This window comes from Siphonobacter sp. SORGH_AS_0500 (assembly GCF_031453245.1).
Taxonomy (GTDB): Bacteria; Bacteroidota; Bacteroidia; order Cytophagales; family Spirosomataceae; genus Siphonobacter.
On the sequence record NZ_JAVIYT010000006.1, the window covers coordinates 173015 to 230685 of the forward strand.

47 protein-coding genes (2 of these 47 running past the window's edge) are annotated in these 57671 nt (G+C 46.4%); 16 read left to right on the forward strand and 31 right to left on the reverse strand.

What is annotated here, in order from left to right; all coding sequences use genetic code 11:
• The 9 genes from QE357_RS22295 to QE357_RS22335 all read right to left on the reverse strand — a co-directional run.
• Nucleotides 1–316, reverse strand: partial view of a metallophosphatase gene (locus tag QE357_RS22295; RefSeq protein ID WP_309712668.1) — the beginning only. The gene continues 611 nt to the left of window position 1, outside the view; 316 of the gene's 927 nt are visible here — the first part of the coding sequence; the start codon lies at nucleotides 314–316; its stop codon lies beyond the left edge, outside the window.
• 95 nt (nucleotides 317–411) lie between these two features.
• On the reverse strand, nucleotides 412–1179 hold the full coding sequence (locus tag QE357_RS22300; RefSeq protein WP_309712671.1) for a 5'-nucleotidase: 768 nt from the start codon (nucleotides 1177–1179) through the stop codon (nucleotides 412–414).
• A 574-nt stretch (nucleotides 1180–1753) separates the two neighbouring features.
• Nucleotides 1754–2581 (reverse strand): SGNH/GDSL hydrolase family protein, encoded by an 828-nt coding sequence (locus QE357_RS22305; RefSeq protein WP_309712674.1) that lies wholly within the window; start codon nucleotides 2579–2581, stop codon nucleotides 1754–1756.
• A gap of 196 nt (nucleotides 2582–2777) precedes the next feature.
• Nucleotides 2778–4517: an FAD/NAD(P)-binding protein gene (locus tag QE357_RS22310; RefSeq protein ID WP_309712677.1), complete on the reverse strand. Its 1740-nt coding sequence runs from the start codon at nucleotides 4515–4517 to the stop codon at nucleotides 2778–2780.
• 128 nt (nucleotides 4518–4645) lie between these two features.
• A complete protein-coding gene (locus QE357_RS22315; protein ID WP_309712680.1) occupies nucleotides 4646–6277 on the reverse strand; it encodes a hypothetical protein in 1632 nt (543 codons plus the stop codon).
• Between the two features lie 24 nt (nucleotides 6278–6301).
• Nucleotides 6302–7522 carry a hypothetical protein gene (locus tag QE357_RS22320; protein ID WP_309712682.1) on the reverse strand — a complete coding sequence of 407 codons (1221 nt, stop codon included), beginning with the start codon at nucleotides 7520–7522 and terminating at the stop codon, nucleotides 6302–6304.
• A gap of 141 nt (nucleotides 7523–7663) precedes the next feature.
• Nucleotides 7664–9787, reverse strand: coding sequence for a PQQ-binding-like beta-propeller repeat protein (locus QE357_RS22325; protein WP_309712685.1), 2124 nt, complete (start codon nucleotides 9785–9787; stop codon nucleotides 7664–7666).
• A gap of 193 nt (nucleotides 9788–9980) precedes the next feature.
• Nucleotides 9981–10148 carry an OmpA family protein gene (locus tag QE357_RS22330; protein WP_309712688.1) on the reverse strand — a complete coding sequence of 56 codons (168 nt, stop codon included), beginning with the start codon at nucleotides 10146–10148 and terminating at the stop codon, nucleotides 9981–9983.
• 70 nt (nucleotides 10149–10218) lie between these two features.
• The gene (locus QE357_RS22335; protein WP_309712691.1) at nucleotides 10219–11181 is read right to left on the reverse strand and encodes a hypothetical protein; all 963 of its coding nucleotides are present in this window, start codon (nucleotides 11179–11181) and stop codon (nucleotides 10219–10221) included.
• Between the two features lie 205 nt (nucleotides 11182–11386).
• Here QE357_RS22335 and QE357_RS22340 point away from each other — a divergent pair, with 205 nt between their 5' ends.
• Complete coding sequence (locus QE357_RS22340) at nucleotides 11387–14515, forward strand: cyclic nucleotide-binding domain-containing protein (RefSeq protein WP_309712694.1); 3129 nt, start codon at nucleotides 11387–11389, stop codon at nucleotides 14513–14515.
• Here the strand turns inward: QE357_RS22340 and QE357_RS22345 are convergent.
• From QE357_RS22345 to QE357_RS22360, 4 genes are read right to left on the reverse strand one after another with little or no spacing between them, the layout of a single operon-like run.
• Nucleotides 14481–15077 carry an HD domain-containing protein gene (locus tag QE357_RS22345; RefSeq protein WP_309712697.1) on the reverse strand — a complete coding sequence of 199 codons (597 nt, stop codon included), beginning with the start codon at nucleotides 15075–15077 and terminating at the stop codon, nucleotides 14481–14483. The genes QE357_RS22340 and QE357_RS22345 overlap by 35 nt on opposite strands.
• Nucleotides 15078–15101: 24 nt before the next feature.
• On the reverse strand, nucleotides 15102–16145 hold the full coding sequence (locus QE357_RS22350) for an adenylate/guanylate cyclase domain-containing protein (protein ID WP_307143998.1): 1044 nt from the start codon (nucleotides 16143–16145) through the stop codon (nucleotides 15102–15104).
• Complete coding sequence (locus QE357_RS22355) at nucleotides 16142–16516, reverse strand: response regulator (RefSeq protein WP_307143997.1); 375 nt, start codon at nucleotides 16514–16516, stop codon at nucleotides 16142–16144. Before QE357_RS22355 ends, QE357_RS22350 begins: the two co-directional genes overlap by 4 nt.
• 20 nt (nucleotides 16517–16536) lie before the next feature.
• Nucleotides 16537–17889 (reverse strand): ATP-binding protein, encoded by a 1353-nt coding sequence (locus tag QE357_RS22360; protein ID WP_309712702.1) that lies wholly within the window; start codon nucleotides 17887–17889, stop codon nucleotides 16537–16539.
• A gap of 370 nt (nucleotides 17890–18259) precedes the next feature.
• Between QE357_RS22360 and QE357_RS22365 the strand changes: the two genes are divergently transcribed.
• Both QE357_RS22365 and QE357_RS22370 read left to right on the forward strand, forming a co-directional pair.
• Nucleotides 18260–18688 (forward strand): response regulator, encoded by a 429-nt coding sequence (locus QE357_RS22365; RefSeq protein WP_307143995.1) that lies wholly within the window; start codon nucleotides 18260–18262, stop codon nucleotides 18686–18688.
• Nucleotides 18689–18723: 35 nt separating this feature from the next.
• On the forward strand, nucleotides 18724–19158 hold the full coding sequence (locus QE357_RS22370; protein WP_307143994.1) for a response regulator: 435 nt from the start codon (nucleotides 18724–18726) through the stop codon (nucleotides 19156–19158).
• An 873-nt stretch (nucleotides 19159–20031) separates the two neighbouring features.
• On the opposite strand, the gene QE357_RS22375 is transcribed toward QE357_RS22370, so the two are convergent.
• The 4 genes from QE357_RS22375 to pxpB are packed head-to-tail and all read right to left on the reverse strand — an operon-like array spanning nucleotide 20032 to nucleotide 23579.
• Nucleotides 20032–21210 carry a divalent metal cation transporter gene (locus QE357_RS22375; RefSeq protein WP_309712706.1) on the reverse strand — a complete coding sequence of 393 codons (1179 nt, stop codon included), beginning with the start codon at nucleotides 21208–21210 and terminating at the stop codon, nucleotides 20032–20034.
• A gap of 9 nt (nucleotides 21211–21219) precedes the next feature.
• Nucleotides 21220–21945 carry a 5-oxoprolinase subunit PxpA gene (locus tag QE357_RS22380; RefSeq protein ID WP_309712709.1) on the reverse strand — a complete coding sequence of 242 codons (726 nt, stop codon included), beginning with the start codon at nucleotides 21943–21945 and terminating at the stop codon, nucleotides 21220–21222.
• Nucleotides 21935–22888, reverse strand: a complete 954-nt coding sequence (locus tag QE357_RS22385) for a biotin-dependent carboxyltransferase family protein (RefSeq protein ID WP_309712712.1) — start codon at nucleotides 22886–22888, stop codon at nucleotides 21935–21937. The genes QE357_RS22380 and QE357_RS22385 overlap by 11 nt, the downstream gene beginning before the upstream one ends.
• 1 nt (nucleotide 22889) lies before the next feature.
• Nucleotides 22890–23579 (reverse strand): 5-oxoprolinase subunit PxpB, encoded by a 690-nt coding sequence (pxpB, locus tag QE357_RS22390; protein ID WP_309712715.1) that lies wholly within the window; start codon nucleotides 23577–23579, stop codon nucleotides 22890–22892.
• Nucleotides 23580–23712: 133 nt separating this feature from the next.
• Between pxpB and pncB the strand changes: the two genes are divergently transcribed.
• Nucleotides 23713–24888, forward strand: coding sequence for a nicotinate phosphoribosyltransferase (gene pncB, locus QE357_RS22395; protein ID WP_309712718.1), 1176 nt, complete (start codon nucleotides 23713–23715; stop codon nucleotides 24886–24888).
• A 767-nt stretch (nucleotides 24889–25655) separates the two neighbouring features.
• Nucleotides 25656–26558, forward strand: a complete 903-nt coding sequence (locus tag QE357_RS22400; RefSeq protein ID WP_309712720.1) for a helix-turn-helix domain-containing protein — start codon at nucleotides 25656–25658, stop codon at nucleotides 26556–26558.
• A 13-nt stretch (nucleotides 26559–26571) separates the two neighbouring features.
• Here QE357_RS22400 and QE357_RS22405 read toward each other — a convergent pair whose 3' ends face one another.
• On the reverse strand, nucleotides 26572–27753 hold the full coding sequence (locus QE357_RS22405) for a low temperature requirement protein A (RefSeq protein WP_309712723.1): 1182 nt from the start codon (nucleotides 27751–27753) through the stop codon (nucleotides 26572–26574).
• A 203-nt stretch (nucleotides 27754–27956) separates the two neighbouring features.
• On the opposite strand from QE357_RS22405, the gene QE357_RS22410 reads away from it, so the two are divergent.
• Nucleotides 27957–29045 (forward strand): AI-2E family transporter, encoded by a 1089-nt coding sequence (locus tag QE357_RS22410; protein ID WP_309712726.1) that lies wholly within the window; start codon nucleotides 27957–27959, stop codon nucleotides 29043–29045.
• Between the two features lie 232 nt (nucleotides 29046–29277).
• Here QE357_RS22410 and QE357_RS22415 read toward each other — a convergent pair whose 3' ends face one another.
• Nucleotides 29278–29715, reverse strand: coding sequence for an Rrf2 family transcriptional regulator (locus tag QE357_RS22415; protein WP_307143985.1), 438 nt, complete (start codon nucleotides 29713–29715; stop codon nucleotides 29278–29280).
• Nucleotides 29716–29827: 112 nt separating this feature from the next.
• Between QE357_RS22415 and hmpA the strand changes: the two genes are divergently transcribed.
• The 5 genes from hmpA to QE357_RS22440 all read left to right on the forward strand — a co-directional run bounded on the left by hmpA (nucleotide 29828) and on the right by QE357_RS22440 (nucleotide 38007).
• Nucleotides 29828–31030 (forward strand): NO-inducible flavohemoprotein, encoded by a 1203-nt coding sequence (gene hmpA, locus QE357_RS22420; RefSeq protein WP_309712729.1) that lies wholly within the window; start codon nucleotides 29828–29830, stop codon nucleotides 31028–31030.
• 860 nt (nucleotides 31031–31890) lie between these two features.
• A complete protein-coding gene (locus QE357_RS22425; RefSeq protein WP_309712732.1) occupies nucleotides 31891–34260 on the forward strand; it encodes a TonB-dependent receptor domain-containing protein in 2370 nt (789 codons plus the stop codon).
• Between the two features lie 11 nt (nucleotides 34261–34271).
• Nucleotides 34272–34976: an ABC transporter ATP-binding protein gene (locus tag QE357_RS22430; protein ID WP_309712735.1), complete on the forward strand. Its 705-nt coding sequence runs from the start codon at nucleotides 34272–34274 to the stop codon at nucleotides 34974–34976.
• Between the two features lie 147 nt (nucleotides 34977–35123).
• The gene (locus QE357_RS22435) at nucleotides 35124–36521 is read left to right on the forward strand and encodes a DUF3526 domain-containing protein (protein ID WP_309712738.1); all 1398 of its coding nucleotides are present in this window, start codon (nucleotides 35124–35126) and stop codon (nucleotides 36519–36521) included.
• A 22-nt stretch (nucleotides 36522–36543) separates the two neighbouring features.
• Nucleotides 36544–38007: a DUF3526 domain-containing protein gene (locus QE357_RS22440; RefSeq protein ID WP_309712741.1), complete on the forward strand. Its 1464-nt coding sequence runs from the start codon at nucleotides 36544–36546 to the stop codon at nucleotides 38005–38007.
• A gap of 40 nt (nucleotides 38008–38047) precedes the next feature.
• On the opposite strand, the gene QE357_RS22445 is transcribed toward QE357_RS22440, so the two are convergent.
• Nucleotides 38048–38638, reverse strand: a complete 591-nt coding sequence (locus QE357_RS22445; RefSeq protein ID WP_309712744.1) for a Crp/Fnr family transcriptional regulator — start codon at nucleotides 38636–38638, stop codon at nucleotides 38048–38050.
• 150 nt (nucleotides 38639–38788) lie between these two features.
• On the opposite strand from QE357_RS22445, the gene QE357_RS22450 reads away from it, so the two are divergent.
• Entirely contained in the window at nucleotides 38789–39673 is an 885-nt protein-coding gene (locus tag QE357_RS22450) for an SDR family oxidoreductase (protein WP_309712746.1), read from the forward strand.
• Nucleotides 39674–39792: 119 nt separating this feature from the next.
• On the opposite strand, the gene QE357_RS22455 is transcribed toward QE357_RS22450, so the two are convergent.
• The 4 genes from QE357_RS22455 to QE357_RS22470 all read right to left on the reverse strand — a co-directional run bounded on the left by QE357_RS22455 (nucleotide 39793) and on the right by QE357_RS22470 (nucleotide 43382).
• Nucleotides 39793–40257 carry an RES family NAD+ phosphorylase gene (locus QE357_RS22455; protein ID WP_309712750.1) on the reverse strand — a complete coding sequence of 155 codons (465 nt, stop codon included), beginning with the start codon at nucleotides 40255–40257 and terminating at the stop codon, nucleotides 39793–39795.
• Between the two features lie 4 nt (nucleotides 40258–40261).
• Nucleotides 40262–40753, reverse strand: a complete 492-nt coding sequence (locus QE357_RS22460; RefSeq protein ID WP_309712753.1) for an antitoxin Xre-like helix-turn-helix domain-containing protein — start codon at nucleotides 40751–40753, stop codon at nucleotides 40262–40264.
• A gap of 195 nt (nucleotides 40754–40948) precedes the next feature.
• Nucleotides 40949–42166 (reverse strand): PQQ-dependent sugar dehydrogenase, encoded by a 1218-nt coding sequence (locus tag QE357_RS22465; protein ID WP_309712756.1) that lies wholly within the window; start codon nucleotides 42164–42166, stop codon nucleotides 40949–40951.
• Between the two features lie 46 nt (nucleotides 42167–42212).
• Nucleotides 42213–43382, reverse strand: a complete 1170-nt coding sequence (locus tag QE357_RS22470; protein ID WP_309712759.1) for a Gfo/Idh/MocA family oxidoreductase — start codon at nucleotides 43380–43382, stop codon at nucleotides 42213–42215.
• 311 nt (nucleotides 43383–43693) lie between these two features.
• Here QE357_RS22470 and QE357_RS22475 point away from each other — a divergent pair, with 311 nt between their 5' ends.
• Nucleotides 43694–44200, forward strand: a complete 507-nt coding sequence (locus QE357_RS22475) for an ankyrin repeat domain-containing protein (protein ID WP_309712760.1) — start codon at nucleotides 43694–43696, stop codon at nucleotides 44198–44200.
• Between the two features lie 506 nt (nucleotides 44201–44706).
• Here QE357_RS22475 and QE357_RS22480 read toward each other — a convergent pair.
• Both QE357_RS22480 and QE357_RS22485 read right to left on the reverse strand, forming a co-directional pair.
• Nucleotides 44707–46878, reverse strand: coding sequence for a catalase (locus QE357_RS22480; protein ID WP_309712763.1), 2172 nt, complete (start codon nucleotides 46876–46878; stop codon nucleotides 44707–44709).
• Nucleotides 46868–47464, reverse strand: coding sequence for a ferritin-like domain-containing protein (locus QE357_RS22485; protein WP_309712765.1), 597 nt, complete (start codon nucleotides 47462–47464; stop codon nucleotides 46868–46870). The genes QE357_RS22480 and QE357_RS22485 overlap by 11 nt, the downstream gene beginning before the upstream one ends.
• 351 nt (nucleotides 47465–47815) lie before the next feature.
• Between QE357_RS22485 and QE357_RS22490 the strand changes: the two genes are divergently transcribed.
• Nucleotides 47816–48646, forward strand: a complete 831-nt coding sequence (locus QE357_RS22490; RefSeq protein WP_309712769.1) for a glycosyltransferase — start codon at nucleotides 47816–47818, stop codon at nucleotides 48644–48646.
• Here QE357_RS22490 and QE357_RS22495 read toward each other — a convergent pair.
• Complete coding sequence (locus QE357_RS22495) at nucleotides 48625–49707, reverse strand: glycosyltransferase (RefSeq protein WP_309712772.1); 1083 nt, start codon at nucleotides 49705–49707, stop codon at nucleotides 48625–48627. The two genes, QE357_RS22490 and QE357_RS22495, sit on opposite strands and share 22 nt — an antisense overlap.
• Nucleotides 49697–50785: a glycosyltransferase family 4 protein gene (locus QE357_RS22500; RefSeq protein WP_309712775.1), complete on the reverse strand. Its 1089-nt coding sequence runs from the start codon at nucleotides 50783–50785 to the stop codon at nucleotides 49697–49699. The genes QE357_RS22495 and QE357_RS22500 overlap by 11 nt, the downstream gene beginning before the upstream one ends.
• A 396-nt stretch (nucleotides 50786–51181) precedes the next feature.
• On the opposite strand from QE357_RS22500, the gene QE357_RS22505 reads away from it, so the two are divergent.
• Nucleotides 51182–52414 carry a dicarboxylate/amino acid:cation symporter gene (locus QE357_RS22505; RefSeq protein ID WP_309712778.1) on the forward strand — a complete coding sequence of 411 codons (1233 nt, stop codon included), beginning with the start codon at nucleotides 51182–51184 and terminating at the stop codon, nucleotides 52412–52414.
• A gap of 550 nt (nucleotides 52415–52964) precedes the next feature.
• Here QE357_RS22505 and QE357_RS22510 read toward each other — a convergent pair.
• Nucleotides 52965–53357 carry a barstar family protein gene (locus tag QE357_RS22510; protein WP_309712781.1) on the reverse strand — a complete coding sequence of 131 codons (393 nt, stop codon included), beginning with the start codon at nucleotides 53355–53357 and terminating at the stop codon, nucleotides 52965–52967.
• A 235-nt stretch (nucleotides 53358–53592) separates the two neighbouring features.
• Here QE357_RS22510 and QE357_RS22515 point away from each other — a divergent pair, with 235 nt between their 5' ends.
• Nucleotides 53593–55005, forward strand: coding sequence for a sulfatase (locus QE357_RS22515; RefSeq protein ID WP_309712789.1), 1413 nt, complete (start codon nucleotides 53593–53595; stop codon nucleotides 55003–55005).
• Between the two features lie 222 nt (nucleotides 55006–55227).
• Here the strand turns inward: QE357_RS22515 and QE357_RS22520 are convergent, their stop codons facing one another.
• Together QE357_RS22520 and QE357_RS22525 are read right to left on the reverse strand one after the other, a co-directional pair.
• Entirely contained in the window at nucleotides 55228–56754 is a 1527-nt protein-coding gene (locus QE357_RS22520) for a T9SS type A sorting domain-containing protein (protein ID WP_309712784.1), read from the reverse strand.
• Between the two features lie 96 nt (nucleotides 56755–56850).
• A protein-coding gene (locus QE357_RS22525) for a hypothetical protein (RefSeq protein ID WP_309712787.1) crosses the window boundary here: on the reverse strand, nucleotides 56851–57671 show its 3' portion. 214 nt of this gene lie beyond the right edge of the window; 821 of the gene's 1035 nt are visible here — the last part of the coding sequence; its start codon lies beyond the right edge, outside the window; it ends in the stop codon at nucleotides 56851–56853.

The window sequence follows — 57671 nt, forward strand, 5'->3', positions numbered from 1 at the left end:
CCGGCTCGCCGTGAAAAAGATTAAAGTAAGGCGTTCCCTGAAAAATATCTCCGGCATCAAAAAGGAGAACGTTCTCTTCCTGCTGACGAATTTGGCTCAGCAACCGGGCCCGGTTTACCACACCGCCCTTACCCGCATTGCGGTCGCCCGGCGGAAAAGGATCGATGTGACTGTGGGTATCATTGGTATGTAAAATGGTTAATTTAACCGAAGATGCTTCCGTTTCAGCCCAGCTATCAAAGGACGTGCCGCTCAGCATCATAGCTCCGCCCAGGCCCGTAAGCTGGCGAAAAAAATGGCGACGATTCGAGATCATGAAATATCAGTTTTCAATTGGCTGTTTACAGTTTTCAATGGTAAAAATCAGTTCTTTTAAACTGAAAACGGAGAACCGAAAACTGTAAACTAAACTTATTTTAACGTCACCCTGCCGTCGATTTGCGGGTTTAGGGTTTCGTGATTTTTGCCTTTTTGTTCAAAATAGTTGCGGATCGCATCCCGCATGAGGTAATGAAGGGGCTCGGATTTTAGGCAGTTTTTCAGGAAAGAAGCACTGTCACCGCCCGTTGCTACGTAATCGCTGACGAGAATGCGATACGTTTTTTGGGGATCAAAAGGTTTGCCCTGAATGAGAATCTCAAGGGGCTGCCGGGTTTCTTTGTCGACCACCAGTCTCATGCCCGATTCTGCATCCTGATGAACAATGGTATAGTCGATGAATTGCCGCATGGTTTCGCCCGAAAGGGTCAGTACGACCAGATCGTTATCGAAAGGCATGATTTCGTAAACGTTACTTAATGTGACGTTACCCTGCGGAATTTCGGCCCGGATGCCACCGCTATTCATTTGGGCTACGTCAATCGGAGCTCCGTAGCGTTTTTGACCTTCTTCGAGAAACAAATCAGCTAATAAATTGCCTAATTCTGATTCAGGACCGCCCTTTTGCAAATGTTTCGCCGAAGTAACCAAAACCTGATTCATGGAACGGGCTAGACTATCCTGATAAGGTTTCAGGTAACGGGCAATCGGTTCTGCAGAGCGAGTGGCCTGCATCCGGGCAGTCGTATCCGTAACGGGGATAAGGGCCGAATGATTAGAATGGGCTGAGTAATACTTGGTGCCGGAACAGGCTGATAATAAGGTTACTCCTAAAAGAAAACCCCAGGAATAGTTGGCCATACGAGTTGCTTGATGAAGTATGGATTTGAATGAAACACGTAAACGTATCATTCTGCTGATGAACTGTTACCAACAAAGGTACGCAGCTTTTGGCCTGAGATGATGAAAGGAAGTTGAAGAGACAGTCTAAAATTTATAATCGCTGGATTTTAATGTAAATCGTGTCTTTTGGAGCCTTTGTTCGTCTGCGACGTTCAGCGTTACCAACGCTTTTTCCACAAATCCGCGTTGGTAACGCGGACTAACAGGGTTTGGTTTGCCAAGGCCAAGTACATTACGCAAACGTAATAAGTTCCTTCGCTTCGCTCTGGATGACAAGATCTGATGATCAAGTGCCCCCGGATTTCATCCGAGACTATCCAGCCCGGGGCTATTCATAATTTAACCCCGCTGGGGTTTTGTTACAATAGGTGGTTTATGAAGAATAACCCCGGAGGGGTTAAACACGAATAGCCCCGGATGAAATCCGGGGAAACAACAAAAATTTCCCAAACCTACACTTTCCACAAAAACGAGCCTTAAAATGACCTAAAATGAAACTGCCAGCTTTGCGGCTGGCAGTCCTACTAAAAATTTATTTCAAACCCTTCCACTTTTCAATCAGTCGATTAGCGATAATCTCATATCCTTGATCGGAAGGATGTAAACCGTCGTAGGTTAAGGCAATGGATTCGATGGGGTAAGGGTAATCATCGTTTTTAGCATCGAATGGAATGTCAATGTAAGCCGGGTAGGTGTAATCCTGATATTGTCCGGTCTGCGGATTTTTCAGCCGTTTGAAACGAACCATATTTTCAACAGTTAAGGCCGAATCGTGGTACAAATCAACCACGGGAAACTTTTCGGAGGTACCAATGTCTACGATGGCATTCGCTACCTGCTCCAGCGTCTGATCCATCTTGGGCTTGTACGATCCATACGCGTGATTCGAAGGATTATTGATATACACGAAATCTCCACGTTGCATGGGCGTAATAAGAATGATGCGGGCTTTTTTATTCAGGCTGCGGAATTTATCGATAATGGTTCGGAATGAGCCATAAATCGTGCCATTTCCAGTCCTTTGTTCATAATCAGTTAAGGAGCCTACCCGCTTGCCCTGCCACCAGTCATTGGTTCCCAGAAAAACCGTATACACATCTGCTTTGACCAACCCCAGCGACTCAATGCTTTCGGCGATTTTTACGGCAGTCCAGCCATTATGACCTTGATTGATGTACTCAACCTGGGGATAGCGTTCTTTGATTAAAGTTAGGTACCCCTTCGTAATTCGATTGCCCGTTTCGTTAGGATGATCATTCAAATACGTAATGGAATCGCCCAGAGCCAGCCAGGTAATCTTACGGGGAGCCGCACTTAGTAAAGTAATGAAGAGAACACACAGAATTAGAAATCTTTTCATAGGAATAAGGAGGTTTTAGTAAAGACGGGTAATGAATTCTGAACACCCATTTTAGCCCTAAGAAAACAGATAATAAAACACAAATGCTATTAACGCCGAACCAGATTATAAAAAAAGACCTTTTCGTGAGAAAAGGTCTTTCGAAAACTAGTAACAACTTTATACACCCCTGATGAGTAGACAATCGGCCTATTCCTTACGCGATTACCTGCTGGGTTTTAAAAATGCTTTCAACGACGCAGGAGGAAGCCTCTTCGCAGAAATCCAGTCCTGAATAATCGGGATTATAGCCTCCGATGTACGGAACGGCCATGATGTTAATGCGTTCGTTATAGGCCCCGTAAGCGTCCACTACCTGAAAATAATCGTTAATGGTAATGCCGTGTACCTTTAGGTAATACTCGCCGTCGGAGGCTTTATAAATATTTTCTTTATCCTTCTCCATCGCTTCCAGAGCCTTTTCCGCTGACTGAAATTTCAACCGGGCCGGACTAATCACGTGAGCTTCCTTCAAACTTTTAAATGGGAAAGCGGCATAGGGTAAATGGGGCTGTCCGACGCAGTTAACGAAGGTCTGGTAATACACACATTGTTCCTGACCTGCTTCGTCCGTGTAGGTGTAATTTGCCCCACCCTGCGGTTGTGGTTCTTCCTCGCCATCGGAACCTACCGTTACCATTTCGAGGCGGCCAGCAGCGTGTAAAACGAGTAACTCTTCGCAGGAACTTTGCGGTACGGCGGCAATGACAATGGAAATCAGGGGCATCAATACTTTCTGAAGCCGCATCATGTCTTCGGCGGAAAAGTATTTGGCTGGATAATTCATGGCGAAACTCAGTTCAGCCAGCTTCTCTTTCCAGTGAATGGATTTTCGTTCCTGAATGGATTGTTCGGCTTCCTTGTATTCGGCCAGAAATAACTCAAAAGGCTCACATTTTTCGCGGTAACTCATCATGGTCTCCACGAATTCCTCCAGATTCATATCTTTGATTTTCTCATAAAAAGCCGGATCTTTTTCAATAAAACTGGCTTTGAAATTGGAATCAAACACGTAATCCAGCGAAAGAAAACCGTCATTAGTAGCCTTATTTTGCTCAACTTCCTGATCGCTCATTAACGAATCGCCATTGACCTTGGGCTCTTCGAGGTGAAAACGGATGGCCGGCAACAGACCGTTACGCGAGTGCATAACGATTTTAAAATCAGGAGAATCTTCATTCACCTGATAACCGATAAGTTTGCCTTCCTCATTCGTCTGAAAACTTCCATTTTGTCGGGAAAGCGTTCGGATGGCGTCAATGGCCGTTAACGAAGCTCCCTTGATGGCTACGGCGTGGTTCGCTTTGAACTGTAACTTTTTCGGAGGATAAGGCGAATCGTAATAGTTGGGAACAGAGCCTTCGTGTTTGATGGGCCATTGGTGCCCAGTGGTAATGATGACATGATCAAAAGACAGAATATCATTTGCTTCGGTCTTCACGCCTACTTCGCCCGTTTCCGGGTAATCAATCACATCCACCACCGTAGTGTTTAAGTGAAGCGTCGTCGGAAGTCCCAGGGCTTTGGCTTTATCGAGTAATAAATCAAATTGAGCGGAAAGATATTGTCCCAACAGCAAACGAGGGACTACTTTATATTCATTGAAAGCCTCCCGTTCAATAGCAAAGGTTCGTAAAGTATCGTCTGAAATAGTCTGAATCCATTCGCCAATGGATGTTACCAGATCGGGTACTTCAATGTCCGAAACATTACTGATGTGTTCCACATTGGCTCCGAGTTTGCTGTAAGGCATCCCTCCGCCTAACTGATATTGCGACTCAAAAATATCTATGGTGAAATCTATTCTTTCTAAATCAACCAAACGTTTGAATACGAATAATCCACTAGGGCCACCCCCTAAAATAGCTATGCGTTTATTAGTTTTTTCTGTCTTCATTTTGAGCTTTAGTAAGTAGCTCTGAATTAACAAGATTACTCCTGATTTGTTGTTAAAATAAAAAGGTCTGAGAAGAGTTTTCACTCTTTCCAGACCTTCGTCAATGGGTAACGGAAAAACGTCCAGTTTTACTTTACACTAGCATCAAAAACGCCCGTTAGTACTTTATTATTCCGCTTCACTTGAATCCAGATGCGGTAGTCACCACTTTGCGGAAAAGCGTAGGGAATGGAAAGATGATTATTCTTATTCTCCTGACCGTGTTCCATTCCACCCATCGAAGCCATGTCCATGTTGGGCATGAGGAGATGATCGCGGGCGGCTTCTGGTAACTGAGCCAGCATTTGAATGACCTGATCGACACTGTCGCGGAATACCTTCGGAGGAGCAGGGTTAGTGGCCAGACGTCTGGTTTCCGTAATGCGGTTTTCCAGAATCTGCTGGGAAGCACTGGAGAATGTTCCCGTAGGATGCAAGTGAATATATACCTGACCGTCATTTTTAAATACCGCCGCATGGCCCATCATACCGAGGTAGGGTTGCAGGGCGGCTGGCTTACCGTTAGGATCGATGACGGAAAAATTCAGGGAATACACTTTGCCGGACTGAAAAGTCTGATTGGGCTGAGCTTCCCAAACAATGGTCGAGCCATCCTGAAGTTTGGTTTTAACGCCCGGTTTTCCACAAATCGTAATGTTCTGATCGCCTAGCAAAGGCTGCGTTTTGGTGACGGACGAAGTAACGGCAAAGGTATCTTCCGGGTCTGATTTTAGCGTTTTCGTTTGTGTCTTGGGTAAAGCAGGAATCTCCAGCGTATCGGTTACTGTGTACGAAAATCCGTGGTAGCGAACCATATCCGCGTACAGCAGATACTTGCCGGGAGGTAAATCGGGCAGCGGAGCCTGGAATGTTAGAGAATCCAGTCGATTGGGATGGAGGTGTGCGAAGGCATCCATTGTTCCCTGACGAACCAGAAAAAGGTGCATCAGCTTTCCATGATCGGGCACCAGGTAACTCAGGGATCGTTGCTGAACGGAATTTGAATCAATTTGCAGGGTTAATACGGACTGACCCTCTTTCTGGTGAACGCTGGAGGTAGCCCGGTAAGGTTTATAGAGATAATCTTTATATTCATTCGCCCGGTCTTTCCACCAGTTATTACCGATGAAAATCAGCCCAAAACAGAACGTAGCTCCTACAATAGATCCGGTTACCCGTTTTCTTCGGGTTTGAGCCGTGTCAGCCTGTCCCGGTTTCATTAATCCATCACTAACGCTGGCCCCGAAAATGGTAATTAATAAGCCGATTAACAAGACCCCTAAACCTACCAGAACCCAGCCCGTAATCTCGGGCATCTGCCGGGTTGCGGTAGAAACGGCTACCATTGGAATCACGACGGTGCCCGTACCTAAACTTCCCTTAATGGTTACCTGCACGCTGGCCGAACCCGTTTCCATAAACCACACCGAACCCTGAAACTGACCCGGCTCACCAGAAACGGGCAAGGCGGGATCGGCCTGCGGAGAACCTTCGTCACCTGCCGAAAAATAAATAGGTTTGAGTTGAATGCTTTCAACCGTACCCTGTCCCACCATAACCGTCACCTGAGCTGTACCCGGAATAACGTCGGGGGGCTGAACAAAAACCTGTACGGGATACTTGCCCGCTTTACCTTCATAAACCACGCCCGAGCTACCTACGTGAGCATGGGTAATGATTGGAAAACTTAGGAACAAAAAGAGATACTTGAAAAATTTCATGTTGGTTCTTTCGGAGAGTAAGGGTTATCGTACCACGCGTTGCATCCATTTGCCCCAAAGCAGAGCCAGTCGGGTAGTGGCTAGGGCGACCACAAGAGCAATGCCTAGTCCTTTAATCAAATCAGCGACTTTCTGGATGGATCGCGGACGGTACGCGTACCGGAACTCCCAGTTAGGGTCGCTGCCGAAATACCAGGTATAACTGCCAAAAATTTTATTGCGGGCCAAGGGCGAAGTGAACAGAAATTCCGTGGCATACCATTGCGTCACAAAATAAACGAGTGAAAATAGAAGCCCCAGAACCAGTGCCTGAATCCAGTCATTCCGGCCCTTGAGACGTGGACTAATCCAGTCGCATACGAAAGAGGGAACGATTACCAAAACAGGGAAACCGTAGAACTGAAAATGGTCAACTGGATTGAGAATAGGACCGAGTAAGGGTTCGGCATGGAACTGTTGCATGATCCAATTCGTCACCAGCATGAAAGACATATACAGTCCGCTAATGATGGTACGCCCCCAGCGATGCCCCGATGCCCGGCCCGTGGAGAAGAGCAACAAAGGAAAAACAAAAGCGGAAATCTGGTAATAAAAGGAACGATGACCAGAGGAGTTGGATAAAAACTCTGAAGTAAATAAATGTACGAGTGAGATAAGCAGGCCCGCTGAAATCATGAATAGTAGGCGTAGCCGCTGGGTGCGACTTTCATTTTGTTCAGCCGTAAATCCGGGAATAACTTCTGCCCGATTGAGCATGGACATGACCACAAACATGGCACCTAATTGAATGGTGATCAGTCCCATTAGCAAGACCGTATGGGGGGGCGTAAAAATCTCCACATCCAAACCGTAAGCGGCGTGCCACCAGTCGTCGAAAGGAGCGGAGGTAATGGCCGCCATGCTTCCCCAAATGCAAAAAAGCCCCCCTAGCGAACTATAAAAAAAGCCCCAGAAGTGAACGGATTTGCTTTTTTCCTGCGGTGTTCCCCAGAACGAGGTTTTTAGGCATTGGTAACCAGCAAAAGTTCCGGCAAAGACAGAGCCCAGATACATCAGCACGTGGGGAGCTGAAAATAACCCGTCGCGGCCAATGGTCATGTGCCAGGAGATATCCCAGAGTACGCCCACAAAAATGTTGAGAGACGCAAACACGCAGATGTAAACGTAGAGGGGAATAGAGAGCAAAACCGACGTACGGCTCGGAGAAAACTCCCTGGCTTCAGGGATTGAAGCGAGACTTGACATAGAAAAACGTTAGAAGGAATGGAATAGCCAAGTTAAGGCTTTAATTCCGTTTAATTTTTCCCACTGTCAAGTTTTTAGTTAATAGATAAATAACAGCATGTTAAGTTAGTTCTAAAGCTTAATCAGTTGAGCAAAAGGACCTTAAAGACTAAAGGCCAGGTAATAACCGCCCGGCTTATGTCCGTTTTTCGACCCTCCCACGGCTAATACGATGTATTGTTTCCCCTTCATTCGGTAAGTCATGGGAGTGGCAAAACCCCCAGCGGGTAACTGATATTCCCAGACTACTTTCCCCGTTTTTTTATCAAAAGCCCGAAATCGTTCGTCCTTGGTTGCAGCAATGAAGACCAGTCCCCCCGCTGTGACTAAAGGACCACCGTAACTTTCGGTACCCGTTACGGGCATTCCCCGTTGAGTTAATGCCGGAAACTCGCCGAGCGGCACCCGCCAGAGGTATTCTCCCGTATTAAGATCGATGGCATTCAGCGTGCCCCAGGGGGGCTTGATGGCCGGGTAACCGTCAGGGTCAAGGAAGCGTTTCCAGCCCGTATTAACGTAGGGCGGTTCGTAAGGAAACGTACCGGGTTTTGGGGCTTTGGCAACGGGTTGGGCTGGGAGTTTGACTTTACTTTTCAGGTTCAGTAAATAGTCTGCAATGGCCTCACGGGTCACGTCGGGAAGGTGCTGAAAAGAAGGCATTCGACCCCGCCCGGTTTTCATGATGTTTAGTAGATCCTGTTTCGTTAATCGGGAAGCGATGGTACTTAGATCAGGGTATTCCGTGCCGGAGCCTTTTTTATCTCCACCGTGGCAAATAGAGCAGTTATCCAGGTAGAGAATTTCTGCTGAGGGCGGTCGATTGACCTGCTTTTTCCGCTCTTCCATCCCCAAATCCCAGATCATTTCGTTGGCATTCTGGTATAAAATACCGTTTTCGTCGATAGCACTGCCTCCCCATTCGGCTCCGCCGCCCATGCCATACATTAGCGTTCCTTCTTTACTAGGCGGGATGAACTTATTCCCCGAACGTGTTTCCCGAAAACGCTTCAGCACAAAGGCCCGGGCTTCCGGGGTTCGGTCGGTAATGTCCTCTTCCGTTAAAAATTGACGGGTTAGCGGAGCGGGTTTACTGGGGTAAAGTTGGGTGGGATAAGGTTTCTCGCCGGGCAAACCGTCGGTCGGAACGGCTCTTTCTTCAAGCGGGAAAAGAGATTCACCCGTATCCCGATTTAATACATAAACCAACCCGTCTTTAGTGGTCTGTGTGACAACCTCCAATTTTTTCCCTTGATGCGTAATTGTGGTCAGGTTAGGGGGGCAGGGAATATCTCGATCCCACAAATCGTGGTGAATGGTCTGGAAATGCCATTTTCGTTTTCCCGTTTCGGCATCTAAGGCCAGAATACAGTCAGAAAATAAATTTTGACCTTCCCGAGCACCACCGTAAAAATCGCTGGAAGCCGAACCCGTACCCAGATAGACTACGCCCCGTTTTTCATCCAGTACCATACCGCCCCAATTGTTAGCTGCCCCAAAATACTTCCAGGCCTCTTTGGGCCAGGTACCGTAGCCAAACTCTCCCGGATGCGGAATGGTATGAAAAATCCAGGTCAGCTTTCCCGTTCTCACGTCAAAGCCACGAATGGAGCCGGGAGCGGCGTCGCCTCCTTCACCCACGCGGGAACCCAGCACCAGGGTATGTTTGTAGATGATACCCGGACTTGTGGCATCCACAGGTAAACCGTCCACATTATGGTTGAGGTGATCGCCTACGCCCACATGCAGATCAATGGACCCCCTTTCTCCGAATTCCTCTACGAGCTTTCCTGTTTCGGCTTCGAGAGCAAACAGTCTGGAGCCTGCGGTATAGAAAATGCGTTTCCCTTCGGGCCAGTAGGTAACGCCCCGAATGGGATGAAAAGTAGGAATCTGATTTTCGAAAGGATCAAATTTCCAGAGTTCCTCCCCCGTGTCCGCTTTTAGGGCAAATAACTTGAGCAGGGGAGTCGTGCCATATAAAATACCATTGACCATAATGGGCTGACACTGCATTTCAAAGGGATTTTCGCCCTTTGCGGCGTGGTAGGTCCAGGCTACTTTTAGCGAAGAAACGTTCTGTACATTGATTTCTCTTAACTCCGAATAGCGGTTGCCAGCAGCATTTCCTCCGTAAAAGGGCCATTCGATAGTTTCGGTTTCTGAGGACTGATGGCAGTTACTAAGAAGGCACACAAGGCCAAATAAGAGCAGGGCAAATCTCATCATAGGCGGCGAAGTCAGCAATCTGACCGAGCGAAGGTTGGATAAAGTAATAACGTCTGAACCTAGCTTTTTGATTAAAAAAGCGGATGAGTGTAGAATGAAATAAATTTCTAAAAGGCCTCTTGCTTCGCTTTAAACTAAAAAACGGAGGTGGCTTGGGATGTTTACTCCAGGCCACCTCCGTTCACTGAATGATCTACAACTTAATAAATTCCACGCGGCGATTATTAGCCTTGCCGATGGCCGTGTCATGGGTATCTACAGGTTCTGATTTCCCTTTTCCATCGCTTTCCAGACGAGCGGCGTCAATGCCAAATTTTTTAGTCAGCGTCTGTTTCAATGCTTCGGCCCGACGTTTGGACAAATCAAGGTTTTTGCAGATTATAAACGGTCGAAATGTGGTTGGTAACGGAGATTTAAAGACTCATTCAGGCTCATTTAACGAAGAATTCATATTCAATTTTCCAGCTAAATTCCTGGCCCGGCTCTGCTTTGATCTGGATATAGGGTTCTGGACAAAGCGTATTTTTCTGGGACCAGTAAACGATTTTAGTAATAGGTTGATCGCCTTTGATCTGTACGCCTATCTGGTCATTTTCAACCCGGATGTTATAGTCTTTTGCCGAGTTACCAAAGCCTTTTAGAAAAGCCTGCGTACTGACTTTAGGCGGAACGGGTTGTTTATAAGTCCATTGGTTCCCCTTGATTGCTGCGATGTTGCCCAGACCTTCGGTGGGGCCATCGGTGGTTAATTCAAAAGGAAACGTAACCCGATAGGAGGGCCCGGTTTCATGCTGATCGAATACAAAAAAATTATGGTCGTAGGCCTGCGTAAGAAGTGTTCGGGTTCCGGTGTTTTTCAGGCGATGTTCCAATACCAGGATGGGTTGGTCGGGTAACAGACGAAGCGTTTTCTCGTATACGTAGGCATACCCCGAAGCATCCGTAAACGTGTGCGTATAAATCGCCCGATCTTTTTTTATTTCACTTTTCCAGATTCCTTTATTCACGTGTTCAAACGGCTCCCAGAAATGATAGGGTTGGTTACTGGTTTTCTTCAGCGTGCCAACCCCTATTTTCAGAAAGGTTTCACCGGGTTGGGCTTCTGCGTAACCGATGGGCATGAATTCTTCTACGGGGCCGCTAATGCCATCATTACTTAAAGGATCGTGCGTTTCTCGCCAGGGACCGAAAAAAGAGTGACCTTTGTATTCAAGTTTGCCAATAACCCCCGACCAGTCAAATCGCTGAGCCCGATAATACCCCTTTTCGGCATCGGGCAGATAAAGACTGGCTTTGATGAGGCCATTGGAAATTTCGGCTTTGGGAAAAGGAGTTTCCTGAAAATAAGTAATACCAGCCCAGGTCAGACTGAGGGCAATCCAGGTTTTGATCATATGATAATCACAATTGAGTTCGTACGTTGAAAACCATAAAAAAGGAAGGTGAATCCTAAGATTTTGAAGGGATTAACTTCCTAATTCGGGGCAATTACGTCATGCTTTGGGAATTCTGCGAAAAACAAGATTTATTTTTCAACGTGCTCAGCTCAGGAAAAAGAGCTATACTTAACCTTTAAAACGATTAATAAAACGCTTTACAATGCCTACTAACGATGGCGTCCGACGTTATTTAGGAATTCATCCTGAAGAAACCCGTACCGTCTGGCTGTTTTTTCTCCACCATTTTTTACTTGGAATTGGTACGATTCAACTATACGTAGCAGCCAATGCCATTCTTCTTGAGAACGATCCCGAAGCCAATCTGCCCCTGGCTTACATTGCTTCGGCCATTGGAATGATTCTGGTTGGCAAAGTCTATGCTCACTATGAACATCACCTGGGCCTAAGCAAAGTGGCCGTTCGGGTGCTGGCAGTGGTAGCCGTAATGACCGTGTTGGTTATGCTGGTCGTCTGGCTTGGCCATTCCGTACTGGCAGCAATCGGAATCATGATTGGTTACCGGATTATTTACCTACTGACCAGTCTGGAATTCTGGGGAGTTTCGGCTCTCGTTTTTGATACCCGGCAGGGCAAGCGTTTGTTCAGCATTATTAGCTCCGGCGATATGCCCGCTAAAGCTTTGGGGGCTGTCCTGGCAGCTTTGGTACACGCCCATGCCGATTTGCTTTCGTTACTGGGTGTTTCGCTGGCGGCTTTCTTAGGAGCACTGGCTACTTTGCAATTAACCTTGCGTTCGCATGCCATTCGCACCAAAGAACGCCATTCGGCTCGCCGCCGGCCCCAGCCCCGCTTCATCCAGCAGCTTTTTGGAGGTAGCGAGCTGGTGTTTTTCATGTGTCTGAGTATTCTGCTGGTGGCTTGCTTTGCTACCAAAGTTGAGTATAATTTCTTCATGGATGTCAAACACCGCTTCCATGATGAATCGGAATTGATTGCGTACGTAAGTTTCTGGTTAGCGGGTACTTATGTGCTGGCAATGCTGGTCAAATTGCTAATTTCCCGCCGGGCTCTGGATCGTCTGGGAATTAAAAATTCGTTATTACTATTGCCAATGGCCGCTCTGCTGGGCTTGTTGGGGTTAGCTATTGCCCGCACGGTTTCCCACGAAGAAACGACCTTTCTAATCGGAGCCTGTTTGTTGTACCTAACCATCGAGGTGATTCGTCGGTCTTTGTTTGATGCCGTTTTTCTGGTGTTATTTCAGCCCCTCACGCCTCATCAGCGACTGATGGGGCATACGCTGGCAAAAGGACTCTATGAACCCTTGGGCCTGGGACTGGCTGGCTTGTTCCTGTTTTTGAGTCGCGTATTAGCCATACCCGAAGCAACAGCCGTTTGGGGCTGGCTGGTTTTTCCGGTGCTGATGATTTTGTTCGTTTTACGAGCGTATCGATTCTATTTGCAGACCCTGGGAGAAGCCTTATCGCGACGGTTTTTACCCGGCGAAGAAGTGGCCTTACCCGGCGAAATTGCTCTGGCAGCCGAACAGGATTTATCAAGTCCTTTGGCTCCCCGCGTGGTAAAAGCTCTGGATTGGTTTAATGAGAACCAACCCGCCCAATTTGACGAAAAAGCACTTCCTCTATTATATCATTCGGATGCCAGCGTTCGTTTGCACGTGCTGGAGTTATGGGCAAAACAATCAGCGTCGAAAGACCGGCCTCTAGAAAATTTATTGAATGATCCGCATCCGCAAATTCGGGAAAAAGCGGCTCAGTTGAAGGCTCGACAGGCTAGCTCTATTGCGGAATTACTGAACATTCAAGATCTGGAAATTCAAAAGGGAACCCTTCGCGGACGACTGGAAGTAGATCCTAAGGATGGGGCGGCTCGTCAGCAATTAGAGCAGTGGATGAATGTTCCCGCTACACAACCATTGGCTTTAGAATTGATAGAGACTTTAGCTCTGAAGGAGTATGATGCTTTCGTTGAAAAGAGCCTGAAAGCAGACGATTCGGAGACGGTGAAGGCTGCCATTCGGGCGGCGGGTTCTTTGCCTAGTCAGGCATTAACCCAACATTTGCTGGCGTTATTAGCCCATCGTCAGTACGGACGGGCTGCTTTGCGAAGCCTGCGGGAACAGGGTGAAGTAACCTTAACTTCGCTACAGTCGCTGGCGAAAGTTACCCCGGAGCAGCAACGGTTGATGGCTCAGTTATTGGGCAGTATTCAAACGCCGCAAAGTGAGCAATTACTGGTGACGATGGCTCAACATCCTGACCGGGCTCTGCGGGAAACGGCCTTGTATGCCCTGAGACACTTCCCGGTTTCAGATAACCAGCGAGAGTTATTTGAAATACTATTAACCGATGATTTACGCTTAGCCGAACGAATTCAGGCGGGACAATACGCCGCGATGGATCCCGAATGGCGAACGGCAATGGGTTATGAAACGGATCGGGTTTTGAAGCGAATCCTGCGAATTTTAGGTCGGTTGTATGACCCTGAAATCATTACTCAGGTACAGAGTGGCTTGAATCATGCTTCGCAGGAACGGAGTGCCAATGCCCTGGAAATGCTGGAAAACCTGGTGCCCCGGCCCGTTTATACCTTATTCAGAAGCCAGTTGGAAGCGAAAACTTCCGTTTACTCGGAGTCTATGGCCGACTCAGTGGCTTTTATTCTGAAAGAAGGAACGTCAGTTTTTACGGAATGGACCGTTAGTGTAGCCCTGCGTCGCTGGAATTCCTGGGTAGGCGAACCTCAAATGGTAACGGCTTATGTGAATCATCCGGTATCCATTCTGGCTGAAAGTGCCCACTTAACGCTTACTTCGATTGAAAAAAATACACCCTTTATGCATACTCATGCTTCGTCTTCGCATTCGTCACTGGAGTTGGTGCAGATTTTGAAAAATACGCCTCTGTTTGCGAGTACGGCTGAAAACGTACTGGCCAGCATTATTCCCATCATGAAGCAGGTGCACGTCGCGGCGGGCGATGCCATTATTCGCAAAGGCGACCTGGGTGATAGCATGTTTGTGATTCTTTCGGGGGAAGTAGAGATTTACGACGAAGATACCTTACTGGCTGAAATGGGCCGTGGAGACATTTTCGGGGAGCTGGCCTTACTCGATGCCGAACCTCGTTCGGCGACGGTTGTTGCCCAGACTGCCGCCACGTTATTCCGAATCGATCAGGAAGATTTCTACGACTTAATGGAAGAACGCGGCGAAGTATTACGCAATGTCATGCGGGTATTATGTCAGCGAATTCGCCATCAGAATGAAGTAGTTACGGCTCAGTCGAAGTCGATTGCTGCTGAATAAGCAAACGAAGTTGCTCTTGCTTGGCGGGTTGCCGCTGGGCAAGAGCCGTCTGGGTCCAGTAATGGTGTTCCTGTAAAAAATCGATTTGCTTTTGTGTCCAGTTGTCTTCGGGTTTCATGAAATGCCAGGCGAGTAATTCCTGGTGCAGGGTTTCCGAGATACTTTCAAAACCTGGCCGACCGAGGTAGTCCAGGTCAGCATCACACAGCATTTCTTCCAGATGATTTTGCGGTTGCTGAGGAACCTTCGTAGCCCGAATCATCCCGCAGATTTTTGCGATCTGTTCGGGCGAGTAGCCAAACGTAGGTAGGCATTGTTCCGCCACTTCGCAGCCCGCTTCTTCATGATTGAGATAGGTATACATAAAGCCGCAATCGTGAAAAAGAGCCGCTGTTTTCAATAACTCCAACGCTTCCTCATCCTTAATGCCTTCTTCCTTAGCCAGCCAGTCAGCAGCATTTACCACGTCCAGGGTGTGATGAAGACCATGGTAAAACAAATGTTGGGGTAACTGCTGGGCTAATAACCCAAGAATAAAGCGTTCTGCTTGCGTAACATTCATGGTTGAAAGAGGTTAAAAGTGGGCTTAGGCAATGACTTCAACAATCTGAACCGGCAGGGATTTGTTTTTCAGCGTTACCTCTCCCAATATTTTTCCCTGAAAGGATTCCTTTACGCGTTGATACACATCATCCGTAATCAGAATTTGTCCCGGTTTAGCAGCGGACTGTAGCCGTTGAGCAAGATTTACAGTATCACCGATGACGGTATAATCCAGCCGTCTCAGGGAAGCTGAGCCAATATTACCTGATACCATTTCACCGGAATTGATACCAATGGCTACCTGAGGCAGGAAGGTCTGATCGGGCAAACTTTCTTCTATATCTGATAACTGCGTACGCACTGCCAGCGAAGCTTCAATGGCCCGATCCAGGTGAAACTCTCCCCGAAAAACGGCCATGACGGCATCGCCAATAAATTTGTCGACATAGCCGCCCTGAGCAATGATTGCTTTTACGATGACATCAAAATAAGAGTTAATCATCTGGACCACCACATCGGCTGGCTCTCGTTCGGTAATCGCCGTGAAGCCGCAAATGTCCACGAAAACCACGCTTCCCTCAATCGTTTCGTTGGCCGTTAGGGAAGATTCAAACTCGGAACGGGTCATGAACTGAAGAACCGTTTCATCGACGTACATCCGAAGAATATCATTTTCTTTGATGGCCTTCAGGGTCTGTCGTAACTGCTCCACATGCCGTAGCGTTTTCTGCATGGTTACTTCCAGATCCTCAAAATCAACGGGTTTGCAAAGGAAATCGAAGGCACCCCGATTCATCGCGACGCGGATATTTTCCATATCGCCATAGGCTGATACAATGACGGCTTTGACCAATGGATTAGCTTCATTCAGTTTTACCAGCAATGTCAAACCGTCCATTTCAGGCATGTTGATATCGCTCAGCACAATATCAATGTCCGCGTTTTCCTGTAACTTTTGCAGGGCTGTAATGCCATTTTCGGCGAAAAGAAATTCATATTTCCCTTCGCGAATCTGACGGCGGAATTTCTGCTTGATTAATACTTCCAGATCGGCTTCGTCGTCCACTACCAAGATCTTTGCCTTCATAACGTCTCTTTGAGTTTAACCTTTAACTCCCCAAAATTTAAGGGCTTCGTAAGGAAATCATTGGCTCCGAGTTTCAGAGCCTGAGCGTGGGTTTCTTCGTCACCGTAAGCGGTAATCATCATGACTACTGGCGGTGAGCTAGGGTGCGTATGGCGAATGGATTGCAGTAAATCCAGCCCGCTCATGCCGGGCATGTTAATATCCGAAAGGATTAATACAATTTCGGAATCCTCTTTTTCGAGACAAGTCAGGGCTTCTTCGCCCGAGAAGCTGAAAAAAAAGCGAAAATCCCCGTTTTTAATTTCCCGGCGAAACCGTTGTTCAAACAAAGCCTGAACGTCTCTCTCGTCATCAACAACTAATATATTCATGGGTAAAAATTTTCTGCCGGTTACCGAGGCAGGCGAATAATAAATTCCGTAAAAGCACCTTCCTGAGTAATCACTTCCAGCGAACCGCCGTGGCCCTTGGTAATGATGTCATAACTCAGAGAAAGCCCCAGTCCCGTGCCCTGTCCGGTGGGTTTAGTAGTAAAAAAGGGCTGAAAAATCTTTTGTTTGACGCTATCTGGCATCCCCGTTCCATTGTCCCGAACCCGAATGATTACCTGATTAGGGCGGCTTTGGGTAACGATCCATACCGTAGGTTCATAGCCTTGCGGTTGCTGGCGTTTTTTATCGGAAACTGCGTAAAAGGCATTGGTTAGCATGTTCAGCAATACCCGACCCAAATCCTGCGGTAATACATGGACCTTTCCTAACATTGGGTCCAGCTCCGTGACCATTTTGGCGTTGAAGGTCTTGTCTTTCGCCCGTAATCCGTGGTAAGCCAGGCGTAGGTATTCCTCGGCCATTGCGTTAAGGTCGATGTCTTCTTTCTGTCCCGAAGAAGTACGGGAATGTTGAAGCATACCCTTCACGATACTATCGGCCCGCTTGCCGTGGTGCTGAATCTTCTGGAGATTTTGTTCAATATCCGTCAATAATTCAATGATTAACTCGGTATCCTGTTCCGGCTTCTGTGACTCTTCGCGGAGCTCGTCTACCAGTTCAATGCTAACTTCCGAGAAGTTATTGACGAAGTTTAAAGGATTTTGAATCTCATGGGCAATACCCGCCGTTAACTCCCCGAGGGAAGCCATTTTTTCAGCGTGAATAAGTTGGTTTTGAGTCGATTTTAAATGACTGAGAGCCTTTTCTAATTCTTCTTTTTGCAGACGTAATTCTGCCGTTCGCTCCGCGACTAATACTTCGAGCTGATCGCGTTGAGCTTCCGTAACCCGGCCTAACTCTTCCTGTTTCTCCAGTTTTAATCGTTCGGCTTCAAGGGCTTTTTCCTGTTTGCGGTTGTTGAGCCATAGAATGAAAACCCATACGAAGGCAAAAAACTTACCCGCTTCAAAAAAACCATCGAACTGGTTATAAAAATCTTTGGAAACAAACTTGACTAGCTCTCCAAAAATGCTGATAAACGCATAGGGAAGGATGGAAAGTGAAGTCGATTGAACGGGTTGCAGTTCTTCCTTTTTATGAGTTAGCCATACCAGCAGTAATAGATAGACGGGCCCGACTAACCGGAGAATAAAGATCTCATGGAAGAGAAACTGCATCCCCCAGAGTCCGACCGTCAGGTAACGGGCCGAAACAATAAGCCGATCCAGTTCTGGGTATTTGCTTTCCGATTGTATGGTCTTTCGTACATAATTAATGAAAAAGAAGGCAATCAGAAATGAGGTGGTAGACATAAAGAATTCAGAAAAGAGGCTGCTACTCTTGAGAAATGAACGGACTAAAATACGGTTTTGAAAGGGCTTTTCAAGCGAAAGCACTGGGTTTTCAGAGAAATAATGGCTTATTCATGAAAAGAACTTGGCTACTTTTCGTAAAAAATAGCCATAGGTAGGCCCCTGGTTATTACTCACCTTGAGCATAGGCACGATATTATAGAAAAATAGAATTAGGAAATTACTCATAAATAATGGATATTAATATTGATAAAAGTTAATTTGATCTGAATTTTTAAGGAGTTCACTCCCTTAACGTTATACTTTTTGAACTTATGAGTGTAGTTTTGTTAGAAAACAAATACTGTATTCCATTATTTAGCACAACCCTTTGCCAACTTATTCGAAGCCGCTGGTCATTTTAGTCGTCGAGGACGACGAAGATGATCGAGAATTATTACAGATTGCCTTTAACGAGGGAGATTATAAAGGAGAATTGTTCTTTGCTAATGACGGAGAACATGCCTGGCAGTTACTAAATGATGGTAGTGTAGAACCCTCGTTGCTGTTACTGGATATTAATATGCCCCGCCTGAATGGAATGGAATTATTAGAGAAACTGAAATCGACACTTCGGTTTAAAGCATTGCCCGTACTCATGTTTACGACTTCTTCTAATGAAGGAATGGTGAGAAAGGCGTATGAACTTGGAGCTAATAGTTATGTAGTGAAGCCACAGAACTTTCAGCGACTTTCAGAAATATGGGATCAGGTGTACTCCTATTGGACTCAAATGATTCAGTTACCCTCAAGGGATTAGCGGTGGAGACAGGTTTTATTTTTAAATGAATTGAAATGGCAGAAAAACCTTTGTTGATGGTGGTTGAGGACGACCCTGAACAGCGTTTTATCATGAACTGGAGTTACCAGAAAAGTACTCAGCTCTGTAATTTGCTATTTGCCGAAAATGCAGAACAAGCTCTGCTATATCTGGATGACTTACCAACCTATCCGAGTTTGATGCTATTGGATTATCGACTTCCCGGCATCAACGGAATGGAATTAGTGAAGCATATCAGACAATCTGAAAAATGGAAATACTTACCAGTAGTTATGTTTTCTCAATTTTCTGGAAAAACATTGATTGAAGATGCTTACGATAACGGCGTAAATGCGTTTGTAGTAAAGCCGGAAAACCGTAATGATTTTCTCAATATCTGGAATACGGTTTTTGACTTCTGGAATGCACATTCTCAATTACCCAAAGCAACCGACGATACACGTCGGTAATAGTTCTGAACTTACTCTTCTGCGTTTGGTATAAATCACGAGTCGCTGTGTTTATCCAACGTTTATTTAAGCGAAGTCTATTTGCATACTAAGGTTTTACTTCTTCTTTTAAAATATACGCTTATCAGATATATCTATTCCCGCAGTCGCTCGGCTTTATAACCCAAATTTTGGTTTTGAAGGGGTAGAGACGCGACTTTATCGCGTCTGGGTAAGAGGCGGTTTTGTGTTGCCTTTGTACTACTTTCATCTCCCGACCAGACGCGATAAAGTCGCGTCTCTACTTGGGAACTTGTGATGTAGGGTCTGCATGGAGGCTTTTGGTTTAAAACGTAGAGACTACGCCATGGTTGGTGGGACACCAACCACTGTTTGCGTACAAACGGCTAGTGGGACACCAGCCATGGCGGGGAATCTCGCACCCGTGGGTCGAAGTTCGTCTCTACTGAGATTCGCGGTTTAATCAAGGATTTTGGTTTAACTAAACTAAGACCAACGGGTACGAGATTCCCTCTCGTTCCTAAAGAAAAGACAGGGGCCACCTGCCGTTATCCCAAGCCTGTTATCCCTATCAAAACAAAGGATCGCATTTCCGATTCGCATGAAGGTCTTCAATTCTAAATGTTAGATCGCTTTTAGAATATACACTGCTTTCCTGGATAAGGGAGTGCAGTAATTATTGGATGGACGTGCGGGTTAAGGGATAGCTCGCACGTCCACCCAATAACATCAAGACAGCGTTCCCGATTTTCTGATGAAGGGGACTCATGCAGATGTTTGAGAAGGATTGATCTCTTAAAGGAAAATCATAATTCTACCCATCACCTCATAGCTTCTGCTTTCATTTACTGAGTGGAAAATAATAGAATTGAATTAAATCATTAACAGCGTTCGAACGGCCATCCAGCCCATAATGAGCATAACTACCACACCGATTAGCGTTAATAAAATCGGGTGTTTGTAACTGCCAGCCAAGGCGGGTTTATGAACTACTACTAGCATAATCAGCAGAGATAGGGGTAAAATCATTCCATTTACCGCTCCGGCAACTACCAACAAGGTAACCGGATTTCCAGCGATCAGAAAGATCACCGAAGAAAGAATAATGAAGCCCAGCGTCAGGGCAGTGGTTCGGTGAGTGAAGGAAGGATGTAAGGTTCGGATGAAGGAAACGGAGGTATAAGCCGAACCCGTTACGGAGGTAATCGCTGCACACCACATCACTAGGCCAAACAATTTGTACCCTAATGTACCCGCGGCCTGCTGAAACATGGATGCCGGCGGATTGGATGGATCAATACTTAAACCCTGCATGACCACCCCTAGGGCGGCCAGGAATAGTAAAATTCGCATGAGAGAAGCAATGCCAATACCCGTTACGGCCCCACGGTCGGTTTCAGGCAAAGCTTCTGATCCTTTCAAACCAGCATCCAGCAACCGGTGAGCTCCGGCGAAAGTAATGTATCCTCCCACGGTTCCCCCTACGAGGGTAATGATGGCGGTAGTGTCCAGAATATCGGGGTTGATGGTTTTTTGAAAGGCCAGACCCAGGGGGGGATGAGCCGTGAAAACGACATAAAAGGTTAAGGCAATCATCAATACCCCCAGCCATTTGGAAAACGAATCCATGGCGAGAAGGGCATCTTTTCTCACAAAAAGGACAATGGCAATGAGTGCACTGATGACGGCACCGACTTCAACGGGAATGCCCAGTAATACATTAAGGCCAAGTCCGGCTCCGGCAATGTTACCGATGTTAAACACCAGTCCGCCGAGCCCGATCATAATGGATAGCAAATGACCCAGGCCGGGGAATAGAGCGTTGGCCAGATCGGGAGCTTTCTGTCCGCAGGCGATGACAATCCGCCAGATATTGAGCTGAACCCCAATGTCAAGCAAAATGGAAAGCAGAATAACAAAACCAAAACTGGCCTGTAACTTTACTGTAAAAAGGGTGGTCTGAGTCAGAAAGCCCGGTCCGATGGCTGATGTAGCCATTAAAAAAGCAGCTCCCAATAGGGTAGAAGCCAGCGAAGTAGATTTGGGGGTCATAAGATGAGGTTAATCAGGACGAAGCATACGAACGCCCGCCTGTTGCAGATGAGTATGTAAGGTTTGAGCAAAAGCAAGGGCCTGTGAACCATCCCCATGAATGCAGACCGTTTCAGCTTTTCGTTCTGAATCATTCATAAGCCGCATAACCTGGGCAACGGCTTCGGCTGGATCTGTCAGGTGAGCATCGGGCTGATTCCGGGGGGTTAAGGTGCCGTCGGCCTGGTATTTTCGATCAGCAAAAATTTCACTACAAGTGTTAAGTCCCAATTGCTCCGCTTCTGAAATGAGGTAACTTCCGGCTAGTCCGTATAGAAACAGGTTCGCATCAAAATCACGCACGGCCTGAGCAATGGCCCGGGCCATTGCCGCATCTTTGGCCGCCATGTTATACAAAGCTCCGTGTGGTTTCACGTGTTGAAGACGGGTTCCCGCTGCCCGAACAAACCCGGCCAAAGCTCCGACCTGATACAAAACCAACTCATAAACCTCAGCGGGACTGAGCTGCATATTTCTGCGTCCGAAGCCCTGTAAATCGGCGAAGCCTGGATGAGCCCCAATGGCCACGTTATGTTCCAGACATTTTTCAACGGTATACCGCATTACGCCTGGGTCGCCCGCGTGAAAACCACAGGCTACGTTGGCGGAGGTAATCAAAGGTAAGATAGCTTCATCCTGACCGATGGTATAAGCCCCAAAACTTTCGCCTAAATCGCAGTTTATGTCAATTCGCATACAATCGCTGAAAAATGCTTTGCTTCAAAAGCTGTAAATGTTGATGGGAAGATACGTAGATTTCTTCGGCCTCGGCAGCACTGATGCGTACAAAACGAACCTCGTTACCCGTCGTAAGCTGGGCACAAATGCATAAATCGGCTTCGATCACCTGGGCTATCCGGGGATAACCACCCGTGGCGGGAGCGTCGTTCATCAGTAATACCAGATTTCCGTCGGGTAATACCTGAAGCGTACCCGGACTTACGGCGGTGGACAATAATTCCCCGGTGTGGCTACGTTCCAAAGCGGCTTTGAGCCGATACCCCATTCGATTGCTCTGGGGTAATACGGAGTGATTCTCTTCGAGCCAGTGCCTTTGGCTTTCTTCCGTAAACCAATCCCATTCCGGTCCTTCGATGACCCGAACCTGAGGGTTTGAAGAATACTCAGGTAAAGCCGAGGAAGCAATGGACCAGGAAGCTTGGGGAGATGGCTTGGGGGTAAAGGCTATCTGATCTCCTTTTCGTAAAGCTCTTCCCTGAAATCCGCCCCATCCGGCTGAAGCATAGGTACTGTAACTTCCGAGTACTTCAGAAATCTGCCAGCCGCCAGCCACGGCGAGGTAACTGCGGCAACCGTACCCGGCATACATTACCTTCAGGCGATCCCTGGGCTGAACAGCGGTACTTTTCCAGCAATCCATCGGCGATTGATTTAAGAAGGCCCGCCCGCCAAAGCCACCCAGAGCAATAAGGGCAGGTTCATGAAAAACGATTTCCAAGCCACCCATGGTTATTTCAAGGGTGGGCTGATTTTCGTCGTTACCTACCAGCCAGTTTGCAACCCGGTGAGCAAAACCATCCATAGCTCCACTCAGCACTACCCCCTGAGCCCGATAGCCGGATCGGCCCAAATCCTGTAATGTAGTTAATACACCTGCCTGAATGATTTCTATGGCCATGTTAAAGGGAATCTACGGGGATAAACCTGATTTCATCCCCCGCCTGAAGCAAAGCCGGAGGAGTGTGGCTGATGTGAAAAAGCGGTAAAGACGTTCGGCCAATGATCTGCCAGCCGCCGGGAATCGTCATGGGGTAAATGCCCGTTTGAGCTCCTGCAATTCCAACGGAACCCGCTGGTACCTGAGCTCGGGGAGTCATTTTTCTGGGAGTATGCAGGCTTTCAGGCAAGCCACCCATGTAGGCAAAACCGGGTACAAAACCGAGCATATACACCTGGTATACAGCCTGACTATGCTGCTCGATGACGGCTTCGGGCGAAAGTCCGCAGTGGTGAGCAACTTCCGCTAAATCGGGCCCCAGGTCACCTCCGTAACAAACCGGAATGTCCACTCGTCTGGGCTTGACGGCAGCCTGATCCTGGGCTAGCGTGTGCATTTGTTGCCTGAGCCAGTTCTCCACCCAGCTTGTAGCCGTTTGACCGGGGTGATTTTTACGAATGAGTACAGGATCGTAGAAAACGGTTAATGAGGCGTAGGCAGGCACTACCTCCGTCAAACCCGGAAATGGCTGAGCCAGAATTTCGCGTTGTACCCTTCGCACCTGAGCCGAAATCTCGGGATCGATGCGAGTTTCCCAGGCCAGAGTAAGGGCTTTTTCCGAGAGTTGATAGATACGCTGGGGCAGAAGCATAACGGATGAATTTTGCCGAAGATAAGACCCGAAATGAAATCCGCTTGTTGCAAAATTGATTCGGGTACGAAATTTATGGAATTAATTTACCTGGTATTGCTTACTTCAAAAGATAACATCGACTGCTATACGTATGCCTTCAATCATTCCATCCATTCTTGACAACGACTTTTATAAGTTTACCATGCAACAAGGCGTTATTCGCCTTTTTCCTAACGCTCAGGCCCGTTACGCATTTATTAATCGCGGAAAGCATTCTTTTCCGCCGGGTTTTGCCGAGGCATTGCGGCAAGCTGTTGATGAACTGGCAGGGCTGAAATTAACCCGTGAAGAAAAAGCTTTTTTTGCCAGAACCTGCCCTTATCTCGATCCGGTATATCTGGATTTTCTGGAAGGGTATCGCTATCAGCCCCAGGAAGTGCACATCGAACAGAACGGCGATCAGCTAAAGGTAGAAGTGCAAGGACACTGGTACCGGACTATTCTCTGGGAAGTTCCGTTGATGTCTCTGATTTGTGAGTTGTATTATCGGCTTAAGGGTTTACAGCGAATTAGTAACGAGGAAGTACGGGAGGTAACGCGTAAGAAAATTGAAAACTATCGTCAACTAGGGGTTACAGTAGCCGAATTTGGAACCCGCCGCCGTCATTCTTATGAAGTACAGAATCAGGTAGTGGATGCTTTGAAAACCTATGGAGATGGCTCTTTCGTAGGGACCAGTAACGTTCATTTGGCCATGCTTAAGCAAACCCGACCCATTGGAACGCACGCTCACGAATGGTTCATGTTTCACGCCGCTCGCTATGGCTTCAAAATGGCTAACGCCATGGCTCTGCAACATTGGGTAGAGGTGTATCGCGGCGATTTAGGAATCGCTTTATCGGATACGTACACTACGAACGTATTCTTTCAGCAATTTGACAAAATGTTCTCTAAGTTATTTGATGGCGTGCGTCACGACAGTGGCGATCCCTTACATTTTGCCGATCAGGTTATTGCTCATTACCAGCAAATGGGGATCGATCCTTTAAGTAAAACCATTACGTTTTCGGACGGTCTTAACTATGAAAAAGTAGCAAAAATTGCAGATTACTGTCGGGGACGAATCGGGATGTCTTTTGGCATTGGAACCAGCCTAACCAACGACGTAGGATTACCAGCCATGAATATTGTTTTGAAAATGACGGAAGCCAATCCCGGAAATAAAGAATGGACAGAAGTGGTTAAGCTTTCGGATGAACGTGGAAAATATACTGGCAACCCTGAAATGATACAGTTAGCTAAAACTATATTGAATATTCACGAATAAACTAGAATAATGCATTTATAATAAGTGATTTATTGAATGAAAAAGACGTTATAAAAAGAGTTTGTTTTAAAGTTTTTTATAACGTCTTTTTTAGTTGACTTCAAGTAATAGATACCCTCTGAAAAAGATATTTTAGCTAAATCGAATATCTCTGCGATTTGTCCCGGACAAGCATCGTAATATATTGTTACTACCATAACCTTACCCCTCCTTTGGTCATCTAAAGTGAAGGAGCTTATTAGTATTATAAGAAATTTCTTTGGTGAATGTTGCTTCCCCGGATGAAATCCGGAGACACTTTGGAGGCTGTTGGTAATAATAACTATTTCCTACCTGAAGATATTTTATCATCCGCGTCTGTCATCCAGAGCGAAGCGAAGGATCTTATGGTCTTCTTCGAGCTGGTTGGGTCATACGGTAACTTGACTAAACCCGCCCCATTCCTCAAAAGGTCTCTCTTTCTTCGTTCGAGAGTACCATCCGACAATTATAAATTTTAGAAGGTCTGTTCGTATGAGGCTAAATTTTTGTAACTTATTCATCGATAAAAGTAAGTACAAATTACTCATGAACTAATTAATTTTTTTAGAGTGGTTGCCTACCTGAAAATATCTGGTTCGGTGTAATTTACGCTGCCGTTCGAATCATAAAATGCCAAAGCCAACAGTTTAAGTAATAAACGTAAGTGCAACGACCCTTGGGAATGCAAGATTTGTTATTGACTCGTCGATTTATTCATACGTCTAATACATTGCTTTACTTATTCTATGAAACTTTTCGAGAATCTGGTCGCTTACAATAACTATATGGGGGGGCCACCGCCGCTCGATAAAGACTTCGATGTGAGTGAATTAGAAGTATTTCAGCGACATTGGGAAAAGGGAGAAATGCCGCTCATTCGGCATGATTTCTATTCCATTCGCTTAGTAGAGGAATTAAAAACAGATTTAAATCCTGGCCATCACACCACCAGGCCCGAAGTTCCTTTTCTGCTCTTCAAATCTCCTTTTCAGGTACTATCCTGGCAAACGCAGCCCGGCTTTAAGAAAGGATGGCATCTCACCTTTACCGATGCGTTTCTTCAGGAGCGTCCGCAGATCAGTAACATCATTCAGGAATTTCCTTTTCTGCATTTAGAAAAAGCTATTCCTTTTACTGTGTCGGCTTATGACCGGGATGCACTGGTAAAAGTCTTTCATAAAATGCAGGAAGCGTATCAATCGGATAGTTCAGATCGATTTGCCCTGATTGCTTCTTATTTGCATATTATGTTGTTCCGAATCAAAGGATTATATGCAAAAGCAGCCTCGGCCGATCCCACGCTGGGAATGATGGTTAGGGAAAGTGACGATGCTTTGTATGATGATTTCATAAATTTGATTGACTCGCCCGAGCATAGGACGCATCAATCAGTGACTGACTTTGCCAGAGAGCTGGACGTTACCCCAGGTTACCTGAATGCCGTTACCTCCCGGGTAACGGGAGAGGACGTTCGTGCTCAGATTCACGACCGAATCATTACGCAAGCGAAAGATTTATTACTAAATTCTAGCCTAGGTTTAGAAGAGCTGGCCCGGAAGCTGGAGTTCAGGCAACTTACGGATTTTAACGCTTTTTTTGAAAAATACGTGGGACTTAGTCCCTTACAATTTCAGCAAAAATCTCGTTAATTAACGCCTCGGATTACCCTATCCGAAGAGGAACGGAACCGTCCTCTTCCGGGGTTTCGTTTTCGGTTTTTGGAGGGAAAAGAGCCCTACTTTTCAACTCATTTCTAGCGAAGTACAGATAAATCAACCAGACAGTAACCATGCTCGCCAGGGCTACCCAGATCTCTTCCACCAGCACAGTTATACCCCAGCAGACGAGTAATAGGGCTATTGTAAATAATAGATACCTGAATCGGTACGGCTGTTTTATTTTAGGCAGTGTAGTTAGACACAATGATCCCGCGTATAGAGACATGCCGAGCGTTAATAACCATCGCTGCGAATCTTCCTGAGCTACAGCTCCACTAACGGCCAGAGCCAGCGTTCCGGTACCCAGGTACAAAGGCATATGCCCGAAGGAATGACGTAATCCGTCGTTTTGAATCCGGCCAATGATGAATTCTTCCTGGTGAAAAAAATACCACCACCAGATTGTAACTATCAACACTAACCCACAAAAGGCAGAAATAAGCATGGAGTCGCCCCACAGTCTTTCGGTAAGGCTATTGGATAGATTCATTACGTTCTGTTCGACTACAATCAGCGTAAAAACGCCCAGCCGTTGCGGAAAATGTTCTTTCGTAGGAGCTACTTTCCTAAGTTCGTCCCGAGCGATCCAGGGCGTAGCAAGGTCAATCACTAACCCAGCTATTTTCAGGTAAATTCCATAATCAGTCCAGAAAGCTCCGAGAATCCAGAGGCTAAGTCCACCGCTAAACCCTATTAGCAGATGCCTGGCGGGTCGGCGAAAGTCGGAATCGTTGACGATCGTATAAACGTAAAGTACCAGCAGTATAAACCGGGCAGCAATGTAAGACCACGTGAACCCTGCTATCTTATCATTGAACGTTTGCGGGGCCGTAACTGATAACAAAACGATAGGAATCAGACTGATTAACAAAGCCGATTGCTGGAAAATCGAATTGCGGTCAAAACGATCAAAGTAAAAAGAAAAGCCCGTCCACAGCCACCAGGTTGGTAAAAAGAGCCAGCAATACTGAAGATATTCATCACCAGAGACCGGGCTACTTAACAGACTCGATAACTGTCCAATCACGGTACCGATTACTAAGTCATAAAAGGGCTCAATCCAGCGATCTGCTCGGGTCTGGCCCCGATCGTCTGTATTGTTCTGGTTGGATGAGTGCTGATTCAAATTTCGAACGTGTGGGTTTTATAGTTTTTCAGCTTTATCAAGCCTAGACGGCCTTACCTGCCTAGCTATACAACAGACAAAATTATTCATGAAAAAGAGGTGCCACGGTTGGTGGAAGTGTAACCTCTAACCGTAAAGACTAACATTTTCCAGCCTTCAAGGTTATGTTTATAACGATATGCCTTTAATCACGTCTGGTCTCTATGCACGCTCTTCAAAAACCCGCCCGTTTTCTCTGGTTTTGTTTTCTATTATTTGCTGGATTGTATTTTTCGAAAACGGTTCTGGTTCCCCTGACGATTGCGGGCTTGCTGGCGATGCTGGTATTACCACTCGCCACCTGGTTCGAAAAAAAGGGAATAAAGCGAGGCCTTGCGGCGGTTTCATGCCTTGTGGTAATGCTCATCGCTATTGCACTGCTGCTGTTTGTTCTACAATGGCAATTTTCCGGGTTACTGGAAGATTTAAGTGGGATTGAACAACGGATCACGCAACTCGTTAGCGATCTTAAACAATGGATTAGCAGCAACCTGGGCGTGAGTCCAAAGAAACAGAATGAGTTAATAAAAGAGCAGCAATCCTCAACTTCGGGGCAGCTTTCATCGGTCGTAACGGCAGTAATGAATTCATTAATGTCGGTGGCCGTCGATCTCATTTTAGTGTTAGTGTATATTTTCCTGCTGTTATTTTTCAGAAGTCACCTGAAAGCGTTTGTACTGAAATTGACCCCGCCGGAAGATCACCTGAAAGCACGACAGGTCATTCAGAAAAGCAGCGAAGTAGCTCAGAGTTACCTCGGTGGTTTGGGCGGAATGATTGTTACCCTTTGGGTCTTATACGGCGTAGGTTTCAGCATTGTAGGAGTAGAACATGCCATCTTTCTGGGTATCCTGTGCGGACTTTTTGAGATCATCCCTTTCATAGGAAACCTGACCGGAACGGGATTAACCGTACTGATAACCATCGCTCAGGGCGGCGACAGCTCCATGATTATTGGCATTATTCTGGTATATGGGTTGGTTCAATTTGTTCAGACGTATGTACTTGAACCCTTAATTGTAGGTTCAGGAGTAAACATTAACCCTTTATTTACCATTCTCGGCATCGTGATTGGCGAAACCATTTGGGGTATTCCGGGAATGATTTTAGCCTTACCACTAATCGGAATTATTAAAATTATCTGCGACCACGTAGAAGCCTTACAACCCTACGGTTTCCTGATTGGAGAAAATAAAAAGAAAGATGATACCAGTATTATGGATAAGATTAAAGGACTTTTTGGGAAGTCGTAGAAAGGTATGATAGAGGGGGGGCGTTACACTGGCGACAGGCGAGTAAAGTTATTCATGTGATTTCGTGACCTTTAGATTAATTATCATTTCCCAGTCAGACGCGATGAAGCCGCGTTTCTACTTTATAATGGTAATTAAGCTAAGCTGTAGAAAAGTAAAGTTCTTCGTCTTAATCAGAAAGACATTTGTAGTAAACGCTTGCACAAGAAGTGCTCAAACACTAAAACGACCCTTACTTTTTCAGTGAAAGTAGTCCATTAAGCAATTCTTCATTAAACTCACCAATGGTTGTCTGTTGTAAAACCTGATGGATCTGATCTCGTATAGACTTGAACTGATCGTGCAGGGGGCAGGGGTTAACTTCCGAGCATTGGCTCAGCCCCAGGGCACAGCCGTAAAATAGGCTATTGCCATCCACTGCTTCTACAACCTCGCTTAAAGGTTTCTTGAGCGAAGATTCCTGCATGTAAAAACCGCCATTAGGGCCTTTCGTCGAACTGATGATGCCTTGACGGCTTAAATTCTGGAGAATTTTTGCCAGATAAAGCTCGGGGGAATCGATCCCGGCTGCAATATCCTTGATACCCGTTTTATGCCCCGTCGTGGATTTATGAGCGATGTAGAATACCGCTCGAATCGCGTATTCACAAGTTTTAGAAAAAATAGCCATGACTGCTGTGTGAAAGGACAAAACTAATAAAAGATATTTTTGTCCTTTATAAAATTACCGATATGTTTGCAAAATCAATAAAGGATAAAAAGGTATTAATATCATTTATAGCATGACAAACGATCAGAAAGCTTTAATTCGAGCGACAGTTCCGGTATTAAGAGAGCACGGCGTAGCCCTGACCACTTACTTTTACAACCGATTGCTAACGCATAATCCCGAATTGAAAAATGTGTTCAATAGTGCTAATCAGCGGACGGGAGCCCAACCAACGGCACTGGCGATGTCGGTTCTAGCCTATGCCGAGCACATTGATAACCCTGAAGTACTTTCCCAGGCCATTAACCGTATTGCTCATAAGCACGTCAGTTTGGACATTCGGCCAGAGCAGTATGCCGTTGTAGGTAAGCACTTACTAGCTTCCATCAGTGAGGTATTAGGTGAGGCGGCTACCTCTGAATTACTCGAAGCCTGGGGTTTGGCATATCAGCAACTGGCTCAAGTCATGAGTAATGTCGAGGCCAATCTATACAGCAATACCGTGGCGAAAGCAGGAGGCTGGAGCAGTTGGCGACCCTTTGTGGTTCAGAAGAAAATTCGTGAATCAGAAGAAATTACTTCTTTTTATCTGTATCCTTCGGATGGTGGTAAAGTAGCCGACTTTTTACCAGGACAGTTCATTACGGTTCGTCTTTTCGTTCCTGAACTTCAGGTGCTTCAGCCCCGTCAGTATAGCATTTCCTGTGCACCCAACGGCAATTACTACCGAATTTCGGTGAAGAAAGAACGAGGCAGTGCCGAACGCCCAGCGGGCTTCGTGAGTAACTTGCTGCATGATAAAATTCAGGAAGGAGATATACTCGAAGTCGCTCCACCAGCGGGCGATTTTATACTGGATGTAACGACAAATAATCCCATTGTTTTCATCAGCGGTGGGGTAGGATTAACCCCGTTTATGAGTATGCTGGAGTACCTGATTCAGACCGGTAAAGATCGTGCTATTACCTGGATTCACGGGTGTCGAGGGTATGAAGTACATGCGTTCAAAGAATCGGTAAGCGAACTTGGAGGCCGCCACCAGCAAATGGCAATTCATACCTTTTATAACAAACTGGATGACCATACGCAGGAGTTCTACTACGAAGGTTTTGTCGATCTAACTAAGGTAAAGGAAGCCATCGTCCCACAAGCCGATTATTACATCTGTGGCCCTGCGGTATTCATTAAAAAACACGTGGAATACTTACGAAGCCAGGGTGTTAATGCTCAGTTTATTCACTTTGAAGAATTCGGTCCGGCTATTTTAGTCGTTTGATAGGGAAGCCCGTTCAGGGTCTTTTTATGTGAAGTATGGCTCTGTTTAAAGCCATTCCTTGAAGTTACCAACCTATGTTTGTTCACAAACATAAATTTCCCTTAAGTAGAGACGCGACTTTATCGCGTCTGGGTAGAGGCGATTTTACTACATTGGTTGATGAAAAGGCATTTTTCCGTCCCCTGGCTGGTGTCCTCACCAGCCATTATTAAAAGCCTAATGGTTGGTGATGACACCAGCCCTGGCGGAAATTTCCCTTAAGTAGAGACGCGACTTTATCGCGTCTGGGTAGAGGCGGTTTTACTACATTGGTTGATGAAAAGGCATTTTTGCTATTCCTAATGTTATCCTCATCTCCCGGCCAGACGCGATGAAGTCGCGTCTCTACAATGGATAATTGTAATGGTATTAAGCAGTAGAAAAGTGAATGTTGGGCAGGAAAATGACGCTTTTCTCAAACATCCGCTATACAGTTGCGGACGAGCAGTGAGTACATTCCGTCACCCTGGTTGGTGAGGACACCAACCCTGGCGGATGATTGCCAATCCTAAAAAGTATATAATCAAGCATTTCAAGTAGAGACGCAACTTCATCTCGTCTCTACATTACAAAGATTTTAATTCTCTCCTCTCGAACGAAGAGAGACCTTCCTGAGGGTTGCGAATCATTGTAATGGTACCCAAACTAATGTAACGCTGAGCCTAGCAGACGCTTTTCTCGAACAGTTGCGGTATTTATAAAAAGCCATAGAGGCGTTTTTTAGAATTATTCTATACAAATAGAACGTCCATAACTTATCTTTGAAACCTGATTTTTACTGAAATAAGTTATTATTCTACGAAGTAACGATTCAATCGTTCATGATTATCCGTATATCAGGAGTCTTACTCCTTTGCTTATTTTTTCTTTCTTCCCAGGCTCAGGTAATCATTAAAGGACGTGTCAGAGAGGCTCAGGCCCCTCAGCGAGCTTTGTCGGGAGCCAGCGTTCAAATAACCGCAACCCAGCAGGGCACGTTGACCAACGAAGACGGTTACTTCGAAATTCAAGCTACCACGCCCGTTTCCAGCCTTACCATCAGCCACATAGGCTACCAAAGCCAGCGAATTGTATGGACGAGTGATACTTCCTTTATTGAAGTAAGCCTGGTTATGGCTGACGGGCAGGGTTTAAAGGAAGTAACTATAACGTCGAAATATTATAAACCCTATCACCTGAGTACGGTTTCGAGTGCTCTTCGTTTACAAACGCCGCTGATTCACCTTTCCCAGAACATTCAGGAAGTCAGTGCGGATGTAATTTACGATCAGGGAAGTTTTAACATGACTGACGGCGTAGCCCGGAATGTAAGCGGCGTTATTCGGCAGGAGGTTTCCAATAACCTGGGCCCCTACATGTTCATGCGGGGCGGCCAGATTTCCACGCTTCGCAATGGCATTGACCTGACCCCGATTTATCGCGGACCCGTCCCCGAAGATGCAGCTATTATTGACCGGGTAGAATTCATGAAAGGTCCCTCGCTGTTCATGAATAACATTGGCGATCCCGCTGGAACGTTTAACGTGGTAACTAAACAGCCTACCGGCACGCCCCATTATTCGGCTACGGCCATGGGGGGGAGCTGGAATTTATACCGATTGGCCGTCGATTTAGATGACGTGCTGGACGCGAAGAAAAAACTTCAGTATCGGCTGAACGTCATGGGTATGACCAGTAAGTCCTTCGTTACCTATGATTTTAATCGCCGATTACTAGTAGCTCCGGTGCTGAAGTATCAATTCAGTGACCGGACTTCCCTGACTGCCGAGTACAATTATCAGCAATTTGGGTATGCCCTGATGAGTCCCATCGTCATGACGCCGAATGGCTTTGCAACCTTACCCAGGGATTTTACCATTCACGAACCCAACCTTCCACCTTACCACGTTCGGGATCAAACCGCCTTTCTGACTTTCTCGCATGCCTTTAGTAAAGACTGGTCGGTAACGGCTCGGGGGGCTTTGATGCAGAATGATTATGAAGGCATTTACATGTGGGTGACGGGCGTAAATACTGCCAATCCGAATGTATTGCTGCGAAATCCCAAATACGATCTGGCCCGCACGCAGGTGTATTCCCAGCAGGCTTTTGTGAATGGAAAGATTAAGACGACGGGGTTAACCCAGCAAATTCTGGTGGGAATTGATGTGAACCAGAAAAGATTTCGGGCGGATAGTTACGTAACGTATGATACCTACACCGACGCAGCCGGAAAAACGCAACCCCGCTATTATCCACTGAATATCAATGCTCCTGAATATCCTATTGAAATGCCAACCTATCAGACACCGGGCGGTTTTTCCAAAGGTAACACGAATCAGTCCATTCGTTATTACTCGTTTTATGCCCTGGATGAACTGACTTTTCTCAAAGATAAACTTCGCCTAACCCTGGGCGGTCGTTTTACTTCCGTGGAAACCCGGAACAACGTCTCTGCTGTGATTACCTCCTCAAAAGATCAGGTTTTTACGCCGCGGGTAGGCGTAAATTATAGCGTTCTGCCCTCGTTTTCAGTATATGCTTTACTCGACCAAACGCTGATTCCGCAGGCGGGCCTCATGAGTAATGGAGAAGCCATTCGACCGTTGGAAGGATTAAACCGCGAGATTGGATTAAAGAAAGACTGGCTCGAAGGACGCTGGAATACGACGCTTTCCTTCTATTCCATCAAACGAAATAACATAGTTGCCACCGATCCGAATAATGCACTTTATCGATTGCAGGTAGGGAAAACACACGCCAGGGGCATCGAACTGGACGTGGTTGGGAAACTAGCACCGGGTTTAAATGCAGTGATTAACTACGCTTACAATGATTCCAAAATTGATGCGGATGTAAACCCAGCATTGGTGGGTGCCCGCCCGCCCATGTACGTCAAACACGTGCAGAATACCTGGTTAAATTATCAGTTACCTGGTCGGGTGCTATCGGCTTTTTCCGTATCGGCGGGGTATCAATATCAGGGCGGACGGGGCGAACGTTATGCAACGGCTGTTGTACACTCTACCCCGGATTTATTCCGGCTGGACGGTGGACTGGGTTGGCACCATAAACGATGGAAAGCTAATTTGTTAATTAATAATATTTTGAATAAAAACCTGATTGCCACACCCTGGTTTCGCAATGGGTTATACTATTGGGTTCCGCAGGCTCCGATCCATGCCCGCCTGAGTGTTCATTACGTAATTTAGTCCCACTTCCCATGTTGAAAGCAGTTAATCTAACCAAAGCGTACGGCTCGCATATTGCTCTGCATCAGCTCAATCTGGACATCCAGCCGGGAGAGATCTATTGTTTGCTGGGCTCGAATGGTGCGGGTAAATCCACGACGATTAACCTTTTTCTGGGGTTTATTCCTGCCTCCAGCGGTCAGGCGTTTATCAATGGCGTTGAGGTATCGGTGAATAATCAGGCCACGCGGGATATGGTGGCGTACATTCCTGAAATTGTAAACCTGTATCCGACGCTTTCGGGCATGGAAAATCTGGAGTTTTTCAGTGGACTTTCAGGTTTCAGTTACACCAAAGACGAACTTGGTCAGTTTATGCAGGTGGCTGGTTTACAGACTTCCGCTTTTCATAAACGGGTGTCGTCGTACTCGAAAGGCATGCGGCAGAAAGTGGGCATTGCTATTGCATTGGTCAAAAAAGCAAAAGTCTTGTTTCTGGACGAACCTACTTCTGGACTAGACCCGCACGCCAGCAATGAATTTTCCGAGATCATTACCCGACTTAGTCAGCAGGGCGTGAGCACCTTAATGGCTACGCACGATTTACTTATGGCCAAAAACCTCGGTCACCGCATCGGCATCATGCATCAGGGCAAACTCTGCCAGGAGCTAATCTCCAGCCAGGTAACCCACGCCGACCTCACGCGGATTTATATTGATTTGGTGAAAGAAATGTAGCTTATAGTTTACAGTTTTCGGTTTATAGTTTTCAGTTAAAGGCTAAGCAATAGTTTCTAAGCCGAATCACTTTGATTATCAGTGGCTGTAAATGAAAACCGAAACAAAAAACTGTAAACGGGAAACAGTCAACTGAAAACTGAATACATGATTCAACTAATCATACAAAAAGAACTTCGGGAGATATTTCGGACTGCTAAGGTGGTTTGGTTATGGGTCGGAGTGCTGATACTGATGGGATTGGCTTTGTATAATGGCTATTCTTATTATAGGTCGCACAGTCAGTTGCTACGAGAGTCGCAGCAGGGTACCTATCAGCAGTTTATTTCGCAGGGAGATAAAAACCCGCACCTGGGTGCTCATTTCGGCTTTTACGCCTACAAACCCACGGCCGATCTGGCCATGATTGACAATGGCATCGAAGATTATACGGGAAATTCCTTTTACCTCGAACCCCACAAACGCGGCGTCGTTCGTTTTCGGGAGGTGACGGATGCCACGGGTATTCGAAGTTTTGGTTTCTTTAATGTAGGGTATTTCGCCCAGTTTATATTACCCCTTTTCATCTTTTTAATGGCCCATAATATCTTCTCTAAAGAATGGGAAAACGGTACGATCAAGATGATTCTCAGCTCAAAAGCCAGTACAACGCAGATTTTTACGGGTAAACTACTTGCCTGTCTCATCCTGGTTTTTTCTATATTAATAATCCTGGGCCTGAGTTCCCTCGCCCTTCTCAGACTGGGCCAGGAAACCGAAAACTGGACTTCATTGCTGGAAGCATACGCCTGTTACTGGCTTGGATTAGCCTTGTTTTCGGTGTTAATCACCATCATTGGTGTTTCCGTTTCTTTACTGACCCGCAACTCGTCGCTTTCGCTCGTCAGTTTATCAGGCTTCTGGTTACTGGGCGTTTTCCTCATTCCGCGTTTGGCCAGTGAACTTTCCAAACGCATGTATCCCTCCATCACTTCACTGGAATTTGAAAACACGACCTTTCACGAAAAAGAATACGGCGTAAATGGTGAAGGTACCAAGGACGAGCGACGTGCCATTCTGGAAAAAGAAACGTTGAAAAAATATGGCGTAACCCGGCTGGAAGATCTGCCCGTTTTTTACATTCCTATTACCATCGAATTTTTTGAAGAGTCCGATGGAAAAGTAATGGATCGGGCGTATGAGGCAGTGGATAAAAATGAAAGTCGGCAAAACGCTCTGGTGCAGGCTTCGGCGGTATTATCGCCTTTTCTGGCTTTCCGTGATTTCTCGATGCGAATCACGGCAACGGACATGAAAACGCACAATGATTTTGCCGAAAAAGCGGAATTACACCGTCGGAAAGTAGGAGTTATTGTGGATGATTTCTATCAGAAAAATACGGTTGCGGGTAACGATTTCTGGAAAACGGTACCCCAGTTTACCTACCACGCTCCAGGCATCGCCTGGCGATTAACCTCAGCGGCTCCTTCCATTCTGATCTTATTCGGCTGGACACTCGGGTCTATTTTATTAATGCTTTTTTCCTACCGCAAGATGACCGTGTAGGGACAGAGGCATAGCACAACGCATGAAATTATCCATTGCTAGGGTCGTATTAGACCTTGAACTGAAAATATTATCGCGGAATAAAGTGCTGGTGGCTCTCTTTGCCATTATGCTTGTGATGCTACTTTCGGCCCTGTGGATCGGGAATAGTATGTACCGGAAACAGGAACAGACGATTGGTAAAATCAAGGCTCACGAGGCAGAAATGCTGGACAGTCTTAAAACCCGGATTCGCCGGATTGAGGCCAACCACAGGGTCTATCCGGGCTTCATCTGGGACGATCCTACCTTTGCGTATAACACCGCCCGTAACGAAGGTCCCAAATTTGCTGTTAAGAAACCTTTTGTTTTACAGGCCATTAACGTCGGGCAAAGTGATATTCAGCCATTTTACTATAAGGTCTATATTAACAAGAAACAGTATCTGACTTACGAAGGAGAAATCGATAATAGCTTCCTGCAATTCATCGGTAATTTTGACTTTGCCTTTGTGGTCATTTATTTATTCCCGCTACTGATCATTGTCTTTACGTATAATGTACTCTCCATTGAAAAAGAGCAGGGCACCTGGGTATTATTAAAGACCAGTAATCAGTCCATTGCCAACCTGATTCGATTGCGGGTGAGCATTCGTTACCTGCTCTTTACCAGTCTTTTCTGGCTGCTAGTTATTCCTATGATGGTATTGCTGCTGGGGAGTAGTTTTCTGCTAACCTCAAACTGGTGGTGGACCTTCGTTCTCGTTTCGATGTACTTCGGTTTTTGGTTTGCGTTATCCTTTTTGGTGAACAGCTTTTCAATGCCCTCGACGGTTAACGCCATGGTTTTGATTTTCCTCTGGCTTTTTACAGGAATCCTCATTCCAAACGTATTACAAATTGGGCTCAGTCAGGCTTACCCCATTCCCAGCCGGATTTCCCAAACCAACGAAGAGCGAAAAGCAGTAAATAAATACTTCGAAAAAGACGGTCAGTTATTAACGAAAGAAGTTTTTAGCAACCCCCGAACCCAGATTCGTCAGGCCTCGATTGTCACGCCCGGCATGGTGTATGGGTATGGGGTTATTGTCTATAAAAGTCAGGAAATTAAAGACGCGGCGGCTGAAATAGCCGAGCAGCAATTATACGGACAAATTGAAAAGCAACAGGCCGCCATTCGGGCCTTTCAGCTCATCAGTCCGGCTTTGATGATGCAGGAAGAGCTTTCGGCTTTGTCTGGCACGCACTGGCACCAGTTCAATACCTTTAGTCGGGACGTAGACCAGTTCCGTAAGCAAACCCAGCAGTTTTATTACCCCAAAATGGCCCATGAATCAACCTATCATACCTTTAACGTAAAAGATGCCGAAGCCATCCCAACTTTCCCGCCACGGGAATACAAGGATTATCGTTGGAGTAATACCTGGCTTTCATTCCTGAGTTATCTAGCCCTTATCGGGCTGTTGGGCTGGGTAGGTTACCGAAAGCTACTCGATGCTCAGCGGTAGTTAATAAGCCCTTATGCGGCGGCTCCCCAACGAATAGAAATTATTTATTTCGGTGCTGTTTATGTCGAATGCGGCTCAGGGTTTCGCGGGAGACGCCCAGGTAAGTAGCTACCAGATGCAGAGGAATCCTTCGGAATATCTCAGGATGGGTCTTCATGAAGTCTTCGTATTTTTCCTCGGCGGTATAACTCAGGTTCATATAAATCCGTTGCACGCTATCGTTCATGCTTTTCTCCCGTAACCGATCAGAAAACGACCTGAAAACGGGCATGGCCTCAAATAACTCTTCCATCGTTTCCCGCGTCCAGATCAATACTTTTGAATCTTCCAGAGCCTCAATTCTGTAATGGGAAGATTGCTGACTCATATAACTTTCATGGTCAATAATCCAGTTGTTTTCCGCTGCAAACCGCATCGTGGACTCCGTGCCATCTGCCCGAACCCGATACATTCTTAACAAGCCTTTTAATACAAATATTTTGTGCCGACAAATGTCACCTTCCCGCAATAATAATTGGTGCCTTCGTAACTGAAGTAGGCTGGAGGAAGCCGTAATCTTCTCAATTTCAAGGTCCTGTAGTTGCTCAAATGAGCGTATGTATTGTTCAAAATTAGCGGATGTCTGTCTCATAAACGGGTACCTATACGAATGACCAATAAATCGTAGGAAATGGCTTACTGGTGAAATTTGTGTCAAATGACCTCGTTTTCGGGGGAGTGATTAGGCCACCTTTGCTGAGGTAAACGAGAGTATTCAATTCTAATACGAACTAAAGGAATTATGCGAGTTTTTGTTACAGGAGCTTCCGGTTTTATTGGCTCCGCCATCGTTCAGGAATTAATAGAAACAGGACATCAGGTCGTAGGACTGGCTCGTTCTGAAAGCTCAGCTCAGGCGTTGCTTCATGCCGGGGCTGAAGTCGTACGGGGAAGTCTCGAAGATCTCGATAGTCTGAAAAAAGGGGCTGTTGAAGCCGATGGTGTCATTCACACCGCCTTTATTCATGACTTTTCCCAGTACCTTGCTGCCGCCGAAACGGATAAACGTGCCATCGAGGCCATCGGTTCCGTGCTGACGGGGTCTAATCGTCCGTTTATTGTTACCGGAGGAATTTTAGGGCTCCGAACCGACGGAAATCTGACTACCGAAGCCGATGCTTCTTCGGGATTTCCCCGGGCTTCTGAAGTAGCGGCCCTGAGTTTAACGGAGAACGGCGTAAACGTCTCGGTTATTCGTCTACCCCCCTCCGTTCATGATGCTGGCGATCAGGGATTTATTCCTTTCATTATTCAAACCGCCCGACGAACAGGCGTTTCAGCGTATGTGGGAGAGGGTACCAATCGTTGGCCAGCCGTGCACCGACGGGATGCGGCCCAGCTTTACCGACTTATCCTTGAAAAAGGAAAAGGGAACCGTCGGTATAATGCCATTGGCGATGAGGGCATTCCGCTCCGACATATTGCCGAAGTTATTGGGAATGAGTTAAATCTTCCGGTAGTCTCCATAACCCCGGAAGAGGCTTCTAGTCATTTTGATTGGATGAGCCGATTCATTACCTATGATAACCCTGCTTCGGCGGAGCAAACCAAGATGGAATTGGGCTGGAATCCTACGCACCTGGGTTTATTAGAAGACCTGAAATTGGGGCATTACTTTAACAAGTAGTGGTGAGTCATACATACCCGGATTAGTTTCCGGGTGTGTGTTTTGTTATCACTTTGGATAATTCTCTTTCGGAAGAGGGTAAGTCCCCTGCTAATGATTGAAGATAAAATTCGTAGTTATCAACGCAATCTATAATCCAACGAAAGCAGCCTTTTTCGAACTACTTTAACTTCGGCGTAGGCGGGATGTTGGGGATGTAACAATAGATTATAAGATTCGGGCATGATAACCGAAGGTACGGCTAGGGCCAGACTAAAAGGCGAGAATAACCATTCCTTGAGAATCGTTTGCGTGGAAGACAAAGGCCCGGAACTCCAATAGCTGGGTAGTTTGGAGGGATCCATCCAGAAGATGCTTTCTGGAATTTGGGGTAATTCGATGGTGCTTAGCCACAGTTGGGGCACTTCGCTAAGCGTCAGGGCCGGAAGGTGCACCAGCGTTTCGAGCAATGCCAATTCTGGAGTTTTGCTTGTATAAAGTATACCCATACCCTTTGGATTCCAGCGGCCTCCGTAGCGGTAACTGCCCATGGTTGAAAGCGGATCGACGTGATAAGGCTCTTTGTTGATTCGAAACACCTGCATTGGTCTATCCTAAAATACCCCACTCAATTCTGCCTAAAACATCTTCTGCGAGCGAAAATCCTGAGACGGTATCTAAAATCGCCAGCGGGGATTGAGGGATGTCATCCGAAGTTTTTTCGGTGGGAGTATAGGTCGTTGAGGGCTGCTGAAAAGAACCCATAGCTTGTAGCGGGGATGCTTCACTTACCCGTTCTTCGGAATAAGATAACTCCGCCAGAGGCGTATGTAACCAGCGATTGACCAATTCTGCCCGGCCATCAAAGGTATGCAAGGCATGATTGATGAGGCGTTCCAGTAGTAATAGCCGTTCGCTGGCGGCCAGACTCAGGCGTTCGGAATCCATTTTTCCGTGTAGGCTCCGAACGGACATGTTCAGGATGTGAGCCATTTCTTTATCACTCAAGCCAATCAGACGAGCAATTTCATCCACTCGCCGCCGTAATACCCCGTGCCGGGCTTGTTGGATGAGATGAGTAACGGGAGTGGAGACTTGCATGAGCTTGTTTTTAATGATGGTAAATATACATTCTTATAAGTGAAAAATTGCCATAATCGTTCACTTATTACAAGAGCGTTTAGAAAACATAAAAAGCCAACGTCTCCGATGGCTTTATCTTCATGCGTAAGATTAATGAAAAATCGTCGGTAAAAATGAATTTACTTTTACCGACGATTTTTGAAAACTACACCATTACTGATAATTCACTCGATAGATAACCCCGTTAGTATCATCCGAAACTAATAAAGATCCGTCTTTGGAAACTGCTACACCCACAGGGCGGGCAAAATGCGAGCGGTTGTTATCTACCAGAAAACCAGTCAGGAAGTCGTCGAAACGGGTGGGTTTGCCATTTTCAAAGTGCATCCGAACCACTTTATAACCCGAAGGCTGACTGCGATTCCAGCTTCCTCGCATAGCTACAAAGGCATCTCCCTGGTATTCCTGAGGGAATTTAGTGCCGGTATAAAATGACATCTGCATGGGAGCCGCGTGAGCCTGGTACAATAAGCCGGGTAAGGTGGAAAGTTGCAGGTATTGCTGATACGTCGTGTCGGCTGGTGGACGGGTGCCGGGGTTGTATTTTCCTTCGCCGTAAATGTAAGGCCATCCATAGTGAGCGGATTCTTTGATCAGGTTGACTTCTTCTTTCTGATCGTTGTCGCCCAGCCAGTCAATGCCGTGATCCATACCCCAGAACTCCCTGGTTTCAGGGTGCCAGCCAAAGCCAATGGTATTACGCAGCCCTTTCGCAAAAATCTTCATGTTCGAACCGTCCGCGTTCATCTGTACCATCGTGGCATTCATGGTGTTGGGCTCGGGACAAGAGTTGCACGTGCTACCAATGGAAAGGTAAAGTTTGCCATCTGGACCGAACGCCAGCGTCCGGTTCGGGTGCTGACCGCCGTCTGGCAAGTTATCCTTAATGAGCTTCGGCTCACTCAGTCCACCATCAGCGGCAATATCCGATACGAATACTTGCGTAACGGTGGCAATGTACATTTTTGAACCATTAATAGCCAGACCGTGAGCCTGTTTTAGCGTAGCCACGGTTCGTTTTAGATCAGCCACACCGTCGTTGTTTGAATCGGTTAGCAACATAACTACACCCGCCTGCCGATCGGAAGCGTAAACGTGACCGTTATTATCCACGGCCAGAATTCGGGGCATGCCTAAATCCTGTGCAAATATATTCACCGAAAAACCGGAAGGAACTTTCAACTGCTGAACACGTTCAGGCGAAGCCGACACCAGAGCCGGACGAAACACATAGCCAGTAATTTGGGCAGAAGTCGGATCTTCGTCCGTTTCGGGAATCATGGCATCCCAAAAACCGCCACCTCGGTTGCAACTCGATACCAGCACGGATACCAAGGCAGCACCAGCCAAAAGGGTAAGACTTTTTTTCATAGAGCGTTTACGTGAGTGAGAAAGGATTAATCAATAAAAAAAAATATTAAGCCGGAATAACCACCCGTTTGCCGGTTTCCATGGCCTCGTAAATGGCATTAATAATTTTCACATCCTGCCGACCCATTTCTCCGGGTACAGGCGTGGGACGTTTGTCAATGATAGATTGGGCGAAATTATCCATTTGCAAAGCCTGCTGATTGACTTTGGGAAAATCCATTTTACCTTGCGAAGTCTCGCCTTTTTGGCCGGAGTAAGGATACGCAGGCGATAGTTCAAACCAGCCTTTTTCGGCGTCGGCTCTCAGCAAATTCATGTCTTCTTCGTAACTGCTTTTGCAATGAGCGATCACTCCACCGGGCATTTCCATTTGCCAACTCAGCGAAGCTTCTACCTCTTTAAACATTTCCTTATCCTTTTTGGGGCCTTCCTGAGCTCGTACGGCGATGGGTTCCATGCCAGTCGTGTACCGGATACCCTGGATGCAGTAAACGCCTACGTCGGGAAGGGGGCCGCCACCCGCCAACTTTTTATCAAGCCGCCAGCCTTCGGTTCCATTCATGCCATTTTCGGCCTTCAGCGACTTGATTGATCCGAAAGGTTTATCCGCTCCCAATCGCATCATTTCTACGTTATAAGGCTCAAAATGAAGTCGATAGCCAATGGATAACATTTTGCCCGCTTTCTTGCTGGCCGCAATCATGCGATCGCACTCCTCAACAGTTAGAGCCATGGGTTTTTCGCAGATAACGTGCTTTCCGGCGGCGAAGGCACGCTCCGTATACTCGGCGTGCATGCTGTTGGGAAGCACTACGTAAATGATGTCAATGTCCGGGTTATCTTTGATCGAATCGAAGTTGTCGTAGCTGTAAATATTTTTATCAGGAATGTCGTATTTGCGTTTCCATTTATCGATTTTATCCGGCGTACCCGTCACGATTCCAGCCAGGTAACAGTTTTGGGTTTCTTTCAGAGCCGGAGCTAGTTGTTCTTCACTGTATTTCCCCAGGCCCACCAAAGCAATGCCCAGTTTACCTTTGTTCTTCTCACTATCTTTTTCAGCCTGTTTCTTTTCTTCTTTAGAAGCCGAATTTCCACAACTAGATAAGGTATAAAGTCCATTAGCCGCCAGCACTGAATAGGCTACCTGTTGAGAAACGGTTTGAATAAAGGTTCGACGATTGTACATAAACTTCTCGGGGTTAAATTGACGCATCGGTCAATCGGTTATAGTGAATAGCACGAAATCAGATTTGGGAAAGGGAGTAAAGCAGGAAGGCGGCTTTAAAAATTCCTGTTTCTAAAACTGAGAGGTAAAAAAAGGTGCCTAAGTAGTTAGCGTGAAGGCTGGGGTAATTGAGTTACGATATAAATATTTACTCAGGGCTTTTTATAGGTATTGATGAATTCTGGGTAATGGCAAGTTTCGTTAGATTAAAGTAGTTTCTAGTTACATCAAACTTCTAAAGCTGGTATGGTATTTATACAAAAGTTGAACAGACTTACGCTATAAATCAGTAACCTTTCATGACAGAATCTACCATTGCCGGCCTTACCAGTCTTGAACCCGTCCTTATTCACGCCGCCCGACTGGGTGAAATGGCGGTTATTCAGGAATTAATTGATCGTAATACCAATGTTAATGCTCAGGATTCCAAGGGTTATACGCCTTTGATTATTGCCTGTTATAACCACCAGTTTGAAGCCGCTCGTTTATTAATTAAGGCGGGAGCCGATGTTAATGCTCAAGACTTTGGGGGTAATACAGCCTTGATGGGGGTGAGCTTCAAAGGGTATGCAGATCTGGCAGAGTTAATGATTGCTCAGGGAGCGGACTTGAACCTGCAACACGGCAATGGCGGAACTGCCCTGATGTTTGCGGCCATGTTCGGTCGTAATGAAATCGTAAAGTTATTACTTCACTACGGAGCTGATAAAAACATCCGGGATGTAAGAGGATTAACCGTGCTTGATCTGGCTTTACAGCAGAATAATCAGGAAGCGGTAGAGTTACTACAGGCCCAAGAGGCATAACTAGGAGAACCATACATCGGTCTTTACTCTTCACAACCATCTTTATTCCGCAACACACTGCATAGTTGCGGAATAATACGAGAGTTAGTTTATCCTCCAAGCCCGTCATCCAGAGCAAAGCGAAGGATCTTATTGTTCTTGCGACCTTACTTAGTCCTGGGAAAGTTTTTGTTGGTAAATATTGCGTCCCCGGATGAAATCCGGGGACTTCGGTGCACTGTTAGGTTCCTCATGGGTACAAGATTCCATCTCATTCCTATAAAAAGGCAGATTCCCACCAACCCCGCATTCAGACAAAAAAAACCTCAAAGCTGCCCCATTCCACAGAAGAATCATTAGAAAATGCAGTCACACCATTAAAGCCCAACCATTGTAAACGTCGCCCATAGCCTAAAAGGCAAAAACTATTTCATAATTACGTGACTGCTTCTACTTCTGAGAAGATATTGAAGCAACAAGGCCCCGCACGAAAATAATCGTGCGGGGCCTTAGGGTTACTCTAGGGATTAGGCTGGAATTTTTCTTGGTTTTTCTCGCTCCCAGAAACGATGCTGAGCAATGGCTTTTGTAAACAAATCGGCCAGTTGCTTTGCGTCATCACTTACTACCAAACCTTCCCGCAAGACCGTTTCTTCCGAGAAATCGGCGGGTAGTTTTTTGGCAAAATAGGTGGATTCCAACACCTGAAGAGCGGAGGCATGAGCCGCAATGGGCTTACAGTGCTTAAAGGCTTCATTCAAAAAATGAATCGCATCCGCATCCGCTTCTACCGTAGCCACGCTATTCGTTCCACCGGGTACGTAAACGGCATCGTATAGCACGGAAGCAGCCGTTAGGAAGCTATGATCTACTGGAATTTCCGTATTTGCGGAAGACAAGATGAAATTAAGTCGCGGAGCAATGACTTCTACTACCGCACCTTCTGCTTCCAGTTTGCTTTTAACGGTTTGCAGAGAGGCTTCATCCACCCCATCAGCGGCCAGGAAGGCAATTTTACGGGTTTTGATGCTGTCTTTAATGGTATGAGCCATACTCAGGGCGGCCGATGTCGTCAGTGAACCTTCGACCATAACGGAATCGTAATCAGCAGGATCGGCATCTGCCGGAATGCTGTGATTCACGGGTAAAGCAGGATCTTGCGGAACCGGAATGCGTAAAGCAAAGGCCACTTCAGCGGCTAAATTTTTATCGATCAATGATAAGATGCCTACCATTCGTTCGCGAATCGCAACCGTTTTTACCTTCCCTAACTCGAAACTTAGGGCATCGATAATATGGTTTTTTTCGGGCTCGGACTGACTATTGAAGAACAGCCGGGCCTGACTGAAATGATCCAGGAAGCTTTTGCTGCGGGCCCGTACTTTCCGTGCTTCAATGCGTTCGGGATAACTCGAAAAGCCACCTTCCGCCGATGAAGCCTGTTCGGGGTAACCACCGCCCAAGGAATTAGGATGGTAACTCGTTTTTCCCTTGTTAATGGTTTGACGCATATGACCGTCCCGCTGATTATTATGAACAGCATTGATCGGGCGGTTAATGGGAATTTCCTGAAAATTAGGGCCGCCTAATCGCAGTAACTGCGTATCCGTGTACGAAAACAAACGTCCCTGCAACAGGGGATCATTCGTAAAATCAATACCTGGTACCACATGACCTAAGTGGAAAGCCACCTGCTCGGTCTCAGCAAAGAAGTTGTCGGGATTGCGGTTTAGGGTCAGTTTCCCAATTCGCTGCACGGGTACTAACTCTTCGGGAATGATTTTGGTTGAATCAAGTAAATCGAAATCAAATTTGAATTCATCCTCTTCCGCCACAATCTGAACGCCCAGTTCCCATTCGGGGAAATGACCACTTTCAATGGCCTCCCACAAGTCACGGCGGTGGAAATCAGGATCTTTTCCGGAAATATTCTGAGCCTCGTCCCAGGCAACGGAATGAACGCCTAACAAAGGTTTCCAATGAAATTTAACAAAACTGGATACGCCTTCAGCGTTGACGAAGCGGAAGGTGTGTACACCAAAGCCTTCCATCATGCGGTAACTGCGGGGAATGGCCCGGTCACTCATGGCCCACATAACCATATGGGCTGATTCGGGCATGAGCGAAATAAAATCCCAGAAGGTGTCGTGGGCAGAAGCGGCCTGGGGAATTTCATTGTCAGGCTCCGGCTTCACTGCGTGAATCAGATCGGGAAATTTAATGGCATCCTGAATAAAGAAAACAGGCATGTTATTGCCTACCAGATCAAAGTTACCTTCCTGCGTATAGAACTTTACGGCGAATCCACGGACATCGCGAGCGAGATCCGTAGATCCCCGCGAACCGGCTACCGTTGAAAAACGAACGAAAACGGGCGTTTCCAGCGAAGAATCATTCAGGAATTGGGCTTTCGTCAGGTGAGCCATGGACTCATACACTTTGAAAACACCGTGAGCTCCCGAACCACGGGCGTGTACCACCCGTTCAGGAATCCGTTCGTGATCAAAATGGGTAATTTTTTCGCGTAAAATGAAGTCTTCCAGCAGTGAAGGACCCCGGTCGCCCGCTTTTAAAGAGTTATTGTCGTCACTGATTTTCAGACCCGTATTGGTCGTCATTTTTTCGCCTGACGATTGTTCAGTATGAGGAGCCAGATTATCGATTTTATCGTTTCCTGGCTGGTTATTCTTATTGGTCATTTGGCTCGTTGTGTAATAAAAGGGAGTAGGGAGTTAGGCTTCCTGAGAAGCTTTGTAGTTCACGTCGCTTTCGGCTACTTCGGTTAATAAAGCATCGGCTTTTTTTTCTTTCTTCCAGCGTCTGGTTTAATAAAGTAGAAACTTCGTCGAAACCCAGCGTTTGAGCCAGTTGAGCTAAGCCACCGTACGTAGCAATCTCGTAATGTTCAACTTTTTGCGAAGCCAGAATGATTCCCACATCCCGAGTGGCTGTTCCTTCATCGGTGCTTTCAATGATACCTTCGCCTTCTTTGGTAAGTCCCTCCATCGCGTCGCACTTTTTGGCAATGGCTTTTTCACCTAGTAACTCAAAAGCTTGTTCCAGACGACTCACGTGGGTTTCTGTCTGAGTTAAGTGTTCTTCAATGGCTTTTTTTAACTGGGCAGAAGTAGCCGAAGCAATCATCTTTGGTAAGCTTTGAACCAGGTGGTTTTCAGCCCAATAAATATCCCGTAAACCATCTACAAAAAGTTCCTGTAAAGCCGGTTCTGCGGAGGGAGAGGTTTTTGTTTTGAAGGTAGGTTCAGCACCTGTCGTATTTTTCATGAGAATAATGAGTTAGATAAGCTAATCACATCGTATACAAAACTCATACCATCTTTTAGGTGGGGAGGAAAGAGGTAAAAAATGCTATACTATTGACTAAAAAAGGGATAAACTAATGGCACATTGATCTTAGCGTAGAAAAAATGTCTTTTGATAGGAATGCTCACATATAACCTAAAGATGTCTGCGAAAAGGTAGTTGATTGACTTAGGCAATGCGTAGATCATCACTTAACCTTTGCTGGTAGATCGTTAAGGCGATAGTTCGGCTTTTCGTCAGGACCTGATCGAAAGAAGGAGGTGCGGCACTCTTCTTTTAAAGGTATTTCATTCAAATAGAATCTTCATTTTCATGCCATCTATCTCTGTTTTAACCTTAGTTAAAGGAAGAAAAAATGCGTTGTTACAGTTTATTCGTGGGTTAATAAACAGTGAAATTCCTCCAGCTGAACTAGTGATTGTTCATATGAATGAAAGTGCTTATGCGGAAGATTTTCCAGTTACGTCCTTTCCTATACGTTGTGTAGAACTTCGTTCGGAAGAAACCTTGCCTCTGGCTAAAGCCCGGAATTATGCATTCTCCCTCGCCCAACATGACCATTGTGTATTGGTTGATGTGGATTGCATCGTTAGTCCATCCTTACTGGGCATGTATGCCGATGCCTTTGAAAAGGAAGATAGCGTATTATACGCGGGAAAAGTTCGTTATCTAACTCAGGCGAATACCGAAAAACCAGACGTTTTAGAGCATCTGGAGAGCTATAGCCAAGCCGATCCCATACGGAGTAGATTTGATCAGTTCCCCTATGAACTATTCTGGTCCCTGAATTTTGGATGCAGTCGGAAGGTATTTCATACCATTGGTGGTTTTGACGAAAGTTTTACGGGTTACGGGGCCGAGGACACCGATTTTTCTTTCACTGCCCGACACCGGGGTATTGAGTTAATAACCCTTCCGGTTACGGCCTATCACCAGTATCATCCCAGCTATTCGCCTCCCTTAAATCATCTCGAATCCATCGTTTCGAATGCCCGTCAATTTTATCAAAAGTGGAAGCTCTGGCCCATGGAAGGTTGGCTGGCTGCTTTTCAAAAACGGGGTTACATAACCTGGTCCGAAGATCAGATTTCGGTTGAGAAATTACCTTCAATCACTGAAATTCAAGAGACTTTAAAGTCGTAAGCGTACATGAGATTCCACTGCTCTTTTATGGCTAAAGCGAGGTCTGTTAAGGCACCGGGGTTGATGGTGCCCTCCCAGTTTACCGGATTCAATTCCTGAGCTTCTGCCAGTACGGTAGGCCAGTGAGTAGTGGGTAAATCTGCTGCCGAGATAGTGATAGCCAGTGATTTTGCCCGTAGAAATGAAGCCTTGTGTTGCTGTTCGGCGAAAGGACGTTCTTCGGCAATACAGATGAATTTTTTCTCTAAATCAGCCATTTCCATGACGGTATTATGTCCTGCATTTCCAATCACGATTTCAGAACGCATTAATACGGGTAATGGATGATCTACCCGCCCGTGAAAGACTAGATTTTGCTTATCCGTAGCCTCTTCATATGGCAATATTCCCAATACATGAAATTGATAATCAGGGCATTGATCAGCCAGTTTCAGAAGGATAGATTCGTTAAAAGAATTCCCTCCCTGACCAAGCAAAACGGCGACCTGCCGAGGAATAACCTCTTCAGTCAAGGGTTTGGCTAGGGAAGTAAATCGGGAGAATCCTCCCGAGTAAAAGGTTTTCTTCTCCATCCATGTTTCCTGCGGATCAGACATCCAATCTGGATAGGGAGCAATTAATAGCTGGGCACTTTCGTAAGCCGTTCGGTGAGCTAAGTCGGTGCGGTAGCCGTGCTGACGAATAACTAGTGTAGGAATCCCCAGTAATCGAGCCAGTAATGTAACTTCCACAGAAACATCTACAACCAGTATCAGTGGCTCACTCGAAGCCAGAAACTGCGTGAGCATGGCCATCCGTTTGCTTAGCCCGCTAACGGCCAGAGGAGCATAATGCAAACACCCAACGTCTGGGCCGGGCTGGTAATGAATGTCTTTAGTCTGGGCAGTATCCATCGGTAAATCAATCCATTGAATACCATCGGGAATGAGCGACTGATGTTTTCTTAAATGACTGCCTAAAAAAGTCACGGAGCAGTCTGTTAACTGCTCAGCTATGGCGATAGATCGCATGAGATGTCCTGCTCCGTGATGGTGAATGTAAAAGGCTACGTTACACGGCATACGGAATGGTTTGATGCTGGGCAATCATTTCCAGAAAAGTTTCTTCGTAAGCATCGACCATGCGTTCGACATCAAAAAAACTTTCGGCCCGCTGCCGACAGGCCTGACGGTCTAACTGAGCGGCTTCCCGAATACAGGCGGCTAAACTCTCGGGGTTCGTAGAGAAGGATAGACAACCCGTTTGTGGACTTAACAATGTAGGTAATGCCCCACGGGAAATTCCGGCTACGGGCGTTCCGCAAGCCAGCGATTCGGCCACGACCAGTCCGAAAGGTTCATCCCAGCAGGGAGTAATGAGGCATACTTCTGCGTTGCCAATCAGCACATTAAGCTCTTCAGGTGTGCAATGACCTACCATTTCTGTGGTATCGTCAAGCAAGGGCTTTACCCAATCCTCAAAATAGTTGGCATCACTAATTGTACCCGCGATTTTCAGGCGTTTACCGGCGGCTTTGGCGGCCAGAATCGCCAGGTGTAATCCTTTATCGGGATGTATACGTCCAAACCATAAAATGTATTCTTTCTGATTTTCAGGGTAAAATTGCCAGGTAGAAAGGTCAATGCCATTGTTGATTACCTGACAGGAATGGACATACTCTGACCACGAACGGGCATTTTTTTCGGATACTGAAACGTAACGAATCTTCCCACTCGACTGCTCGCGACTGACGGCTTTTTTCATTTCGAAAATTGGCGGCGTATGCAGAACTGTTAGCATGGGCGTACGCACGACCGAAGCCATCATAATGGGTACGTAATTCAGGCTATTATTGAAGATAATATCCAATTCATCAAAGTCGATGTCCTGCATAAGCTCAACGTAAGCGTGGTGCGTGGTAATAAAATCCTGACAAAGTTCGTGGGAAGTAAACCGGGTTCCGGTAAGGTGATTATAAGCGTTGTCCTCCAGAATGGGCTTTACGATGGTGGCGGCGTCAGAGCCGGAACTTGCGTAAAGAATTACCTCATGACCCCGCTTTTCCAGTCGTTTGCAGATGTCATAGGTAAATGCTTCAAGCCCTCCCATGAACGGTTTCCGTATGGGATGCTTCAAATGGGCAATGATGCCAATTTTCATAAAATTTTCGTTTGTGGCGTTGGTTTTCTTAAGATAAGACTAAAAGAAGCATTCCTAATGGCATAGGGGAATATAGGCCTCGAATCAGGTAGACACGCTTTGGTAAAGCACTTAAGGGGTAATGGGCCTATGTATGGGGAGGTGTTTGAGAAGTAAACCGATGATTCGTACGGTAACCAATGACATCAATGCAATTACTCAAGGGCGGTGTTTTACTAGTCAAATACTAATTCAGTAATCATACGCCGGAAATAGAAAAGGGTTATCTGGGTTGGGAACCCCTTTTCTATTCGGATCTTGTAAAGGGTATGAGTTTAGTCAGAACGCTAACGTAAGGGCTGAGTAATCGATTGTTGTAATGAACTATCAATCGTAAGAAGAGCTTACCTGAAAGTCATGAAGAATTTTTACAAAAACTATAAAGGCATTATCTGGCTGTTAACCGGCATTAGTTGCGGTAGCATCGCCGGACTTTTGCTGGGGAAGCAAGTAGCGGTACTCAAACCCATCGGTGACATTTTTTTGAATCTGTTGTTTACCGCGGTAATCCCGCTCGTATTTTTTGCGATAACCTCGGCCATCGCAGGCTTACAACCCGGTAAGAAACTGGGCCGGGTCATGGGTGTAATGGTGATGGTGTTTTTAGGAACAGTACTGGTCGCCGCCTGCTTAACCATGGGGGCCGTCTGGCTGTTTCCCATCCAGGAGCAGCTAACCAGTGCCCCTTTAACCGAGGCGGTAAATCAACAACCCATAGCCGATCAGATTACCCAATTATTTACAACCAGCGAATTCTACCAGCTACTATCCAGGCGAAGCATGCTGGCTCTGATTATCTTTTCGGTGATTATTGGCTTTGGGGCTTTGCAGAGTGGAGAGAAAGGAGCCGCTTTTACACGTTTCCTACAGTCGGCCAACGAAGTTTTCACGCAGGTTTTCGTTATTATCATGAAAATGGGGCCCATTGGCCTGGGGGCTTACTTTGCGTATCAGGTGGGCGTATTTGGGCCTCAATTATTCGGAGCTTACGCCCGGTCGCTGGGGTTATATTACGGGGTAGGAGCGTTTTATTTTGTAGTTGGGTTCAGTGCTTACGCTTTTCTAGCCGGAGGATTAAAGGGGTTCAAAACGTTCTGGATCAATAACTTGATTCCTTCGGCTACCGCTGTCGGTACCTGTAGCAGCATAGCCACGATACCCGCTAATATGGATGCGGCCCGGAAAATAGGCATCCCCGCCGTGATTGCCAATGTCACTATCCCGCTGGGAGCTACGTTGCATAAAGACGGTTCAAGTATATCATCGATCATCAAAATGGCGGTGGTCTTTGCTTTGTTTGGTCGAGGCTTTGACGGGATTGATGTGATTCTGCTGGCTCTGGGGATGACGGTGTTGGTCAGTTTGGTGGAAGGTGGTATTCCCAATGGAGGGTATGTGGGGGAGCTCCTCTTCATTGCCGCTTATGGCTTCCCGGCGGAGGCACTGCCCCCGGCCATGATTATCGGTACGCTCGTTGATCCGATGGCTACCCTGTTAAATGCCACGGGCGACACGGTGGCAGCCATGCTCATTGCCCGTTTTACCGAAGGAAAAAACTGGATGACGAAAGAAGAAAAGTCAGGCTCTTAAATGAAGCACGTTGGTAATAGAGGGTTTATGTCCCCCCGCAGTCGCTCGGCTCCAGCCGAGTGACCATCTGGCTATAGGCCTCTGGCCGGTATGCGACAAATCAGAAACAGGTCAGAAAACAGCTTTCTGAAACAAAACACTCCTGCTAGTATCTGCCAGAAGCCTTCCAGACAAGATTGTCACTTGGCTAGATCCGAGCGACTGCGGGATTGGGGTTCACCATTGAAGGTTAGACGCATGATGCCAGCGAAAAGCTGGCATCGGCTAAGCTGAAGTATATGGGTTTGTCACCTCTACTGTTATCCAGAGCAAAGCGAAGGACCTTACTTAAGATTGGTGTCACTCCCCGCAGTCGCTCGGATCCAGCCGAGTGACGACATAATCTGGCAGGACTCTGGCCGATGATTATCAAGTACGTTTTCGCTAGGGGAAGGTATTCTTTGACCCGCTGTGGGTTCGCATTTCACCGGCCAGAGCCGAGCGACTGCGGGCGATGGCATCTCCACCAGGGAACAGTTTAGAGAGCCTAATAAGGATAAAAAATAAACGATCAGGCTAAAACGAGGGTAACATTCGTATGTTCGGCAATGATTGTAACTAGTAAGTCAAAGTAAGTCTGGCCCTGACCGCCTTCCAGATCTTGTAACTTTTCCTGGAATAACGCTTTATTATAACTAGAGCCAGGTTGCAATTTTTGTTCGTAATACGCTTTAGTTACGGCATAGCCGAGGCCCAGCCGACTTTTCTCAGCATTCTTCCAGATCAACTCTACTTTTTTAGCTTCTTTGGCAATACCATACCCGCCGTAAAGTAAGTCATCGAAAGCGTCCAGACTGGCTCCTAATTTCCAGTCTTCTTCAGCCATGAATACCCGATTAATTTCTTCGTAAAACGATTCAATGTCGTGGATATGCTCACCATCGATAGTAACCTGTATAGTCATTGGGTAAAGGTATGAGAGTAATCGACCGAATCTGATTTGGATTTTGTAGCCTAAATAACTTCATTTATCCATTTAGTTGAATAGTATCGTCGTAAAACCCTAACTATGTTCTGAGCTTTCGCGGAATCGGGTATTCCCTCTCGCCTATTTCGCGAAAAGAAACAGATTTGAATAATCACATTAACGCTAAATGCGGGCTGGCAACATGACTAAGCGATTAACATTCCTATCGATGATGGGGTGGGGATTATTGATGGCGTACACAGTAGTAGGGCAGAAGGCTTCTTCAAAAAACCCAAACATCGTTCTTTTTTTCATTGATGATTTAGGATATGGTGATTTATCCGTCACCGGAGCTTTGGGGTACAAAACACCAAACCTGGATCAAATGGCGGCAGAAGGTACCCGCTTTACCAACTTTATGGCTGCACAGGCGGTATGTAGTGCGTCGAGAGCCGCTTTACTGACGGGTTGTTATCCGAATCGGGTAGGGATTCCAGGGGCCTTAGGGCCAGAGTCGCTCATAGGTTTGAATCCCAAAGAAGAGACCATTGCCGAATTACTGAAAGCGAAAGGCTATGCCACTGGGATTTTTGGTAAATGGCATTTGGGTAGCAGACCGGAGTTTTTGCCCTTGCAGCAGGGCTTCGATGACTATTACGGCGTGCCTTATTCGCACGATATGTGGCCCCTGCATCCCTGGCAGAAACAGGCGAATTACCCGGCCCTGCACTGGATCCAGAATAATACGCCCGGTAAGGAAATAAAAACGCTGGAAGAAGTAAGTGAACTCACGCCAACCATCACGGAAAAAGCCATTGGGTTTATCAAGAAAAACAAGAATAAACCCTTCTTCCTGTACGTGCCTCATCCCTTACCTCACGTGCCGTTGGCCGCTTCCAAACGATTCATAGGCAAAAGTGAAAAAGGTATTTTTGGCGATGTGTTAATGGAACTGGATTGGTCAGTAGGGGAGATATTGGGGGAGCTAAAAAGGCAGGGGCTGGATAAGAATACCCTAGTCATTTTTACGAGTGATAACGGCCCCTGGCTAAATTACGGCGATCACGCGGGTTCGTCGGGAGGATTCAGGGAGGGCAAGGGTACTTCTTTTGAAGGCGGTCAACGCGAACCGACCATTATGCGTTGGCCGGGCGTTATTCCTGCGGGTCGCGTTTCAAATCAATTGCTTTCGACCATTGATATTTTACCCACACTGGTGAAATTGACCGGAGCCCGACTTCCTGCGGAAAAAATTGATGGCATTGAATTCGTTGACTTATTAAAGGGGGATGATGCCCAAAACCCACGCCAGGAATTTCTCTATTATTACCGGAAAAACAGTTTAGAGGCTGTTCGCAAGGGTAACTGGAAGTTAATCTTCGCCCATCCTGGTCGGAGTTATGAAGCTTTCTTACCCGGTAAGGACGGCCAACCGGGACCCACTTCTGAAACTCATGAATTCCCTAAAGCCCTTTATAACCTCAGTCGTGATCCTGGCGAGCGATACAATGTGCTGGAACAAAACCCGGATATAGTGGCAGAACTAGAGAAAATCGCGGAGAAAGCCAGAGAAGATTTAGGGGACGATTTACAGAAAAAAGAAGGAAAAAACAGACGAGCACCCGGCGTAGTGGAACGGAAATAAATACGGTATAAATTTTATAATCCTAACATACGTCCATATTTCAAACGCAGACTTACATTATTCTTACCAATTATAGAAAACCCCCCCTTTACTTTAACTGTCCGCCAACAGCTTGAAAGGGGGGGTAAGTCTAGGAAAGGATAGCATTCTTTCCTAGAACTACAATCCACTAATAAATAGATTCAGTTTTGATAGTATGGGGATGGATAGGTGAATAACAAGCTACGGTACTACCACTTTATAGGAGCGAATAGCTGCCCGCTCCTGTACCAGAAGCAAATAGATGCCTGGACTTAATTGAGTTAAAGGTTGAAGTTGTATACTTTGGCCAGATGCAGGTATTCGATCAAAAGATACTTCTCTACCCGTAGCTTCAAAGAGCTTGATTTTAGCCGTCAGGGGTTCGTCCAATTCGAGCGTGATGGTGCGATTCGTAACGGGATTAGGGTAAAGTCGATAGGTAGCGTCAATCACTACCGAAACCGCCTTGAAGCTCTCCTGTTTGCCGTCGGTATCTACCTGCGTGAGTCGGTAATAGCTGGTGCCGCTGTAAGGCTGGTTATCTACCAGACGGTAGCTGCTTAGTTGGGTAGAGTTCCCCGCTACATCCGTTACCTTCCCCACTGTTTCAAAGGATAGCAGATCTTTACTTCTTTCCAGAATAAAAGCCTGATTATTTTTCTCCTGAGCCGTTTGCCAAGTTAACAGCACCGAGCGATTGGCTTGAACCTGAGCCTGAAAACTCATAAGGGAAACGGGAGTAGGCGATTGTGTGATGCTGCCTATGGCTAAGGCCGTGATGTTAATACCCACAGGAACGGTACCCGATAACGTACTGTTTTCAGCGTTACCCGAAGCATTGGCATTTCCGCTCAAATCGATCCAGGAGGAGCCGTTCCAGCCTACCAGCCGGAGGTCCGAAGCTGGAGCAAAGCCGGATAAATCAGGCATGGAAACGGTTACGTCGAGGGACGAAGACCCCGCCACTTTGACGAAATCCCAGAAACCCGCCGTCGAAACAGACGTAATGGGACCGGTAACTGTAGAAGTAGAATGAGTGGCATTGTCCGAAGGATCGGTAACCGTGGATGGATCGCCCGGAAACCAGGCCGTGCTGAGGTGCGTAGCGGCGTCAGCAGGAGCAGCGATGGCTAGTGTTCGGATGTCACTGCCGCTCCCAACGGGAAAAGTAAAGGCCGTATTTCCAATTTTAGAAACGTAGCCATTGACGTGCTGGGCATCGGTCGATCCTCCTGAATAAGAAGAACTAGCTTCAAAACGCAGGGCACTGGCCTGATGAGTGGAACGTACCGTGGTGGTAATTCCATTTTGAAAGGTGGCCTGATTGTAAACGTTGGCCCCGGCTGAGTTGTTAATATTGAAGAGGCTGGAAGCTCCGTTTTTTAACACCAGATTATAGAAATTAGGAGCAACGTTACCCGAAATGCCCATCGTGCCCGCCGAGCCGTTAGGCCCATTGAAGTTATCGGTACTGCCGCCGGAGCCGTTGGCATTGTAAGGGTTAAAAACCCGCAGGGCATCCACGTCGGTTTCGAAGTGGTCGAAGGTGGCTCCGTTGCCCGCCGAATAGCTGGAGCCTGCCCGATTCGTTACTTGTGTGTAAGCATCGTAATTACTCACGTAACCAAAGTTAGAGAAATTCGTGCCATCGATGACCAGTTGGGCCCTGACTGACCCGCTGGTCAGTAGCCCCCCCAGCACCAGAGCCCTGATATAGAGTTTTTTCATGAAGTATGTGTTCTGGAAGCTTACTTAGTATGTATGAAGCTAAGAATGCAAATAGTGTGTAGATAGTAGATATAATACTTCTGGCCCAAAGACATCCTATTGTTTAAATAGCTTAAACATGGATAAATCCTTATTAATACTTACGCCATTACCGTTTTGTCCATCCATATTACCTGTACCATAGGTCTTGAAGAAAATAGCAATCTGATCTCCTGCTTTTAAGTATAAGGTTCCATTTACTGTTCCATTATATCGATTAACGCCAAAAGGAATACTGGATCCTTTGAATACTCTTAATACGCTATTAGCTACAGTTGTGAAGTCACTTGCACCGTTGGATTTTACGCGAATGTAGGAAGTAAGCTCTCCTCCTGATCCATCAAAAGCAGTTCCAGAAGCATTTGCTACCGTAAGGTAAATAAATCCTATAAAGCTATAAACGCCTTCGTCTTTGATAGTTATAATTCCTGTAGAAGGATCATAGACATTATTCGCATCGGAAACTTGATCTAATTTCAAAACTGTAATACCATTATTATTCCACCCATTATTATTAAAATCAAGGGTACCACTACCACTAGCAGAAACATAAGGGGTTGTGTAAGGATCGGCAGGAGCGGTGAAGCCCGAGGTTTGCCAACTGGCCAAGCCATTCGCATCAGAGGTTAACACTTTCCTTGCCCCCTGCGTGCCATCTGCGATTTTGATGTTTCCCAATACATCCAGTTTAGCCGCTGGCGTGCCTTGCCCAATACCAAGATTTCCGTTGGTCAGATTCAGTACAAAATCATTTGACCCATCTCGGGATAATACAAAAACTCCATTTCCACTATTAAAAGTAGGGTTAACACCCAGTACGGCTTGCTTCAACGCCCCAGAGGCATCTAAAGCGGAAAAATGCTGGATAACTGCTTGGC

Coding starts and splice junctions, on each gene's coding strand:
- QE357_RS22425 (WP_309712732.1), top strand. CDS start 31,891: ATGATTATCCGTATATCAGGAGTCTTACTCCTTTGCTTATTTTTTCTT.
- QE357_RS22480 (WP_309712763.1), bottom strand. CDS start 46,878: ATGACCAATAAGAATAACCAGCCAGGAAACGATAAAATCGATAATCTG.
- QE357_RS22340 (WP_309712694.1), top strand. CDS start 11,387: ATGCCTACTAACGATGGCGTCCGACGTTATTTAGGAATTCATCCTGAA.
- QE357_RS22320 (WP_309712682.1), bottom strand. CDS start 7,522: ATGTCAAGTCTCGCTTCAATCCCTGAAGCCAGGGAGTTTTCTCCGAGC.
- QE357_RS22430 (WP_309712735.1), top strand. CDS start 34,272: ATGTTGAAAGCAGTTAATCTAACCAAAGCGTACGGCTCGCATATTGCT.
- QE357_RS22400 (WP_309712720.1), top strand. CDS start 25,656: ATGAAACTTTTCGAGAATCTGGTCGCTTACAATAACTATATGGGGGGG.
- QE357_RS22370 (WP_307143994.1), top strand. CDS start 18,724: ATGGCAGAAAAACCTTTGTTGATGGTGGTTGAGGACGACCCTGAACAG.
- QE357_RS22460 (WP_309712753.1), bottom strand. CDS start 40,753: ATGCAAGTCTCCACTCCCGTTACTCATCTCATCCAACAAGCCCGGCAC.
- QE357_RS22510 (WP_309712781.1), bottom strand. CDS start 53,357: ATGACTATACAGGTTACTATCGATGGTGAGCATATCCACGACATTGAA.
- QE357_RS22300 (WP_309712671.1), bottom strand. CDS start 1,179: ATGGCCAACTATTCCTGGGGTTTTCTTTTAGGAGTAACCTTATTATCA.
- QE357_RS22445 (WP_309712744.1), bottom strand. CDS start 38,638: ATGAGACAGACATCCGCTAATTTTGAACAATACATACGCTCATTTGAG.
- QE357_RS22435 (WP_309712738.1), top strand. CDS start 35,124: ATGATTCAACTAATCATACAAAAAGAACTTCGGGAGATATTTCGGACT.
- QE357_RS22360 (WP_309712702.1), bottom strand. CDS start 17,889: ATGTCTACCACCTCATTTCTGATTGCCTTCTTTTTCATTAATTATGTA.
- QE357_RS22415 (WP_307143985.1), bottom strand. CDS start 29,715: ATGGCTATTTTTTCTAAAACTTGTGAATACGCGATTCGAGCGGTATTC.
- QE357_RS22380 (WP_309712709.1), bottom strand. CDS start 21,945: ATGCGAATTGACATAAACTGCGATTTAGGCGAAAGTTTTGGGGCTTAT.
- QE357_RS22335 (WP_309712691.1), bottom strand. CDS start 11,181: ATGATCAAAACCTGGATTGCCCTCAGTCTGACCTGGGCTGGTATTACT.
- QE357_RS22475 (WP_309712760.1), top strand. CDS start 43,694: ATGACAGAATCTACCATTGCCGGCCTTACCAGTCTTGAACCCGTCCTT.
- QE357_RS22470 (WP_309712759.1), bottom strand. CDS start 43,382: ATGCGTCAATTTAACCCCGAGAAGTTTATGTACAATCGTCGAACCTTT.
- QE357_RS22305 (WP_309712674.1), bottom strand. CDS start 2,581: ATGAAAAGATTTCTAATTCTGTGTGTTCTCTTCATTACTTTACTAAGT.
- QE357_RS22385 (WP_309712712.1), bottom strand. CDS start 22,888: ATGGCCATAGAAATCATTCAGGCAGGTGTATTAACTACATTACAGGAT.
- QE357_RS22520 (WP_309712784.1), bottom strand. CDS start 56,754: ATGAAAAAACTCTATATCAGGGCTCTGGTGCTGGGGGGGCTACTGACC.
- pxpB (WP_309712715.1), bottom strand. CDS start 23,579: ATGCTTCTGCCCCAGCGTATCTATCAACTCTCGGAAAAAGCCCTTACT.
- QE357_RS22315 (WP_309712680.1), bottom strand. CDS start 6,277: ATGAAATTTTTCAAGTATCTCTTTTTGTTCCTAAGTTTTCCAATCATT.
- hmpA (WP_309712729.1), top strand. CDS start 29,828: ATGACAAACGATCAGAAAGCTTTAATTCGAGCGACAGTTCCGGTATTA.
- QE357_RS22410 (WP_309712726.1), top strand. CDS start 27,957: ATGCACGCTCTTCAAAAACCCGCCCGTTTTCTCTGGTTTTGTTTTCTA.
- QE357_RS22350 (WP_307143998.1), bottom strand. CDS start 16,145: ATGAAGGCAAAGATCTTGGTAGTGGACGACGAAGCCGATCTGGAAGTA.
- QE357_RS22375 (WP_309712706.1), bottom strand. CDS start 21,210: ATGACCCCCAAATCTACTTCGCTGGCTTCTACCCTATTGGGAGCTGCT.
- QE357_RS22500 (WP_309712775.1), bottom strand. CDS start 50,785: ATGAAAATTGGCATCATTGCCCATTTGAAGCATCCCATACGGAAACCG.
- QE357_RS22450 (WP_309712746.1), top strand. CDS start 38,789: ATGCGAGTTTTTGTTACAGGAGCTTCCGGTTTTATTGGCTCCGCCATC.
- QE357_RS22515 (WP_309712789.1), top strand. CDS start 53,593: ATGGGGTGGGGATTATTGATGGCGTACACAGTAGTAGGGCAGAAGGCT.
- QE357_RS22490 (WP_309712769.1), top strand. CDS start 47,816: ATGCCATCTATCTCTGTTTTAACCTTAGTTAAAGGAAGAAAAAATGCG.
- QE357_RS22455 (WP_309712750.1), bottom strand. CDS start 40,257: ATGCAGGTGTTTCGAATCAACAAAGAGCCTTATCACGTCGATCCGCTT.
- QE357_RS22505 (WP_309712778.1), top strand. CDS start 51,182: ATGAAGAATTTTTACAAAAACTATAAAGGCATTATCTGGCTGTTAACC.
- QE357_RS22440 (WP_309712741.1), top strand. CDS start 36,544: ATGAAATTATCCATTGCTAGGGTCGTATTAGACCTTGAACTGAAAATA.
- QE357_RS22465 (WP_309712756.1), bottom strand. CDS start 42,166: ATGAAAAAAAGTCTTACCCTTTTGGCTGGTGCTGCCTTGGTATCCGTG.
- QE357_RS22495 (WP_309712772.1), bottom strand. CDS start 49,707: ATGCCGTGTAACGTAGCCTTTTACATTCACCATCACGGAGCAGGACAT.
- pncB (WP_309712718.1), top strand. CDS start 23,713: ATGCCTTCAATCATTCCATCCATTCTTGACAACGACTTTTATAAGTTT.
- QE357_RS22325 (WP_309712685.1), bottom strand. CDS start 9,787: ATGATGAGATTTGCCCTGCTCTTATTTGGCCTTGTGTGCCTTCTTAGT.
- QE357_RS22485 (WP_309712765.1), bottom strand. CDS start 47,464: ATGAAAAATACGACAGGTGCTGAACCTACCTTCAAAACAAAAACCTCT.
- QE357_RS22345 (WP_309712697.1), bottom strand. CDS start 15,077: ATGAATGTTACGCAAGCAGAACGCTTTATTCTTGGGTTATTAGCCCAG.
- QE357_RS22310 (WP_309712677.1), bottom strand. CDS start 4,517: ATGAAGACAGAAAAAACTAATAAACGCATAGCTATTTTAGGGGGTGGC.
- QE357_RS22355 (WP_307143997.1), bottom strand. CDS start 16,516: ATGAATATATTAGTTGTTGATGACGAGAGAGACGTTCAGGCTTTGTTT.